The organism is Cysteiniphilum sp. JM-1 (assembly GCF_008711525.1).
Lineage (GTDB): Bacteria > Pseudomonadota > Gammaproteobacteria > Francisellales > Francisellaceae > Caedibacter.
In genome coordinates, this window is record NZ_VXKS01000018.1 from 1 (window position 1) to 53,092 (window position 53,092).

Annotated in this window: 42 protein-coding genes, 2 tRNA genes and 1 rRNA gene; 16 read left to right on the forward strand and 29 right to left on the reverse strand. The window is 40.1% G+C overall.

Going from position 1 to position 53,092, the window contains the following annotated elements:
- Positions 1–334 (reverse strand): 16S ribosomal RNA (locus F3D68_RS08375); the annotation flags it as partial.
- A 401-nt stretch (positions 335–735) separates the two neighbouring features.
- Here F3D68_RS08375 and F3D68_RS08380 point away from each other — a divergent pair.
- The gene (locus tag F3D68_RS08380) at positions 736–1,995 is read left to right on the forward strand and encodes an MFS transporter (RefSeq protein WP_151193993.1); all 1,260 of its coding nucleotides are present in this window, start codon (positions 736–738) and stop codon (positions 1,993–1,995) included.
- Here F3D68_RS08380 and F3D68_RS08385 read toward each other — a convergent pair.
- The 19 genes from F3D68_RS08385 to F3D68_RS08475 all read right to left on the reverse strand — a co-directional run bounded on the left by F3D68_RS08385 (position 1,992) and on the right by F3D68_RS08475 (position 22,234).
- On the reverse strand, positions 1,992–3,320 hold the full coding sequence (locus F3D68_RS08385) for a trans-sulfuration enzyme family protein (RefSeq protein WP_224728273.1): 1,329 nt from the start codon (positions 3,318–3,320) through the stop codon (positions 1,992–1,994). The genes F3D68_RS08380 and F3D68_RS08385 overlap by 4 nt on opposite strands.
- A gap of 26 nt (positions 3,321–3,346) precedes the next feature.
- Complete coding sequence (locus tag F3D68_RS08390) at positions 3,347–5,152, reverse strand: type IV pilus secretin PilQ (protein ID WP_151193994.1); 1,806 nt, start codon at positions 5,150–5,152, stop codon at positions 3,347–3,349.
- 1 nt (position 5,153) lies between these two features.
- Complete coding sequence (locus F3D68_RS08395; protein ID WP_151193995.1) at positions 5,154–5,690, reverse strand: pilus assembly protein PilP; 537 nt, start codon at positions 5,688–5,690, stop codon at positions 5,154–5,156.
- Entirely contained in the window at positions 5,691–6,290 is a 600-nt protein-coding gene (locus F3D68_RS08400) for a type 4a pilus biogenesis protein PilO (RefSeq protein WP_151193996.1), read from the reverse strand.
- Positions 6,287–6,835, reverse strand: coding sequence for a PilN domain-containing protein (locus tag F3D68_RS08405; protein ID WP_151193997.1), 549 nt, complete (start codon positions 6,833–6,835; stop codon positions 6,287–6,289). The genes F3D68_RS08400 and F3D68_RS08405 overlap by 4 nt, the downstream gene beginning before the upstream one ends.
- Complete coding sequence (gene pilM / locus F3D68_RS08410) at positions 6,835–7,797, reverse strand: type IV pilus biogenesis protein PilM (RefSeq protein WP_191092765.1); 963 nt, start codon at positions 7,795–7,797, stop codon at positions 6,835–6,837. Before pilM ends, F3D68_RS08405 begins: the two co-directional genes overlap by 1 nt.
- Positions 7,798–7,866: 69 nt before the next feature.
- The gene (gene trbB / locus F3D68_RS08415; protein ID WP_151193999.1) at positions 7,867–8,817 is read right to left on the reverse strand and encodes a P-type conjugative transfer ATPase TrbB; all 951 of its coding nucleotides are present in this window, start codon (positions 8,815–8,817) and stop codon (positions 7,867–7,869) included.
- Positions 8,814–9,314 (reverse strand): signal peptidase I, encoded by a 501-nt coding sequence (lepB, locus tag F3D68_RS08420; RefSeq protein ID WP_151194000.1) that lies wholly within the window; start codon positions 9,312–9,314, stop codon positions 8,814–8,816. The genes trbB and lepB overlap by 4 nt, the downstream gene beginning before the upstream one ends.
- Before the next feature lie 7 nt (positions 9,315–9,321).
- Complete coding sequence (locus F3D68_RS08425; RefSeq protein ID WP_117002867.1) at positions 9,322–10,455, reverse strand: type IV secretion system protein; 1,134 nt, start codon at positions 10,453–10,455, stop codon at positions 9,322–9,324.
- 7 nt (positions 10,456–10,462) lie between these two features.
- Positions 10,463–10,846: a hypothetical protein gene (locus tag F3D68_RS08430; RefSeq protein WP_151194001.1), complete on the reverse strand. Its 384-nt coding sequence runs from the start codon at positions 10,844–10,846 to the stop codon at positions 10,463–10,465.
- Positions 10,846–12,096, reverse strand: a complete 1,251-nt coding sequence (locus tag F3D68_RS08435) for a TrbI/VirB10 family protein (RefSeq protein ID WP_151194002.1) — start codon at positions 12,094–12,096, stop codon at positions 10,846–10,848. The genes F3D68_RS08430 and F3D68_RS08435 overlap by 1 nt, the downstream gene beginning before the upstream one ends.
- Positions 12,097–12,114: 18 nt before the next feature.
- A complete protein-coding gene (locus tag F3D68_RS08440; protein WP_151194003.1) occupies positions 12,115–13,146 on the reverse strand; it encodes a TrbG/VirB9 family P-type conjugative transfer protein in 1,032 nt (343 codons plus the stop codon).
- Positions 13,143–13,826, reverse strand: coding sequence for a type IV secretion system protein (locus F3D68_RS08445; protein ID WP_151194004.1), 684 nt, complete (start codon positions 13,824–13,826; stop codon positions 13,143–13,145). The genes F3D68_RS08440 and F3D68_RS08445 overlap by 4 nt, the downstream gene beginning before the upstream one ends.
- A complete protein-coding gene (locus F3D68_RS08450) occupies positions 13,827–14,450 on the reverse strand; it encodes a hypothetical protein (RefSeq protein WP_151194005.1) in 624 nt (207 codons plus the stop codon).
- Positions 14,440–16,887 (reverse strand): conjugal transfer protein TrbE, encoded by a 2,448-nt coding sequence (trbE, locus tag F3D68_RS08455; RefSeq protein ID WP_151194006.1) that lies wholly within the window; start codon positions 16,885–16,887, stop codon positions 14,440–14,442. Before trbE ends, F3D68_RS08450 begins: the two co-directional genes overlap by 11 nt.
- A gap of 5 nt (positions 16,888–16,892) precedes the next feature.
- Positions 16,893–17,147, reverse strand: a complete 255-nt coding sequence (locus F3D68_RS08460; protein WP_117002874.1) for a VirB3 family type IV secretion system protein — start codon at positions 17,145–17,147, stop codon at positions 16,893–16,895.
- A gap of 57 nt (positions 17,148–17,204) precedes the next feature.
- Entirely contained in the window at positions 17,205–17,537 is a 333-nt protein-coding gene (locus tag F3D68_RS08465) for a TrbC/VirB2 family protein (protein ID WP_117002875.1), read from the reverse strand.
- A 156-nt stretch (positions 17,538–17,693) separates the two neighbouring features.
- Positions 17,694–21,161 (reverse strand): DNA polymerase III subunit alpha, encoded by a 3,468-nt coding sequence (gene dnaE, locus F3D68_RS08470; RefSeq protein ID WP_151194007.1) that lies wholly within the window; start codon positions 21,159–21,161, stop codon positions 17,694–17,696.
- A gap of 11 nt (positions 21,162–21,172) precedes the next feature.
- Complete coding sequence (locus F3D68_RS08475; RefSeq protein WP_151194008.1) at positions 21,173–22,234, reverse strand: aminoglycoside phosphotransferase family protein; 1,062 nt, start codon at positions 22,232–22,234, stop codon at positions 21,173–21,175.
- Positions 22,235–22,351: 117 nt separating this feature from the next.
- Between F3D68_RS08475 and F3D68_RS08480 the strand changes: the two genes are divergently transcribed.
- The 10 genes from F3D68_RS08480 (at position 22,352) to mnmE (ending at position 34,217) form a co-directional block, all read left to right on the forward strand.
- A complete protein-coding gene (locus tag F3D68_RS08480) occupies positions 22,352–24,964 on the forward strand; it encodes an LPS-assembly protein LptD (RefSeq protein ID WP_191092766.1) in 2,613 nt (870 codons plus the stop codon).
- A gap of 391 nt (positions 24,965–25,355) precedes the next feature.
- Positions 25,356–26,648, forward strand: coding sequence for a peptidylprolyl isomerase (locus F3D68_RS08485; protein ID WP_191092767.1), 1,293 nt, complete (start codon positions 25,356–25,358; stop codon positions 26,646–26,648).
- An 18-nt stretch (positions 26,649–26,666) separates the two neighbouring features.
- Positions 26,667–27,443, forward strand: coding sequence for a 16S rRNA (adenine(1518)-N(6)/adenine(1519)-N(6))-dimethyltransferase RsmA (gene rsmA / locus F3D68_RS08490; RefSeq protein WP_151194011.1), 777 nt, complete (start codon positions 26,667–26,669; stop codon positions 27,441–27,443).
- Complete coding sequence (locus F3D68_RS08495) at positions 27,444–28,274, forward strand: symmetrical bis(5'-nucleosyl)-tetraphosphatase (protein ID WP_151194012.1); 831 nt, start codon at positions 27,444–27,446, stop codon at positions 28,272–28,274.
- Complete coding sequence (gene aroQ / locus F3D68_RS08500) at positions 28,275–28,721, forward strand: type II 3-dehydroquinate dehydratase (RefSeq protein WP_151194013.1); 447 nt, start codon at positions 28,275–28,277, stop codon at positions 28,719–28,721.
- Positions 28,722–28,862: 141 nt separating this feature from the next.
- Positions 28,863–29,336, forward strand: coding sequence for an acetyl-CoA carboxylase biotin carboxyl carrier protein (accB, locus tag F3D68_RS08505; protein WP_151194014.1), 474 nt, complete (start codon positions 28,863–28,865; stop codon positions 29,334–29,336).
- A 48-nt stretch (positions 29,337–29,384) separates the two neighbouring features.
- Positions 29,385–30,734 (forward strand): acetyl-CoA carboxylase biotin carboxylase subunit, encoded by a 1,350-nt coding sequence (gene accC, locus F3D68_RS08510; RefSeq protein WP_151194015.1) that lies wholly within the window; start codon positions 29,385–29,387, stop codon positions 30,732–30,734.
- A gap of 4 nt (positions 30,735–30,738) precedes the next feature.
- The gene (gene prmA, locus F3D68_RS08515; protein ID WP_151194016.1) at positions 30,739–31,632 is read left to right on the forward strand and encodes a 50S ribosomal protein L11 methyltransferase; all 894 of its coding nucleotides are present in this window, start codon (positions 30,739–30,741) and stop codon (positions 31,630–31,632) included.
- 6 nt (positions 31,633–31,638) lie between these two features.
- Positions 31,639–32,598 (forward strand): tRNA dihydrouridine synthase DusB, encoded by a 960-nt coding sequence (gene dusB, locus F3D68_RS08520; protein WP_151194017.1) that lies wholly within the window; start codon positions 31,639–31,641, stop codon positions 32,596–32,598.
- A 269-nt stretch (positions 32,599–32,867) separates the two neighbouring features.
- A complete protein-coding gene (mnmE, locus tag F3D68_RS08525; protein ID WP_151194018.1) occupies positions 32,868–34,217 on the forward strand; it encodes a tRNA uridine-5-carboxymethylaminomethyl(34) synthesis GTPase MnmE in 1,350 nt (449 codons plus the stop codon).
- 137 nt (positions 34,218–34,354) lie between these two features.
- Here mnmE and F3D68_RS08530 read toward each other — a convergent pair whose 3' ends face one another.
- The 8 genes from F3D68_RS08530 to F3D68_RS08565 all read right to left on the reverse strand — a co-directional run bounded on the left by F3D68_RS08530 (position 34,355) and on the right by F3D68_RS08565 (position 44,401).
- On the reverse strand, positions 34,355–36,784 hold the full coding sequence (locus tag F3D68_RS08530; protein ID WP_151194019.1) for a beta-propeller fold lactonase family protein: 2,430 nt from the start codon (positions 36,782–36,784) through the stop codon (positions 34,355–34,357).
- A gap of 281 nt (positions 36,785–37,065) precedes the next feature.
- A complete protein-coding gene (locus F3D68_RS08535; RefSeq protein ID WP_151194020.1) occupies positions 37,066–38,781 on the reverse strand; it encodes a lactonase family protein in 1,716 nt (571 codons plus the stop codon).
- A 167-nt stretch (positions 38,782–38,948) separates the two neighbouring features.
- Positions 38,949–40,010 carry a chorismate synthase gene (gene aroC / locus F3D68_RS08540; protein WP_151194021.1) on the reverse strand — a complete coding sequence of 354 codons (1,062 nt, stop codon included), beginning with the start codon at positions 40,008–40,010 and terminating at the stop codon, positions 38,949–38,951.
- The gene (gene prmB / locus F3D68_RS08545; RefSeq protein WP_151194022.1) at positions 40,000–40,959 is read right to left on the reverse strand and encodes a 50S ribosomal protein L3 N(5)-glutamine methyltransferase; all 960 of its coding nucleotides are present in this window, start codon (positions 40,957–40,959) and stop codon (positions 40,000–40,002) included. The genes aroC and prmB overlap by 11 nt, the downstream gene beginning before the upstream one ends.
- A gap of 29 nt (positions 40,960–40,988) precedes the next feature.
- On the reverse strand, positions 40,989–42,383 hold the full coding sequence (gene cysS / locus F3D68_RS08550; protein ID WP_151194023.1) for a cysteine--tRNA ligase: 1,395 nt from the start codon (positions 42,381–42,383) through the stop codon (positions 40,989–40,991).
- An 85-nt stretch (positions 42,384–42,468) separates the two neighbouring features.
- On the reverse strand, positions 42,469–43,587 hold the full coding sequence (gene tgt, locus F3D68_RS08555; protein WP_151194024.1) for a tRNA guanosine(34) transglycosylase Tgt: 1,119 nt from the start codon (positions 43,585–43,587) through the stop codon (positions 42,469–42,471).
- A 257-nt stretch (positions 43,588–43,844) separates the two neighbouring features.
- Entirely contained in the window at positions 43,845–44,195 is a 351-nt protein-coding gene (locus F3D68_RS08560) for an ArsC/Spx/MgsR family protein (protein ID WP_151194025.1), read from the reverse strand.
- A gap of 129 nt (positions 44,196–44,324) precedes the next feature.
- A tRNA-Met gene (locus F3D68_RS08565) sits at positions 44,325–44,401 on the reverse strand.
- A gap of 245 nt (positions 44,402–44,646) precedes the next feature.
- On the opposite strand from F3D68_RS08565, the gene F3D68_RS08570 reads away from it, so the two are divergent.
- The 4 genes from F3D68_RS08570 to F3D68_RS08585 all read left to right on the forward strand — a co-directional run bounded on the left by F3D68_RS08570 (position 44,647) and on the right by F3D68_RS08585 (position 50,171).
- Complete coding sequence (locus tag F3D68_RS08570; protein WP_151194026.1) at positions 44,647–45,453, forward strand: ProQ/FINO family protein; 807 nt, start codon at positions 44,647–44,649, stop codon at positions 45,451–45,453.
- A 151-nt stretch (positions 45,454–45,604) separates the two neighbouring features.
- Complete coding sequence (locus tag F3D68_RS08575; RefSeq protein ID WP_151194027.1) at positions 45,605–46,891, forward strand: multidrug effflux MFS transporter; 1,287 nt, start codon at positions 45,605–45,607, stop codon at positions 46,889–46,891.
- A gap of 93 nt (positions 46,892–46,984) precedes the next feature.
- On the forward strand, positions 46,985–49,990 hold the full coding sequence (locus tag F3D68_RS08580; RefSeq protein WP_151194031.1) for an FAD-binding and (Fe-S)-binding domain-containing protein: 3,006 nt from the start codon (positions 46,985–46,987) through the stop codon (positions 49,988–49,990).
- Positions 49,991–50,094: 104 nt separating this feature from the next.
- Positions 50,095–50,171, forward strand: a tRNA-Arg gene (locus F3D68_RS08585).
- Positions 50,172–50,394: 223 nt separating this feature from the next.
- On the opposite strand, the gene F3D68_RS08590 is transcribed toward F3D68_RS08585, so the two are convergent.
- On the reverse strand, positions 50,395–52,107 hold the full coding sequence (locus F3D68_RS08590; protein ID WP_151194028.1) for a M4 family metallopeptidase: 1,713 nt from the start codon (positions 52,105–52,107) through the stop codon (positions 50,395–50,397).
- A 357-nt stretch (positions 52,108–52,464) separates the two neighbouring features.
- On the opposite strand from F3D68_RS08590, the gene F3D68_RS08595 reads away from it, so the two are divergent.
- On the forward strand, positions 52,465–52,656 hold the full coding sequence (locus tag F3D68_RS08595; RefSeq protein WP_151194029.1) for a hypothetical protein: 192 nt from the start codon (positions 52,465–52,467) through the stop codon (positions 52,654–52,656).
- The last annotated feature ends 436 nt before the right edge of the window (positions 52,657–53,092 follow it).

Consider the following 53,092-nt stretch of genomic DNA (forward strand, 5'->3'; position numbering starts at 1 on the left):
ACAGCGACTGCCTAAGCAACCTTTGACCCGAAGGTGTCATGCGGTATTAGCAGTCGTTTCCAACTGTTGTCCCCCACTGTACGGCAGATTCCTACGCGTTACTCACCCGTCCGCCACTAGCCAGAAGACAGATAACAGAAGACTGAAGACAGTAGTCGAATCGCCTATGCGATAAATTAATTTAAACATCTAAATTTAAAACAATCCATGCAGCTTGCTGCATTCAACCATCTGTACTCTGTCATCTGTATTCTGTCTTCCGAACCCGTTCGACTTGCATGTGTTAAGCATACCACCAGCGTTCAATCTGAGCCAGGATCAAACTCTTCAGTTTAAATCCTTAGATCATCAATTCCCGTCCTAAAACAAGAACTAACAATCCGCAAAAATTTTTGCTCAAAGTATTTAAGTATCTACATTTTATATCTCTTTAAACATCTCTCAAACCTTGCTACCAAGGCATTCTTGCGAACATTCTCGCTGAGAACGAGGTGCCATTATACACACCAATCACAACCCCGCAACCCCTTTTTTCATCTTTTTTAACTTTTACAGCTTTTTATTGATTTTTGGTTGAAACACGTTCTAAAAACCCGTCAAATTGATTGATTTGCGACCATGCAAAAGAACCTTTAGTATATCTTATATAGATTTATTCCTAATATTACCTTGGTTTTACTCTCAATCTATGACACCCTTGAAAAGAACTGGATAGCAAAAACCTTAAATTTCACGATGAAAAAATCACTTATTAGCTTCGCCCGTCTTTCCTTTGGCAACATTATCGAGTGGTATGATTTCTCTTTATATATCTACTTTGCTGTTTATATAGCAAAAGATTTCTTTCCAAGTCATGATCCTTATGTCAACTTGCTATTAACGTTTACCACATTTTTTCTGGGTTCTCTCGTTCGCCCCCTAGGTGGATTTTTGATTGGCTGGCTAAGTGATTATTATCACCCCAAGATCATGATTAATTTCTGTGTTATTGCGATGGGTATTTCAACCTTTCTAGTTGCGCTATTGCCTGATTATCAAATGATTGGCGTTTGGGCGCCGATATTATTAATTATCTTGCGTATCATCCAAGGTTTATCCGTTGGCGGACAATTCCCCGGTCTTATCTCACTATCTGTAAAAGATCATCACAGTGATAAGGGCTTTGCAGTTGGCATGGTGTTCTCGATCTCATCATTAGGCTTTCTTCTTGCCTCTATTGTTGGTTTTTTTGCCTCTAGCATTTTTTCACATCATGATACACAGTGGATTTGGCGTATTCCTTTTGCATTAAGTGGCATTTTATTTCTTATTTATCTTTATCTTAATCGCAATGAAAGCTACCCCAGTATTAATAAGAATAAAAGCACACGACAAAATATTTTTATCTGGCTTGCCAGTCAATACAAAGCCCTGATTGCTGTCAGTCTTTTAACAACTATGGCGGCATCACTATATTATATTGTCTTTACCTACTTAGTGAATTATCAAATTACTGAGCTTAATATCTCTGAACAGACTGCCTTTTTAATTAATAGCCTTACTTTAGTATTAGCTTGCATTTTTTATCCTATCTTTGGGCAGCATGCCGATAAAATTGGCGCTAAGCGGCTTTTTTATATCGCTGCAATTTTGTTTTTCCTTTTGACCATTCCAATAATTTATTTGATTCAAACAAAGTCTCCAACATGGGTGTTTTTGGCAATCACCATCTTGACTCTGCTGATGGCAGCCATTCAAGGTGCTATCTCACCATTGTTTGCTGAAGCATTTGATAGCCAATGGCAAACAACAGGGTGCGCACTTTCCTATAGCATTGGCAATGGCATTAGTGGTGCCGCCCCTCTTGTAGCACTATCACTTGTACACATTCATCCAGTATACGGTTTAAGCATTCTCATTATGGGATTACTCTTTCTTGGCGGTATTGGACTATTGCTCATTGGACGCATTAAACATTTGAAAAAGCAATTAAGTTATCCAGTGAGCGTTAATTAACTAAGCGCTTGTGCAAGATCATCAATAATATCCTGTGGATGCTCTCCCCCCACACTTAAGCGAATAAGGTTTACTGGAATATGAGCAATATCACGCCCAGACTCTCCTTGCTGTTGATGTGTTGATATCGCAGGAATCGTTGCCACTGATTTAATGCGTCCTAAGTCCGTTGCTCTAAAAATCATTTGTAAGCGACTTAATACTGATTTAGTTTTCTCCAAATCACCTTTGACTAAAAAGGATAATAAGTGCCCATAGCGATTTACATGCTTATCTGAATCCACCAAAGCAAAATAAGACCGCGCCAAATCATGCTGCGGATGATTTTTAAGGCCTGGATAAATCACCTTTTCAACCATCTTGTGATCATTTAAGAAATTTGCCACCGTAAGTGCTGTTTGCGACAACTGATCTACACGCATACGCAAAGTGCGCAGTTCAGACAAAGTAAGAAACGAACTCATTGCTGATAAACACGCACCATTATCACGATTTGGTAATAGCTTAAGATATGATGCAAAGTCTTCTCTCATCTCATCAAGCAAATAAGCTCCGCGCATATTCGCTCGACTAATAACTGCACCTCCTATCACCATTCCAGAAGCACTTATAATTTTTGACAGCGAATGAATGACAATATCAGCGCCATATTGTAAGGGTCTTAATAAGGCAGGTGTTGCCAAAGTTGCATCAACAATTAATGGAATATCATGACTTTGGGCAAGATTGGCTAAAGATTTAATATCGCAAATGGTTAAGCTAGGATTTGAGGGAATTTCAATATAGATAAACCGTGTTTGCTCATCAATTGCCGCCTGCCATATATCAAGAGCCGAAGATGCTGCCACCCAACGAACCTCGCGCCCCTTTTCAAGCTGACGTACGCTAAATTGTTGAAATGTTCCACCATATACTTGGGAGCATGCAACAAAATTGGCGTTTTTTGCATTTGCCAGCAATGCATCCGCCACTGCCGTAATAGCTGCCATCCCTGAGCTCATCACACAACAAGAAGCCTCTTGTGATGTTTGATAAGACTCTAATAAAGCAAGCGTTGATTCTAAATAATAAACACTTGGGTTATGAATGCGTGAATATGCCCAACTTGGAATTTCATAGGCTAGCGCTTTTTGTAACTCGTCAGCACTGGAAAATGCCTGCGCTGTGGTCATATAAACCGGCTCAATAATTGATCCTTGATTTAACATCGCTTCATGTAAATCATAGATACCATGCGTAGCAATCGTATCAAATGACTTGGTTGAAATTGTTTTATAGGCTTTCTCTCGTGCGTTGATAAGCGCGGCTATTTTATCCCTATCCACAAACTGATCTCCTTATATATTGATTATTAAAGCGTCTCCTGCTTAATAATTTTAGGTGTAATAAAAATCAACAATTCTTTGTTTTCAGAGCTATTACTAACACTACTAAATAGCCAACCAAGTAATGGAATATCACCTAAGAAAGGGACTTTGCTTTTTGAGTGTGCAACTGTCTTCTCGTAAATACCACCCAAGACGACAGTCTGACCATTCTTAACCATAAGTTTTGTCTCGATTTCACGCTTATCAAGCGCGGGCTCGCCAGAAGAGCCTGTTGTACCATCAGTTGATGGCGCATCTTTTTTGACCGTAACATCCAAGATCACATGACCATTTGGCGCTACTTGAGGTTTTACTTTAAGCTCAAGCACGGCTTCTTTAAAGGCAATACTTGCAGCCCCTGAGGCACTGCTCTCATTATAAGGGATTTCTTTGCCTTGCTTAATATAGGCCTCTGTATTCTCAGCAACGACTAAATGAGGCGAGGATACAATCTTAGCATCGCCCTCGGTTTCAAGTGCTGATAACTCTAAACTTAAATCAATCCCGCCAAATAAACCACTAAATGCTAAAGTTGCATTGGTTGAACCTTTTTTCTCATCAGATGGCTTTAAGTAATTCGGCAAAATACTAATCGTACTGCCTTTTTTATTGTCTGCAGTATAACCAAGCCCTAAGTCAAATGCTGACTTTCTAGAGACTTCAACAATACGTGCTTCAATAAGCACTTGATCGACCGGTTCATCTAAATTTTCAATCATCGCGCGCACGGAGTTAATATAATCTTTGGTATCGGTAATCACAATGGTATTGGTACGCTCATCAGTAGCAATAGATCCACGAGACGATAAAAATCCTGTTTTACCCACCTCAATTACCTTCATCACTTCTTCTGCTTTAGCATAGTTAAGATGAATATACTCGGTAACAAGTGGCGCTGCTGCCTGGTTGGCTTTTTGCGCTGCAGTTGCTTCTTGATCTTGTGCTGCAATTTCTGAATTAGGCGCGATATATAAAATATTACCCATCAAACGCTTTCCAAGCCCCTTGGACACAAGGATAATATTTAGCGCCTCTTCCCATGGCACTTGATTTAAGTTAAGCGAGACATTACCCTCCACCCCTTCACTAACGACAAGGTTAAGACCTGCAAACTGCGCCATAGTTTGCAGTAACGCGCGCACAGATACGTCCTGAAACTTTAACGATATCTTCTTATTAACATTAAAACCATCCACCTCTGTTTGTTGATTGGTTAAATCAACTTCAAGCATTTTATCCGTCGTTTTACGGGTGAAGTTAAACGGCACTGCCGTATGAATGACAATAACAACATTATTGCCTTCTTGTGACAAATCAATCGAGTTGACAATCGTATTAAAGACGGTTGTATCAATATTATGCAACCAGTAATCAGCAATGCGAGTATTTTTCAAAGTAATCAATAATGCGTTTTTATGCTCTGAGAACTCGACATGTTGTGGTTGTTTTTTCCAAAGAAGCTTCAACACACCGCCATTATTTAATGAACGCTGATAGCGAATATCATCAATATAAGCTTGCGAACTATTTAAATTAACTTTACCTGCTTCTTTAATTGATGTTAGTACGTTTTTCTCAGTAACTGCTTTTTTGGCAACTGCTGTAGATGAATTGCTAGGTGAGGCGACCTTGGTTGCAGCAGAAATTTTAGCGCCATTCTCTAAGTAATGTGCCATATCCAAATCAAGCGTAACTTTACCAAAATGCAACGTATCCGCCACAACAGGTGCAGCTATCGCACATGCTAAGACACATGCGGTTAACCTTAAGACGCTTGCTTTTAATAACATATTACTCCGCCTGATCTAACTTTAATACGGTATTTACTTTGAGCCATTGCCCCTCTTTTCCTTTCTTCCTTTCATCAATCTCCACATACTTTGCCGTAATTTTATCAACGCGTCCATAATCGCGACCAATATAATCGCCAACTTGAACAGTATTTGCATGTTGATTTTTTACATTGGTTATAATAGCCCAAAAATGTCCACTTTGCTCGATAACACCGGAAAGTTTAAGGTTTTCTAATGGAATTTTCTCCAGCGGGGTCTTGCGACGTGCTAAATCTGGCTCATATTGTTTATCATCAGCCATCTGCATTGGTGTCTCTTTTACTCTAAGCTTCGCTGGTGTGTCAAATGGATTGCGCAAACCTTTTGTATTTATCGCTTGAGTTTTAACCATTTTAAGCTCTGGCAGCGGCTGTATTTTATCAGCCAAGGTTTGCGCATTAGCCTTCTCAACAAAAAGTGTCAAATCTTTTGGCACAGCTAAGACTGAGTTTGCTACGCCAAAAGCAACAGTAAAGAATATAGCACGAGCTAACATTTACGCACCCTCCTTACCCGGTTTTGCTTTTAGGCTAAAGGTTTGTAAATTCATACTCATCTGCAAAATGCCATTTTCACTTACAGTGTTATAAGGGACAATACGATAGTTTTCAATCAAAATAATTCGTGGCAACGTTTCAAGCTTATTAACAAAATTCGTTAGCTGCTCAAAGGTTCCATCACACGCAAGTTGAATATTAAGCACGGCATAATTATCTTTATAATCCAGCGGTTGAGGATTTAGTACTTTCACACGTAAGCCATTTTGAAATGCCAAATCCGATAATTGCTCGATTAATTGCGGCAATTCACTATCGGTTGGTAAGGCTTGCAATGATGCATTGAATTTATTTTGCAAGATCTCTACTTGTTGTTGCAAAATAGGTAAAGACTTACTTCTTGCAATATTCTTGATCAACTCATTTTTATATTGCCCTTCTAAGGCAAAAGCATTTGTTCTTTCCTGATAACGCATACTCACAACCGTTGAGTATCCCAAGAGCACAACCAAAAGCAAAACAATCGCTAACATAATCAACTTCAACCATAAAGGTTGCACGCTTAGCTTATCTAGCAACAAAATGAGCTTTTTCTTCATTTTGTCACCTCCTGCTTAACACTTATTTTAAAAGCATTTTCAGCACCAAAACCAGGCTTGCCAATTAAACTGATATTCGCCAAAGTAGGTCGATCAAACTCAGGTGAATCTTCCAAAGCACGCATAAATTGCGCCACTGATTTACTATTCTCAGCACGCCCTTCTAACACCAGTTCGTCTTTATTTTTTTCGATACTAATTAAGTAAGCAGTATCTGGCAAGGTTTGCGATAACCCAAACCATACACCTAACACTTTTTGCCGTTCTTTTTCTAAATTATTCAACAGCTCAATTTTACGGATGAGCTCTAGCTTTTCTTTTTCAAATTTAACCAACTCAGCATTGCTCTTCAAAAAATTAATATTCTGTGTCCGCAAATACTCATTACGTTCGTATTGGTTAGACAAACCCTCTGATGCAATAACAAGCCAAATAAACGTAATGATCACACCAATAAGCACGACAAAACCAAAATCAAGTGCCAAAGATTTTAAATGCTTTTTCTGACGCATTTCACGCCATGGTAAAAGATTAAAATGATGCATCAGTTCACCTCCGGTCTCGTTGCCAGAGCAATAGTTAATAGGTATGACGCCTTGTGTTTGATATTCGCTGCTACTTGTGGGTTCCCTAAATGTGCAAATGGATCCAATACTATCACATCTAATTGCATCATTTCTTTAAAGTTGGCAATGATATTATCTATCTCAACACGATCACCATATAACACAATTTTTTGTGGCTTTTTACCACGATTAGATACTTCAAACATCTGCATATTGCGCATTAACCAAGCATTTAATGCATTTAAGTACTCTGCTTCACTTAAGCCCGCTGAAATCGTTTTCTGCTCAGAAAGGTAAATTTGATTTTCATCTAGAATGTGTAATTTAAAACGTTTAAAGTTCAAGCAAATCAGTGCCCAACAGTCTTGTTTTTCCTCAGGATAAAAGATCTCAACAAAACGCTGTAATACATAGTTATCAATATCGATAACCTCGAGATGTAAACGGCATATTTTGGCAAGCTGTTCATATTGTCCAATTTGATCCTTATGTGCCGCGATAAACAATACTTCTTGTTTGCTAGAGTTAGTATTTTCTTCTTTTTTTTGCACCTCAAAATCATAAAAAGTTTCTTCCGGCGGATAGGAAACATGCTTGTTAAAGTCTATTACGATCTCATCATGAATTTGCGCCTCAGTTAACCCCTCATCAAAGCGCAAACGCTTACTAATAATATTTGCACCATTGATGACAAAGGCTGCTTGTTTATGCTTAATCTTATTGCGCTTTAAAAGTCCTAGTAAACTTTCAGCCACTTCGGCAAAATCAATGATCTGTCCATTTTCAATCATACCGTGCTCAAGCTCAGCACTATCAGCTGCAATCAATTCATAACCTTGATTTTTTTTTCTTAAAACAACAATACGCAAAAAATAGTCAGACCAATCAATAGCGACCAATCCTTTGCTTTTCAAGCGTGTCATCATATAAGAAAGCGGCATGCTCATTCGTCCTTTTAACTTCAACTTCTGACAGTATAGCCAAGCTTGAAGCAAAAAACAGCGTCAATACTATATTTTGTAGGGTTTTAAAAGATATTCACCACTTTCATAACCTGATAATTCAACCAGATCTGTAATTTTACGCTTACCCGTTTTATCTCGCGCAATAAATACAATCAGATCAAGTGCTTGTAAAATAAGCGTTCTAGGTACTGTAACCACCGCCTCCTGTATCAAGTCTTCAAAACGATAAGGTGCTGACTCAACGCTATTGGCGTGAATCGTGCACACCCCGCCAGGATGCCCTGTATTCCAGGCTTTCAACAAATCAAGCGCTGAACCATCTCTTACCTCACCGATAACAATTCTATCTGGGCGCATCCTTAATGAACCTTTAACTAGGTCACGCATTGTTACTGATGTTGTCGTTGTCATCGTCACCAAATCATCAACTTCCACTTGAAGTTCAGGCAAATCCTCAATCACTAAAATACGATCTTGACTACCTTGCAGCTCTGCTAATAACGCATTACAAAAAGTTGTTTTACCAGAACCTGTACCGCCAACAACAACGATATTTTTGCGCTCAATAACAGCACGTCTTAAGCCTTCCGCTTGCTCCTGTGTTAAAGCGCCTTGCTCGACATATTGATCTAGAGTAAAAATCGCAATGGCGCGTCTTCTAATTGAAAAACACGCCCGATTCACTACCGGAGGCAGCCAACCTTGGAAACGCGCACCTTGAAAGGGAAGCTCTGCTGAGACTTCAGGATGCTCATCATTCGCAACATGATTCTTAAAAGATGCAACAAGCTTGACAATATTTTCACTTTGCTCCGCCGGAATATAAATATCCGTTGCCACTTTACCTTCACCGATACGCTCATAATGCAAGCGACCATCTGGATTTAGCATAATTTCAATGATTTTTTCATCATAAAGATATTCCATCACCTCTTTGCCAAAGGCAGTTTTTAACATATTTAACTGCCGCTCTTCAATCAATGCTCTTTGTATCATAATTTTACTGCCTTACTCATAATCTGTGACTTATTAACCAGTCCATAGTAGCGACTATCGAATGAATGAGGATTTGCAACACCTTGCATAAAGTAGTTATCTTTAGGTATTTTTCCACAAAAATCAAATACCGGCAGTGTGTTTCCTTTACCATCTGTTTGATAGATTTTGCCAATCCACTGTTCATTAATATAGACATTTTGTGCTTTTGTGCATAAGAAATCCCCTGGAACGCCCTCTATTTTCTTTAAAAGCGGAATATCCTTAGGCAACCATTCTCTTGCCAAAATATAATCTTCTGTTTGCGCATTAGGAGTAAACACCACATTGTCGCCTTTGTGATAGCCTGATACCGGATAGGTAAAATACCAACCCTCGGGCATGCTTGGCGTCAATTGTTGAATAAACCCAATATGTAAGGCTTTTAGCAGCCACAATAAAGCATAAAATATCGCTAAAACAGCAAGAATCTTATATAAAAATGTAAGCCTTGCCACAGTGTTATCAATCTTCTTTTATTTTGCGAATGGTGCTATCAGAAATACTCTTATTAACATTGGAGGCATCAGAAACCTTATCTTGTTTCTTACCAGCCATGGCACCACCTTGCACCGTTGTTGAGACATTGACATTCGTACTTCCTCCACCTACTGAGCCTCCGCCAGTAACAACTGTGGCACCTGATTGGACGGATCCACCCATTGCCGTACTCGATCCGGCAACACCATGCATCGAAGAAGCCGCTCCAACCGATGAGACGGATACGGAAGTTGATTGCGCAGGCTGATTAACCACAACATGCGCCGCTGCAGGGGATGACATATTCTGGAAGATATTACCACCTGGCTTACCAACGGCTTTAGCAAGATAATTTGGCAAGGTATAAATCAAAATTAACAAAATAAAGGAGGTAAAGAATAATGCCAATGGTTTTTCAAGACTTGTTGAATCGCTAATCGCTGTTATTTTTAAGCTTTGGAATAACGTAAATGCCACACCCAGAATAAATATCACAGCAAGTAGTCTTACACCTGCTCTTAATAAGTGTTGTATTGACTTATAAAATAAATCCTGTATTGGCTTAAATACACCAAGCGGCACAACAATAAGCGACAACACTGCCACAAAATAAAATAGTACGACTGAAATAATAATCTGCGCACCAATGGCAGCAAAGATAAGTAAAAGCCCCATGCCCAACACCAGATAAAGCATGGACAGTCCCATGTTAAATGTCCCATATTGCACAGAAATCTTAAGCATCGACACGCCCGCTTTAAAACCGATCCCCCACAGTTTTCCTGGACTATATAGCAAGGCTTGGGATTTCTCAGGTGCCACTATGTAACCAACCTTTATAAAGGTTGCCAAGATCATCTGCAGCAGTTCAGGGAAATATTTGACGATGGTAAAAAACAAGCCAATTTTAATAATCTTAACAATAAGATTACCAACACCTTCATCTTGTTTAATAATCCAAACAAGTCCAAAGATCACAAGCTCAAGACTGGCAACAATTGCCAAAAGCGCTAATGCAGAACCTTGCAATGCACTAAATTTCGCATTGATTTGCTCGATAAAGCCAAACTGGATTTTATCAAGTAGCTGTGTTCCTAACACACTGGTTACATCTGCCATATCTTACCTATTGGTTACCTTGGGCGTCATTGCCTAAAATTTTTGCAAATGGATTCTCAACTGGTCCGCCACTGCCATCACCACCTTCAAACTGGTCTGCCGTTGGGTTTTGCCCAACATCAGCAAAGAAATCTTGTTTTGATTGCCCATCATCTTGCAACAGCTTATCAAATACTTTAAGCCCTTTAGATGTTTTTTTATTCATTTCTTGCAGTAACTGCTGATTCCCTTGATTACTACTACTTGTACTATTATTTGTCGTATTATTATTGGTGTCATTATTTGAGCTATAGGGATTGTTGTAATTATTATTACTATCCGACGATCTATCATCAGCTATTACCTGAGCACACAAGCCAAGCAACATCAACACAATACATAATAAACGCATTATTCACTCTGCCCGTATGGTGGTAAATAAGTATCTTTAGTGACTAATACTGAGAACTCTTTACCGGAGTTAATGGTAATTGTTGGTTTCAAATTCATCGCACGATCGGTAATCTTACCACCCACTTGTGATGCTGTTTGTCCTAAACTTTGCAAGACAGAGTTTTGCGCAACATTGCCGTAGTTTGCAGTACAGTTACCATTAGCATCACAGACTGTGGCATTAGATTGTGTTGCAACTTGCGCTGCCACCGCAGGCACATTAAAGACTGTGGATAAGGCTGCAGCACCAATCAACTGACCCCAGTGATTATTAACTTCATCTGTCAACCCTGAAACGCCTGAGTCATCCATACCTTGCTGGTTTGGTAAGATAATGGATGTACCATCTGGGCGAATTAAACGAATAAACTTAACCTGCACACTGGTATCACCATAAACCGTACTTGAATTATACTGCCCAATCAACGAGCTTCCTCTTGGAATTAACAGTACCGAACCTGTCAACGTATCATAAACATCTTTCGCAACACGCGCGACAATAGTCCCTGGCAGATCCGATACAATTTTCGTCTGCAAAATGGCAGGAATGGAATTGCCAGCCATAATTACATTATCTGAAATCGGCTTTTGAATGGTGTTTTCATTGGTAATGTCTTTTGCCGTTAAACCACCTTTCATAAAGTTTTCACGTTGCTCTTCAGGTGTTTTGGCCGCTTGCTGTCCATCTTGCTTGGCTTTATCTTTATCCTGTCCATCTTGAGGAATTGGACGTGGCGCACCACCACCAAAGAAAATTGGCGCATTCATTGCCTCGCGATCCATAGGTGAGTAACTTGGTTCTGCTGGCTTTTGCACAGATCTTGGCTGATTTTTCAAACTATTAATTTGTGTTTGCAACTCTTGTAGTTGCGAGCGCTGTTGATTAATCATGCGCTGTAGTTCTGGGTTTTCTTGTTGCACGACTTTGACAGGCTGATCCATCCCTAAACGCTTACGAATCGCTTGTGCATCTTTATAACTGGATAACTCATCAGAGACTTTGAGGCTTGCTCCTGAAGCGTTGGCGCTAAGATCAGAACTATTCATGCCAGTCGAGCTTTTCTTTGGTGCATTAATCGAAAAAATAAATGCCACAATAATAATTAAAAGCAACCCGCCACCAACAATAGTGATTAACTTTTTGTTTAGCTCTGATGATTTTGGCGGTGACGCCCTTAATCCCAGTTTATCTTGTTCTTTCTTAGCCATAATAACCCTTGATTATGCTTACTTTTGTGAAATCTCAACAACTGTTTCACCTGACTGCTTAGTGCCTACTTTTAAATAGGCATTTTTAATAACCGTGTCAATCACCATATAGTCACCCTTCATGCGCCAGTTAAAGTTTGCTGTGCCATATTCACCATCATTTGACTGAACAAATGGGACTGGCATGGAGGCATTACTGACCACTACTTCATGTGGGAACTTGATAAAAGTCTGGTGTCCTGAGCTAAATATTTGCTCTGGATACCACTTTGGTGTCTCGCCTTTTAACATACTCCAAGTATAGTTGAAGCTCATGTTAGATAGACTTAAGTCAAGCCCTGCATTTTGTTGTGGCGGAGGCAATAATTTGCCATCACCATCGGAGGCATTCATGTCACCTAAGTTGCCACCATTAAACCCTTGCACCATCGCGCTTGGATATTGCCATTTAACCGATACCATTGCTTGATCTTGATCCACTGATTTTAAAATCAAATGATAGGTGCGTTTATTCGTTGTGATAATCATTGAGTTAGTTAGATCTGATTTTTGCGGCTTAATCAAAATATGCCAACGTAAGTCTTTACCTTCGCCACTATAGGTTGAAGCAATCTGCCAACGAAGCGTATCACCTGCAGCTTGCGATATAATTTTCTCACCCGGTTCAAACACCACATCAGTAATATTCAAAGGGGCGGTATAAATCGTATACATCGCCCCTGGCATGTAGCTATAAGTCATCATCGCATTAAAGAAGTCACTTTGATCTGGAAATTGCTGCGCATCTTTATTTGCTTCAGCAACTGCTGCTTCTTTAGTTAACACCGGCTTTTGCGCTGCTTTTTCAGCTTTACTATTTGGTACGGGACGTAATTGCCCTGGCATTGGTACTGGAATGTATTCGCGTACAACTTTAGTGCCTGCGGCATCTGCAGGTTTTGCTTGAACAAATTTACCTGAGTCAATGTCACCTTGATAACTATTTGTCGCACAGCCTGCCATTGCAATTGCAGTAAGTGGTAATAAACGGCTAATTTTATTTAATTTCATTGACTTGATCCTTTTTCGCTAAATGAGAAGAAACCTATTTTTAAACCCAGTGGGTTAATGACCATTTGATTTAATGTCTTAGGCGGGAAGCTTGGTGAGAAAGTGAATATGCCACTATATGTTTTCACACTCTCGACACCGCCATCTTTATTGTATGTCGTTGACTGGAAGGTCACCTCAAAGCTATTATTGCTCGCCTCATTGGCATTGGTTACCACCGTCGTAATTGTTTTATCACCAACAAGCTTTAATGGGTTAATCGCTTGATAAACCTGCTTTAATTGGTCTTCTGCGCGACCTGATACCGCAAGTAATGCTGACTGCCACTGACGATTAAGAACGACTGGATCCAAAGGAATCTCAGTAATATTTTTAATAAAATCACTGACAAATGCAATTTTTTGCGCGACCGTCGGCGTATAGCTCTGTGATGCAGTTTGCACGTTTACTACACTTTCCTGCGGCTTAACCTCAGCAACATAAACGTACATTTGCTGGCGGTTCGCTTCAATAATAATCGCAAGCAATAATAAGATACAAACGATCAAAATAGCAATTGCTGCCATCATCCAATTGCGCGCTTGTTTTTTAGCACTACCAATGCGTAGCTCCCATTCTTCATAGGCCTTTTGATAGTCTGTTTTCTGCACTTTCTGCGCTTTTTGCATTTCTTTTTCCATCTACAATAACCTTTCAATTGCTAGATTTTGAATATAGATTCCTAAAGGATTAATTTTCACTTGCTCTTTCGTTGTCAACGGTTGATGCCCAAACTGTCCAGAAACAACTAGTATTGCCGTACCTTTTTTATCAACCAACTCACCGCTAAAATTTAAATCATTCATCGTAAATTTATCAAATGTTGCTGCTGTGAGCTCATTCTGTGAGATTCCAGCAACACCTTGCTTTAATGCAAGCTGTGAGGCTTCATCTAGGAAATTGTTATAAATACCACCTGATTGATCACTTATTAAGAGTGACTTAACAAACCCCTCTAACACTGTTTGACTCACAGTATAATTAGGACTCAACAACTCCGGCGGGGATTTTAAAAAACCTTTACTCGTGACCTGCTCTACCAATATTCTATAAGGGATTGAGTTTAAGTAACCCACTAAAATCAGTGATAAAAAAAAGCTTAATCCCGCACCACTAAAAAAGACAACACGCCAAATATATGCCTTATGAATCAGCTGCCCAATCGGTTTGTCAAACAACTGATTTTGCTTTTGAAAGGGTGTAACCACTTCCGTTTGACGATAAGACTGAACTTCTTTACCAAAAGGGAATCCGCTAGGTTGCATCTACGTCCCCCTTATAGTGTTCTTTGACAATGTCATATGCCCAATCAAGCCCTCTGCCATGCAAATAGCTTTTCAAGAAATAATCATAACCCTTATGCTGTGCCAGAATCTCTCTAATGTGCTTACGATCTTCTGGACGACTCACTGCACAAAAAGCCAGAGCTATGGGCCCTAAACCTAGATCAAATAAGCAATTACCTTTATGTGACTGGAAATAATACTGCCGCTTTGGCATCGCGTGCGCTAAAATTTGCACTTGTCTTAAATTAAGTCCAAGTGACTCATAGCCTTGCGAAACCGCAGGTTCCATTGCACGATCATTTGGTAAGAAAATACGTGATGGACAGGACTCATTCAGCGCTGATACCAAGGGTGATTTCACCGCATCATCGACTGATTGTGTTGCAAAAATCACTGACACATTAAGCTTTCTTAATGTCTTTAACCATTCTTTAATTTTTGAGGCAAAAATTGGATGATCTAAAAATAGCCACGCCTCATCAAGGATCATTAAACTAGGTCGACCATCAAAACGCTTCTCAAGAATATGGAAAATATAAGCTAGCACAGGGGCGATAATATTTGGCATTGCCATCAAGCGCTCCATCTCAAAACACTGCCAATTAGCATCACTGAAGTGCTCTTCATCGCAATCAAGTATCTCACCATATGGACCACCCAACACATAGGAATCAAGTGCCATTCTTAACGCTCTATCCTGCACAAAAGAACGAAGACCTGTCAGTGTACGCTGTTCTTTTGGCACCTCAGATAAGTTCATCAAAGCAAGCCAAACGGTTTCTTTAACCTCAGGTGTAATTTCCACCTTTTCATTTTCTAAAAGCCCAAGCACCCAATCATGTGCCCAAACTCGCTCAGTAGTTTCATCAATCTCAGCTAATGGCTGAAATACCAAACCACCTTTACCGACATCGCCAACTTCATAGAAATGACCTTTGACCCCTTGCGTTAACGCAAAGAAACTGCCACCTTTATCAAAAATAAACACTTGCGCGTTATCATAACGCAAAAATTGCGCTGCCATTACGTTTAACAATACGGATTTACCAGCACCAGTTGGTCCTAAAATCATTTGATGCCCAACGTCACCAATATGATTAGATAATCTAAATGGCGTATTACCGGCTGTACGCGCATACAATAAAGGTGGAGCCTGCAAATGGGCATTAATCTCAGGTCCTGCCCACACTGCTGAAAATGGCAATAAATGCGCCAAGTTTAAACTATGCATCAATGGCGTACGCACATTGGCATTCGCTTGCCCTGGAATAGATGATAACCATGCTTCAACTGAGTTAATCGTCTCTGACACAGTGACAAAACCAAGACCGTTGACAACACGTTCTACTTCACGCTGCTTCTCATACACTTTATCTTTATCGGTATCCCATACGGTCACTGTTGCCGTGTAGTAACCAAATGACACTAAGTCATCAGAAAGCTCAGATAGCGCCTCATCGGCATCATTGGATTTTTGTACAGCAGCACTATCGACCATCGCACTTTCGCTTTTTGACATCACTTCTTTTAAAATTGTCAATCCGCCTTTGCGCTTTGCAAACCATTGACGCTTATAGCTTTTAAGCACTTTTTCGGCATCGGTTTTATCCAATGGCAAAAATCGTGTCACCCAACGGTATTGTAAAGGTAAATGATTTAAGCCATCTAAAATCGCAGGCACTGATGTTGTTGGAAACCCTAAAATAGAAATCGTTTTTAGATAATACTTACCCAACTTTGGCTCAAGTCCACCAAGAAGCGGGGTATCAGCTAACACCCCATCTAAATAGCTTGGATTATCCGGTACATTGACTTTATGTGCGCGCTCTGAAACGCAATTATGTAAGTAACTTAATGTCTCTTCATCACTTAGCTCAGCAATTTCATACATGTAATCCTGCATGATGTCATACAGTTGATTAACCGTTGCTGAGAAATAGTTCATAAGCTTCTTATAACCGGCATCATGCTCATCATCACTCTTCCTCTCTTTAACAAAAAGACCTGAAAGCTTAGAAACCGATTCTTTTTGCGGCAAATATTGAAAGGTTAAAAAATATTCACTCTCATAGTTCTCGCCTTTGCGTTCAAAAAGATCCTTGCGCTCAACATCGATTAACCAACTCACTGGATCAGGGAAATAGTTCTCTGAAGGGTAGCTCATTGCTGCTTTGCGGCGCGCCTCAACATATAGCGCCCAACCAGAGCCTAAGCGCTTTAAGGTATTATTAAGTCGCGCGGTAATGGATACCAATTGTGACTGCGTTGAAGATTCAAGATCGGGTCCTCTAAACGCAAATGTTTTTTGAAACGAACCATCTTTATTCAATATCACGCCTTTATCGACAAGCACAGCCCAAGGCAATAAATCACTTATTCTGTCAGGCTTCTTTCTATACTCTGCGATATTGAACATATTAGCTATACACCATAATAATTTCGTTGTTTAACATGACGCACCATGACTTGGAAAAACTGCGGATCTTTCTTGGTCATCAATACGGCAACAGTATGCATAATAATAAAGATAGGAATGCCATACCAAGATTGCATACCAAGAACAATAGCCGCTCCCAAAGTACCATTTAAAATAAAAAACTGTCTGGGCACACCTGCCGTTAAAAGCGGTGTTGTTAATGAGTTGTGTATCTTGATCACAAATCCAGGCACTGCCATTGTTACGCATCCTTTTTTTAGTTGTTGAATTTTGTATTTTTTAGCTATTAAAAAATATTAGAAAATCAACCCTGATCCACGGTTAAATAATCCAGAAATCAAGCTGGCTGCAGTAAAGGCGATTGCAAGCCCCATCACCACTTGAAATAGACGTCTAACACCACTACCACCTTCACCAAAGGCGATACCCAAGCCTGCAATTACGATACAGATCACACCTGCCATTTGCGCAATCGGTCCTGAAATTACATCCATAATCTGTTGTAAAGGTCCTGTCATCGCCGAAAATGCATTATTCTGCGTATCGGTTGCAAAACTCACTGCCACAGTTAACGGCAACATTGATAATGCAAATAGTGCACGCTTTAAAAACTCAAGATAATGCTTCATTCTTTATTTCTCCTTTTAAAAGGGTTCCTGACTAAATGTTTAAGGTTATATTAGTCAAATATATTGGCAAATCAAGAATTGGATGCTGCAAAATAGGATAAATATCTGATTAGGTAATGTTAGAAACGCGCCCATAAATGACGGTTAAAGACATTATTAAAACATTAAATGTATATTATTTTCTCTTAAGACCTTTGCCCGCGCCCCCAAAAGATAAGCATCAAGCAGCATCTTTTGCGCAGAAAGCGTGACATCGTAATCATCAGACTGTATATACAACTCAATACTTTTAAGCTCCGCCTCATTAGATGATGCCACTAACTCTGTAAGCAGGGTCTGCACTGTTGCTGTTTGTTGTTGTGAAAAAGACAGTTTCAATAACTTAATATTTTTATCAACATACCTAGCAATCGGTTCAATTGATAAGGCATTAATTCGTAACTGATCATTGTAGGCATCGATACTTGCCTCACCTTCAACAATAACGGTTTCATCAATAGAGATCAAATGCTTAACCGCGTCATATAATTCACTAAAGATCACCAACTCTAGGCGCTCACAACCATCATCAATTTGCAAAACCCCCATCAGTTTTCCTGACTTTGTTTTACGCTGCGCCATCGCGACGACAACACCCGCAAGCAAAATCGACTCTTTACGCGTTGTTGCAGTAATGCGACTTAATGATTGTACTTTAAAGTGGTTAAGCCACATTCTATCTTCATCGATAATATGTCCTGATAAGAACATGCCCAATACCGATTTTTCAAAAATCAACTTATCCTTAGTACTCCAGCTTGGCACATTGATATGTGATATGTCACGCGCTGTGTCATTTGAGGACTCAGGTTCACTAAAGCCGAATAAATCAAGCTGCCCGCTATTTTGCATCTGGCTTTTTTGTTCAGCTGCCTTCATAGCATCTTCAATCGTTGCCACAAGCGTTTGCCTGTTTTCAGCAAAACCATCCATTGCACCTGCGTAAATAAGCGCCTCACAGACACGTTTATTGGCTTTGCGCGTATCGACACGCGCACAGAAATCATATAAATCCTTAAATACCCCGTTTTGCTGGCGCTCTGCCAAAATCCCTTCAATTGCTGCAAAACCAACGCCTTTAATAGCACCGAGACCATAGACAAGCTCAGTCTGTTGATTGACCGTAAAGTAATAATCACTGATATTAATATGCGGCAAAATGAGCCTTAATTGCATCTTTTGGCATTCTGAAATAAAGTTCACCACTTTATCCGTGTTATCCATATCCGACGATAATACCGCTGCCATAAAGGCTTCTGGATAATGTGCTTTTAAAAAGGCTGTTTGATAAGAAACCAAAGCATATGCCGCAGAATGTGATTTATTAAAGCCATACTTTGCGAACTCTTCCATCAAGTCGAAGATTGAGCTTGCAAGCTTGGCGTCAATGCCATTTTCAGACGCCCCTTTTTCAAAGGTCTCACGCTGCTTTGCCATCTCTTCGGGGATCTTTTTACCCATCGCCCGACGCAATAAATCTGCACCTCCTAGCGAGTAATTCGCTAGAATCTGCGCAATCTGCATCACTTGCTCTTGATATAAAATCGTGCCATAGGTTTCTTCCAGCACATCTTTTAGATCAGGATGCGGATAGCTCACTTCTTGTCTGCCATGCTTACGATTGACAAAGTCATCTACCATGCCTGAACCTAAAGGTCCTGGACGATACAATGCCACCAAAGCGATAATATCTTCAAAGCAATCCGGTCTTAGGCGTTTGATCAACTCCTTCATACCACGTGACTCCAATTGGAAAACGCCAGTGGTTTCACCATTTTGCAAAAGCTGAAAGGTTTTTTTATCAGTCATTGGAATCAGTGCAATATCAAGCGCAGGCTCATTTTGTAAGCGCCTTTGTTTATTAACAATTTTTAAAGCATTATCAATAATCGTTAAATTTCTTAAACCCAAAAAGTCAAACTTAACAAGACCAACTTCTTCAACATCTTTTTTATCAAACTGTGTGACCAGCTGCTTAGTCCCTTCTTCGCAATAAACCGGCGAGAAGTCCGTGACTTTTGAAGGTGAGATCACGACCCCTGCAGCATGCTTACCGACACTGCGCGTCAAACCTTCAAGCTTTAGTGCAATCTTAATAATCTCATCTGCTGTTTCATCCTGCTGACACAAATCATGCAATGGCGTTTCAGGGGCGCAGGCGTCTTTAAGCTTAATACCAAGATCATTGGGAATTAGCTTGGCAATCCTATCGACAAAACCATAAGGCTGCCCAAGCACACGCCCAACATCACGCACTACGGCTTTGGCTGCCATCGACCCATAGGTAATGATTTGTGAAACGCTCTCACTACCATATTTTTGCGCAACATACTCAATCACGCGATCACGACCATCCATACAAAAATCAATATCAAAATCGGGCATCGATACCCGTTCAGGATTTAGAAAGCGCTCAAATAGCAAACCATAAGGGATCGGATCAATATCGGTAATCTTAAGCGCATAAGCAACCAAGGATCCCGCACCTGAACCTCGCCCTGGACCCACAGGAATATCATGGTCTTTTGACCATTGAATAAAATCTGCAACGATCAGGAAATACCCTGGAAAGCCCATCTGACAAATCACATCAATCTCAACTTGCAAGCGCGCTTTATAGCTTTCGATAATGGCGGGTCTATCTTCGTCTTTTTTACCCATCAAAACAAAATCAAAGCGCTCATCCAATCCTTTAAAAGACACCTCGGCAAAATATTGAGCTTCAGTCATGCCTTGTGGGATATCAAAACGTGGTAACACCGCATCACCCAAATTAAACGTGACATTAGCATTTTGTGCGATATATACACTATTACTTAAACTTTGCGGGATATCCGCAAATAATTCACACATCTCATCGGCTGAGCGCAAGTATTGCTTTGGCGTGTATTGACTTTTACGCGCTTGATCTAACAAGGTATAACCTTGGTAAATACCCACACGCACCTCGTGATCTGAGTACTCATCTTCATTTAAAAAACGCACATCATTGGTTGCCACCACTGCCACCTGATGATCTTGCGCTAAAGTAATCGCCTTTTGAATATAATCTTCTTCGCCGTCATGACCAATGCGCTGAAGCTCGATAAAGAAGTTTTCTTTGGGGATAATTTTAAGGTATGCCTCTAAAATACTTTCTGCTTCAGCATCTTTTTGCGCTAAATAACTCTGCGCAATCTCGCCTTTAACGCCACCGCTTAGTACAAAGACATGTGTGAAATCAAAGCTTGCTAATGTGCTTTTTGGCAACACCGGAATGCCATTGACTCTATTGGCATACAGATAAGCATGTGAAATCAAATCAACAATGACTTGATAGCCTTGATTATCTTTAGCAATCAAGGTTAATGGATAATTCGCACCATCAACCTCAACCCAAATTTCACTGCCAAATATTGGTTTAACGCCACTGGCAAGTGCCGCCTTATAAAATTTCACTGCGGCAAACATATTGCACATATCGGTTAACGCAACCGCTGCCAACTCGCGCTTAACACATTCCTCAAGCAATGGCTTAATGCGGATAATGCTATCCATCAACGAGTACTCGCTGTGCAGTTTCAAATGAACATAACGTGCCGACATAATCTTACTCTCTACTGATTTTCAAATACACTACCAATGGTATCAAATTTAACAGGGACAGGCTTATCTTTAAGCGCTTTAATTTTTGACTCGTAGGCTGGCATGACTAACCGCTGCCAACTACCATTAAAAAATGTCAGTTCTTTATACCTAGATAATACCTCATCAATATAATGCATCACACGTGGCAAATAACACAGGTAATTTTTACGTTTGTTTTGAATGTCTTGCCGCGTGAAAATGCCCAAACATTTTAAGTGTCGCTGCAATCCCATTAGATCAAACCAGTATCTAAATTTATCCAAGGTGATTTCTTGACTTAATAAGCCTTGCGCTTGCGCCCTGTGATAACATGAGCTTACCCCTTGATCGACAAACTGCTTTGGCAGAGTTAAATAACAATCTTTCAATACTGATACCAAATCATAGGTAATTGGACCATTCACTGCATCTTGAAAATCAATGAGTCCTAATGTTTGATTCGGCAAACACATCATGTTTTTACTATGGAAATCTCTAAACACAAACACATTGGGCTGCTCAAGTGCGTTAACAACAAGAAGCGACTGCAATTGATGATAAGGCGCCTCCAATAGATGCAAGGTCTCTGCATCAAGTCCCAACCATTGCCAAAACCAAAGCTTCATCACATCAAGTTCAGAGGCAAATTTTGTTTTTTCATAATTAGGGAAAAGCGCTTTATCAATCTGCCAAAACTTTGGAATCAACGCCAACACCTGTTCATATTGCTTAATATTTTTTTCAGCATGCACCGCATGATAAAGTTGAGTATCGCCAAAATCATCTAATAATAAAAAACCACTTTCTTGATCATAGGCATAGCATTCTGGCGTCTGTAAATTAAAGTAACGCAAAAGGCGCGTAACCCTAAAAAACACATCAGGTTTCTCTCGATCCAATGGCGCATCCATCACAACATAACTTTTATTGTCAAGATTAACGCGATAATACTGACGGAAACTGGCATCACCAACAATTGGCACCAAGGTAGGCTCCGTGTTGGGGAACAGCGTTTTTAGCCATTCGATAATTTGCAAAAACCTAGATTGCACGACTTTTTCCTAGAAATCTAACAACAACGCGATAGAATAGCAGTAGTTTTGGTTTGATGAAACCTAGAATTCCTAGCAAACAGGCAAAAGGATATTTTTTATTCAATGAACAAATTAATGAATTTACACCGAAAAATTTTGCCTTTGGCAATGCTTTGCGCCATTCCAGGCATTGGTCTTAGCAAGATTACCATTGAAAATCCTTTACAAAAATCTTGGCAATGCAGTGTCAACGGTGACACATGGCAATGTGTTGAGATTAACAGTAATAATGCGGACTTATTTAAAAAAGGCGTGTTACCCAAAGAGAAAAAACAAATTATCGCTGATGCCTTAGGCTGGGTACCAACCAACGATCCTAATAACATTTGCGGTGGTTACTATTATCAAGTACCGATTAACAAGAACCCTTCAAATGAAGCCAAAATCAATGCTCAGCAATATCAATATGCCAGAAGCGGCACGATTACTGCCGAAGGCGCAGTTGAAGTAAACAAAGGCAATCAATATCTTGCTGCTGACAAAGCTGTTTTAAAACAAAACAAAGACAAAAAGATTGATCAGATTGACTTAACTGGCAATGTTAACTTAAGCCAACCAGGGCAACTAGCGATTGGTTCACAGGGACAAGCCAATATTAGCAATAACACTGCAACACTTGATGACACCTACTATCTAATTCGCGTACGTCAAAAGCCTGGTGGATCAATGGCGAATTTAACCTCTGACGAAATTGATAATAAAGCGAGTAACTTCACGGGTTACGCCCATGGTCATGCTAACCAAATTATTCAAAAGAGCAAAACAGATTATACGCTAAAAAAAGCAACCTATGCCACAGACAGTCCCTACGGCAATGACTGGATGATGAGTGCGACAACGATTGACCTTGATCGAGAATCAGGTCTTGGCACTGCTTACAACACCCTGTTCTATGTCAAGGATGTACCTATTTTATATTGGCCATATATGACTTTCCCGATTGACAACCGTCGCCGCAGTGGTTTTTTATATCCAACAGCGGGCTACAATAGCAACTCCGGCTATTATTTATCGACTCCTTTTTATTGGAACCTGGCACCCAACTACGATTTGCTGTTAACGCCAACCATTTATAATCATCGTGGTATTTTAATGGATGGTAACTTTCGTTATCTAACCGAAACTCAAAGTGGCAATCTCGACCTTCAATATATGCCACATGATCGGCGTAACAATACTGACCGCAAAGCACTTTCTTTTACTGATAATGGTCAGTATGGCAGAAACTGGTCAAGCTACATTAATTATCAGTACATTGGCGACAAAGACTTCTACAATGACTTTGATAGTGACAATATAGGCCTTTCAACACAAACCTTACTTGATCGCCAAGCATCTGTCAGTTACATTGACCCACACTGGAATTTCAATACCACCGTGCAATCCTATGACGTCATTGATGATACGATGTTTCTGGCAAACCGTCCTTATTCAACCTTGCCGCAAATCAATGCCAATGCCGCATACCCAGGACTCTTGCCGCACATGGACTTTAATTGGGATAACCAATTCACCTACTTTGCAAAACCTGGATTAAACGGGGTATCGCAAGTTGAAGGTCAACGTTATTATAGTGCACCAAAAGTAAGCTTCCCTTTCCAGAAAAGCTGGGGCTTTTTTACACCATCACTGACGCTCTCTGAAACAGCATATACCTTGCAAAATAGAAGTGCGGTAACGGCAACAAGCACCACCAACTTCAGCCAAAACCAATACCCTGAGCAAAACATCATTAGAAGTTTACCTATTATCAACATTGACACTGGTTTATATTTTGATCGAAAATTTAGCTTCAATAATCATAATTACACACAAACACTAGAACCACGACTATTCTACACGTACATACCGTATCAAAACCAAAGCAATATTCCGCTGTTTGATACCTCATTGAGTAATTTTAGTTACGCATCTTTATTCCAGACCAATGTCTTTACGGGAATTGACCGCATTAATAATGCCAATCAAGTTTCTTACGCACTGGAAACTTCAGTCAATGATCAAGATACAGGCATGAGCATATTAAGTGCCGGTATTGGTCAGATTCTTTATTTTGCTGATCGCAAAGTATCGTTATGCTCTGGCACAAACGCTGATTGCGCTAACTCGTACGTACCTTTCCATGACAGTACCACATCAGATGTTGCCGCATTTTTTAATTATCGCTTTTTGCCACATTGGCAACTGATGACTTCAGGCACTTACAACCCAATCAACAACAATGTCGATTCACAGACTTATCAAGTCCAATACATGCCTGATAATAACCACATCTTTAATGTGGCATATCAAAATGTCAAAAATAACTACGCAGCTTTAACCCCTGCGCAAATTCAAGCACGCACCTTACCCGACCCATTATCACAAGTGACTGTTTCAAGCATTTGGCGCTTGACACCGCATTGGTCAGTCACCGGTCTTTGGAGCTATGCATTTAATTCAAGACATACGACCAATATGTTTGCCGGCATTCAATACGATGCTTGCAGCTGGGCGATACGTTTCTTAGCACAGCGCTATGTGAACTCGTCAAGTGATCCAAACAACCCAACCAACATCACAGGACCATTGACCAATGCCTTTATTGTTCAGTTTGAATTAAAAGGCTTAGGCGGTAGTAGTGAAAGCTCGCTTGATGAGCGTCTGACCATGATCCCAGGCTATACACCAAATGGTGGGTTTAACTAGCGCTGAGAAAGACTATTCAATACCTATACCCATCGTAAATCATTTTGCGGCGCTTAATGCTGAAGAAGTTTTTGATGATTTTGAGTGATTGAAGTGCAGATAATAGCTGCCCTTGCCAGAGCCTTTGGGCGCTCATTTGCTAAAACAATGAAACTGTTCATTGTTTCTTAACGCACTCGCTATTAACAAAATTCAATCACTCAAAAGTGCTAAAAATTCAATAGTAGAAATAGTGTAAAATGGTTTGTGATGGGTATAACTATGGGTATATAATGCTTGGCATTACTAAGCTTTAGTTGACTTTTTCATGCACTTACGCACTAAATTTATAACGCTTACTAGCACTCTTATTCTCAGTTCTTTTTCATTTGCTGATACGCCTCCTGCCCTATTGCAAAAACCGGGCGTCACACATGCGCAAAACACCACCGTCAAGGGCAAACATTTAATCAATGAGATTGTTGCCATCGTCAATGATCAGGCGATCACCTTAGATCAATTAAATATTGAAGTTGCTAAAACCAAAGCACAACTGGACAGCAACCCTAATGCACAAATACCGGATAATCTCACCCTGCAACGCCAAGTCTTACAACAGCTGATTAACCAGACCATTGCCCTACAAATGGCAAAGCGCCAAGGCATTAGCGTCACTGACGATGAAGTTAATAACTCAATTGCCGAAGTAACCGCACAAAATGGCATCACATTGGCAGAGCTCAAGCAAAAGCTTAAAGCATCAAATCTTGACTACAGCACCTATTATCAAACGGTCAAAGATCAGCTTATCATTAACAAACTGCAACAACGTGCCGTTGCGGGCAAGGTTTATATCTCACCAACAGAAGTTGATAAGTACATCAAAAAGCATTTCAGTGATAATCAAACTGAATATTTAGTTAACAATATCGTCTTATCTCTACCTGATAACCCAACGACTGGAGATCAACAAAAAGTTATAGCGCAGGCGAAAGAGATTATTCAATCAATCAAAGATAAAAAAACCACCTTTGCCGATGCTGCTAAGAAATATTCACAAGCAGGCAATGCAAGTAGCGGTGGCTCACTTGACTGGAAAACACTTAATAAACTACCAAGCATCTATCAAAACGAAGTTGAAGTACTGCAAAATGGACAAATCAGTGCACCATTTATTGCTAATGGTAGCGTTCAAATTATTGAACTCGCCGACAGTAAAACACCGGAAAGTGCCAAGCACTTTGTTGAACAATATCACGTTCAACAAATCGTGATCAACACCTCTCCAGTTGTTACCGACAATGATGCAAAAGCTAAATTAATGCGCATTTTAACCGCACTTGACAACCATCAATCATTTAGTGACCTTGCCAAGGCAAACTCTGATGCGCTTGATAATGCCGATAGTGGTGGCGACATGGGCTGGATTAGCTTAAATGCTCAACCACCAGCATTAGCACAAGCGATTAAAGCCGCTAAACTAAAGAAAGTAAGCGCGCCTTTTAAGGTAAACAATGTCTGGCAAATCATTGAGGTACTCGCAAAACGCAAACAAGATGACACTGCGAATTATCAAAAAGAACAAGCGATGATGGCTTTATTTAATGAAAATGCGCAGCAAGCCTTAAAAACGTGGATGTTATCATTACGTGATAGCGCGTATGTTGAAATCGTTGATCAAAATTTAAATTTGCCTGAGGCATAAAAATACAAGAGACATTAAATGCATAAAGCCAAAAAGTCTTTAGGGCAAAATTTTTTACAAGATGAAAACATTATTGCCAATATCGTTCACCAATCTGGGATAAAGGCAGATGATGATGTTATTGAGATTGGTCCTGGTCTTGGCGCATTAACACGCCATATTCTTCAAATCACTAAAGCGATACAAGTTATCGAATTTGATGAAGATGTGATCCTGCCATTGAAAGCTGCTTGCGCGGTGTATGGCAAGCTTAATATTTGCCAACAAGATGTATTAACCGTTAACTTTAATGACTTTTATCATGGCACAAAAATAAAGCTCATTGGTAACTTACCCTATAATATTTCCTCACCTATTCTTTTTCATTTAATCGAATATGCAGCGCTTTTCAAAGATATGCATTTTATGCTGCAAAAAGAAGTGGTTGATCGTGTTGCTGCTGCGCCATCGGAGAAAAACTATGGTCGCTTAAGCGTCATGCTGCAATACCACTTCAAATGTGAAGCATTATTCACTGTTCCTGCCACCGCATTTAAGCCCGCACCAAAAGTCGAATCGCGTATTTTACGCTTAACGCCTTATAATGAATTACCATTTATTGCCAATGACTATACGCTTTTTGCCAAAGTTGTTAAACAAGCTTTCCAGATGCGTCGCAAGACTTTGCGTAACAACCTCAAGGCACTTGTTCCTGCGAGCGAACTAGATAATTTACCCGTTGATTTGACACTTCGTCCTGAAAATCTAAGCGTTGCTGATTTTGTCAAATTAAGCAATCACATCGGAGCACTGTAAATGGCAAGTTATGTGATTGGTGATGTTCAAGGGTGCTATGCTGAATTAATGCAATTAATTGATAAAATCCAGTTTAATCCCGACAATGATAAGTTGATCTTTACCGGTGATCTTGTTAATCGCGGACCACAATCGCTTGAAGTATTGCGTTTTGTTAAATCTTTAGGCAAGTCTGCCAAAGTGGTTTTAGGCAATCATGATTTATATCTTCTTGCCATTGCCTATGGTTATTTACCCACTGCTAAAAAAGACACATTAAACCCCATTTTAGAAGCCGAAGATAAAAACGAATTAATCCAATGGTTGCGACAACAGCACTTTCTTTACAGTCATAAAAAGCACTTAATCACCCATGCGGGCATCCCACCAATTTGGTCACTTAAAAAGGCCAAACGCTTGGGGTTAGAGCTTGAGTTTGTGCTGCAAACCGATATGTGCTTTCAACTTTTTATGAGCAACCTTTTTGGTAATGAGCCCGATCTTTGGCAAGATAATTTAGAAGCGGTTAACCGTTGGCGCTGCATTGCTAATTATTTCACACGCATGCGCTTATGTGATCAAAATGGTCGCTTGGATTTTTCTTTTAAGGGTGAGCTCAAAAATAAGCCTGACCATCTTGATGCATGGTTTAACATCCCTAATGCCAAAATTGATGCAAAATACACACTTATTTTTGGACATTGGGCAGCATTAAATGGTGTTAGCAACAACCCACGCTGTATCGCAATTGATACGGGTTGCGTTTGGGGTGGCAAATTAAGCGCTTACTGTATTGATACACAAGAGATTCATCAGGTCGATGCAATTAATTTAATTAAGGAGATCGAATAAATGGCAAAAATACTGGTTATTCATGGACCTAATTTAAACTTATTAGGTCAACGCGAAACGGATATTTACGGCACTGCAACATTAGACAATGTAAATAACAAGCTTATCGAGCTTGCTGAGTCAAAAAAAATGCATTGCAACTGCTTTCAGTCAAACCATGAAGGCGCGATTGTTGATCAATTGCAACAAGCTCAAGGTAATTATGACTTTATTATTATTAATCCAGCAGCATACACACATACCAGTGTTGCCATCCGTGATGCGCTTCTTGCCATCAACATTCCTTTTATTGAAACACACTTATCAAACCCTGATAAACGCGAGCTTTTTCGCCACCATTCATACCTTTCTGACATTGCCTACGGCATTGTTTCAGGTATGGGTGCTAAAAGCTATGAACTGGCAATGCATGCGGCGATTGATTACTGTCAACATAACTGCATATGACGGTTTACTGAATAATAATTAGATATAACCCACGCCTAAAAAGCTAAAACAACACGTGACATTTTGATCGTTTGCCGCAACAATGTCTGGTTGGAATGAGTTAAACAAACGTTAAATCGAAACAAAGGTTAATTAAAACAGATGGATATTCAAAAGATTGAACAACTGATCGCATTGATTGAAAAGTCAAATGTTAACGAAATTGAAATCAAAGAAGGCGAAACTTCCATTCGCATTACCGGCAGTCATCCGCAGCCGGTGCATACTTTAGCGCCACAACAATTTATTCATCACGCCCCTGCTGCTATGCCACAACAGCCTGTTGCTGCTGAAGCGCAACATGCAGCACCTGCAGCAAAGCCTTCTGACAGCCTACCACAGGGCAAACAAGTTAAGTCTCCGATGGTTGGTACCTTCTATCAATCACCTTCACCAGGTGCGGCCTCTTTCGTTACCGAAGGTCAAGCGGTTAAAGCAGGTGATACTTTATGTATTATTGAAGCAATGAAGATCATGAATCAAATCGAAGCTGATCACTCTGGTACCGTGCTTAAAATTCTTGTGGAAGATGGTTCACCCGTTGAGTACGATCAACCACTTTTCATCATTGGCTAAGCCAATTCTCATTGTATAGATATAAAAACAGTTTTTGACAGGCTTGATATGATTAAAAAACTCTTAATTGCAAATCGCGGTGAAATTGCGCTTAGAATCCTTCGCGCATGCCGTGAATTAGGCATTAAAACGGTCGCTGTTCACTCGACAGTTGATCGTGATTTGATGCACGTGAAACTCGCGGATGAAACTATTTGTATTGGACCTGCGAGCCCTACAAACAGCTATTTGCACATTCCTGCAATTATTGCTGCTGCTGAAGTCTCTGGCGCTGATGCGATTCACCCAGGTTATGGCTTCTTATCCGAAAACGCTGACTTTGCCGATGCCGTTGAATCTAGTGGCTTTATTTTTGTTGGTCCCCGCGCGGAAAGCATTCGTGTGATGGGCGACAAAGTTGCCGCAATTAAAGCGATGAAAGAAGCAGGGGTGCCATGTGTACCTGGCTCTAATGGTCCAATCAGCAAAGATCCACAAAAAAATCTAGCGATGGCGGATAGCATTGGTTACCCGATCATGATCAAAGCCGCTGGTGGCGGTGGCGGTCGTGGTATGCGTGTTGTCCGTAAAAAAGAAGACTTGCTAAAGTTTATCGAAATGACACAAGCTGAAGCAAAGATGGCGTTTAATAATGACATGGTTTATATGGAGAAATTCCTTGAGAACCCACGTCATATTGAAATTCAAGTCTTTGGTGATGGTGAAGGCAATGCCATTCATTTATTTGAACGCGATTGTTCAACACAACGTCGCCATCAAAAAGTCATTGAAGAAGCGCCTGCTGTCGGTCTTACTGACGAGCAACGTGCTGAGATCGGTAAACGCTGTGTTGATGCGTGTAAGATGCTTAAATACCGTGGCGCTGGAACTTTTGAATTCTTATACGAAAATGGTGAGTTCTACTTTATTGAGATGAATACACGTATTCAGGTTGAACACCCCGTGACTGAATCGATCACCAATATCGATTTAATCAAAGAGCAAATCCGCATTGCTTCAGGTGGCTCGCTAACATTTAAACAAGAAGACATTAAAATCACAGGACACGCAATTGAATGTCGTATTAATGCAGAAGATCCTGAGAAAATGATGCCTTGCCCTGGCAAGATTGATATCTATCACGCACCAGGTGGTCCTGGTGTGCGTGTTGATTCACACATTTATTCTCAATACTTCGTGCCACCTAATTATGACTCGATGATTGCTAAAGTAATCGTCTATGCTCGCACACGTGATATCGCTATTCAACGTATGCAAAGCGCGCTTGAAGAGATGATTATCAGCGGCATTAAAACCAATATTCCATTGCATCATAAAATTCTTGCTGAGCGCGACTTCCAAAATGGTGGTACCAATATCCACTATCTTGAGAAAATGCTCGAGCGTGATAAAGCGTAACCCCATGTTGTGGAAAGAATTATCCCTTACTTGTCTTAAAGCTAACCTTGAAGCATTAGAAGACTATCTTTTAGCACAAGGCGCTTGTTCTGTTACTTATCAAGACGCTAAAGACCAACCGATCCTTGAGCCAAAAGCCGGTGAAAATCCTTTATGGGATGAAGTGGTTTTGGTCGCCCTTTTTACTGAAGAATATCAGCTATCTGATATTGCCACATCACTTGATGAAAGTGCATTAAAACCAAATATTATTGGAGACATTCACACGCGTGAGTTTGCTGATCAAGATTGGACACGTACGTGGATGGATGGCTTCAAACCGATGCAGTTTGGACGCCGCTTATGGATTTATCCAAGCTGGTGCACACCTGAGATTCTCAGTGATGATCAAGTTAATATCCTCCTTGATCCAGGGCTTGCCTTTGGTACAGGTACACATCAAACAACTGCTTTGTGCCTTCAATGGCTTGAGCAGCATGTTACTGCCAAAGATCAGGTGATCGATCTAGGCTGTGGTTCTGGCATTTTGGCAGTTGCTGCCAAGAAGCTTGGTGCGCATGACGTCATCGCCATTGATAATGATCCACAAGCGATTCTAGCAACGCATGCTAATGCTGAGAAAAATGATATTAATGCTAATTTCGCGGCTTATCTACCCGATGCATCACCTAAGTCAATCAAAGCAGATATTTTAATTGCCAATATTCTTGCAGGCATCTTAATTGATCTTAAAGAAGTTATTGCTAACTTTATTAAACCACATGGCAAGCTTGCTTTATCGGGTATTTTACAAGAGCAAGTGGATGATATTATCAAAGCCTTTTCACCCTATTTCATATTAAATGAACCTACTCTCAAGGATGAGTGGACACTAATTTCAGGCATTCGCAAGCCGTGAAAAAACATGAAAATAGGTCAATTTCACTCAGATAACATTTTATTTTTAGCACCGATGGCTGGGGTGACTGACTTACCATTTCGTAAGCTGTGCAAAACGCATGGTGCTGGCTGGGTCGTATCAGAGATGGTCTGGTCACACAAGCATCTATATGAAACACCCAAAACACAGCGCCGTATTGATCACAGTGATGAGGTCGCCCCCAAGATTATTCAAATCGCAGGTGGGGATCCTATCATGCTTGCTGAATCCGCTGTTTTAAATGTTGATAAAGGTGCTGATATTATCGATATTAACATGGGCTGTCCGGCTAAAAAAGTCTGCAATAAATTAGCAGGTTCTGCACTGATGCAAAATGAGCAATTAGTCGACGAGATTCTCTGTGCCGTAGTGAATGCTGTGAATATCCCTGTAACCTTAAAGATCCGTACTGGCTGGAGCAAGGATAATAAAAACGCCTTAAAGATTGCACAAATTGCAGAGAATGCAGGCATTCAGGCGCTTACCATTCATGGGCGCACGCGCGATCAGAAATATACTGGTAATGCCGAATATGATCTTATTGCTGAAATTAAGCAATGCATTCATATACCCGTCATTGCTAATGGTGATATCACCACACCTGAAAAAGCCAAAGAGGTGCTTGCTTACACCCAAGCTGATGCACTGATGATTGGCAGAGGCGCACATGGCAACCCTTGGCTATTTCAGCAAATCAATGATTTTTTGCAAACTGGTCATTACCAGCCATCACCTAACTTCACACAAAAATTAAATATCATCATTGAGCATGTCAAAGCCATGCATAGCTTTTATGGTGATTACATGGGTGTGCGTTTTGCCCGTAAACATATTACTTGGTATTTTGAGCAAATTACTGAGCTTGACTTAGTCAAAGCGCGTCAACATTTTAATAAACTAACAACGCCTGAAGCGCAGATTGATTTTTTAGCTTACACATTTTAACTACAATAAGTGAGGTTACGCAATTCATCTATTTCAACACCCCGCCTCGCAAGCTCGGCACCCCTCTTGCAAAGAGGGGAATATCAAATCGCCGTCGCCCAATTCCCCTCTTTGCAAGAGGGGTGGCAGCCGTAGGCTGACGGGGTGTTTATAAAATCATAGTCTCCGCCAAACAATAATCACATGCATTAGCTCAATTAAGTTATTTCCGATGGGGATAAAATCCGCTATCCTAACCCGCATATTCATATTATGTACTTAACCTTAAAATGCTTATCAACTCTGACACAATTGCTGCAATTGCCACAGCACCTGGGAAAGGTGGCGTTGGCATTATTCGCATTTCCGGCAAAGACGCCTATGCCATTGCACATAAGATCACACAAACACCTCTTAAGGCGAGACACGCCCATTTTCTGCCATTTAAAGACGTCAATAATGAAACATTAGATCAAGGCATTGCATTGTATTTTAAAGCGCCACACTCCTATACTGGTGAGGATGTTGTTGAACTACAAGCCCATGGCGGTCCTATCGTATTAAACCTTATTTTACAAACTACTATTGAGCACGGTGCGCGCCTTGCCAAACCTGGCGAATTTACCGAACGTGCTTACCTTAATGACAAAATTGATTTAGCCCAAGCTGAAGCCATTGCCGATATGATTGATGCGTCATCTGAGCAAGCTGCTAAATCAGCCATGCGTTTATTGCAAGGAGACTTCTCTCAACATATTGACACTTTAGTTGAATCCTTAATTCATCTACGCATTCATGTTGAAGCGGCAATTGACTTTCCTGAAGAAGAAATCGACTTTTTAGCTGATGAGCATATCAAAACGCAATTACTACACGTACAGCATAATGTTGATTCAGTACTGCATAACTCCAAGCAAGGCGCACTATTACGCGAAGGCGTTGAGATCGTTATCGCTGGCAAACCCAATGCAGGCAAATCAAGCCTGTTAAATGCCTTAGCAGGCAAAGAAAGTGCGATTGTTACTGACATTGAGGGCACAACACGTGATACCTTACGCGAATACATCCAAATCAATGGCATTCCTGTGCATATTATTGATACCGCAGGGCTTAGGGTCAGCAATAATGTGATTGAAACTGAAGGTGTAAGACGCGCGCTAGAGGCAATTAAAAAAGCGGATCATATTCTATTAGTCGCTGATATTAACGACACCAAAGATAAAAAAATCACCGATCTTGCCCCTGAGTTTTTCACGCATATTCCATCACATATCCCGATTACTTATATCTACAATAAAGTTGATCTAACTAATAACAATAACGAGAATCATGACAATCATCTATATATATCTGCCAAGCATGATATTGGCATCAATAAGCTGCGCGATTATCTGCTTAAAGCCATTGGCTATGAGCAAACCACTGAAGGCGTATTTACCGCAAGAAAACGTCATATTAATGCCTTAACTAAAGCACAGGATCACCTAGATATAGCCTTTAGTCATTTAACATATAAAAATGGTGAGCTATTAGCGGAAGAATTAAATCTTGCCCAAAAGCAGCTTTCTTCGATTACTGGTGAGTTTAGCGCCGATGATCTTTTGGGTGAGATATTTAGTAGCTTTTGTATTGGGAAATAAGCTTAAACACTAGAAATTTAGATCCGGTCTGAAAGACGTATATTTTTCAATATTGTCATTCAAGCAGCACCTTCTCTAATCCACATCAAAGGATAGCAGGGGATGACTTTTGCGATTATATACTGGAATGACTATAACTAACGAAGGGTTATGGCTGATGAAAAGAAAACACCATGAGAATCGTTTTTCCTTGCGTTGAAATCTCTACAATTTGAAAAATCACCCTTTGTATCAACATCGCAACGAGTAATTGTACTTGTAAAATAATCATTGACAAAGATTGTTTTATCATCTGAGGTCAATGCCATTGATGTAGGACCAATTACCTTAGATGCCTCCGGATTTATTTTGCAACTTGAAAAGTCACCATTTGTGTCAACATTGCATTGACTAATGTTGCCAGCAAGATTACTGATAAAGGCCATTTTTCCATCTGCCGTAAATACAATAGCAGAGGGAGTAGCAATATTAGAGCCTCCCGCATTACTACAATTTGATAAATCACCCTTTGCGTTAACATCACAATGACTAACTGAATCATTGTCTTGATTAGTCACAAAAATTTTTTTACCATCTGACATTAAGGTAATTCCATAAGGATTAGTGAAACCAGTACCTCCAGAATCTCTGCAATTTGAAAAATTGCCCTCGGCATCAACATCGCAACTAGTAACTGAACTGCCATCAGCGTTAGCGATAAATGCGTGTTTGCCATCGGCTGTAAGTGTGATTCCATAGGGCTTATCGAAGTTCGTATTATCAAAAACCTTGCAATTAGCAAATAAACCAGTCGTCATGTCAACATCGCAACTACTAACTTCATTAAGTACTGAGTTAGTTACGAATACCTTTTTACCATCTGCTCTTAATGTAATGCCAAAGGGTATAGAAAAGCCTGTACCTCCAACGATCATGCAATCGGAGAATAAGCCCGTCGTCATGTCAACATTGCAACTACTAAATGAGTTGTTGACAGAACCAAGTACAATCACTCTTTTACCATCTGCACTGAACAACATATCTGCTGGCTGTACAAATTTAGCTCCAGCTGCACTGATGCAATGTGAGAAATCACCCGCTGAGTTAAGATCACAATGGGTAATCTGGTCATCCTTATTGCTATCTATCACATACACATGTTTACCATCTGCTGTTAATGTGAGTTTAAGAGGGGTGACCAAACCTGTCGCGCCACTATCGACACAACCTGAGAAAACACCCTGTGGATCAACATCACAATGAGCAATATGACTATGTTTAGAACTATTAATTATAAAAGCTTTTCTACCATCTGCTGCTAATGCGAGTTTTCCAAGACCAGAAAGTCCGCTAAGAACAGTTCTGCAATGTGAAAAATCACCCACCGCATCAACATTGCAACAAGAAATGGTATCGTTACCATGATTAACAACAAATACCATTTTCCCGTCTGCTGTAAATTTGATACTCTCTGGTTTATCAAACGTGTTCCCAGCAATGGTACAATTTGAGAAATCCCCCACCGAATCAACATTACAACGAGTAATTGTATTGTCAGCCAAATTACTAATAAATGCTATTTTCCCATCTGCTATAAGGCTGATCGCATCGGGATCGTTAAGTCCTACGACGCCAACATCGGTACAATTGGAAACTTTGTCTGTCGCGGTATTAATATCGCAACGGCTAACCATATTTGCTGTTCTATTAGTTACAAATATTTTTTTGCCATCTCCTGAGAAGCTCATACTTGTAGGAAATACCAACCCAAAAGATAAATTACCATTTATTAAGGATCTATTTTCATCAAGATCAAAATGTTTGATCATCCCGTCGAGCGATATAGAAAATAGCTTAGGTAAAACCACTGTTTTAGTGCTTACAATTACCTCATGCCGCTCAGAATATGATAGCGTATAGGATAACACAGCATTTTTCCCAACATTAGAAGCAAAGCTACCTTGTATAACGCAAGTACCATTTGCAGGAATAGTTTGACTGCCCTTACAAGTATTAGATATTTCCGTAAAGTCAGATGGTGCTTGACTTATACTTACCCCAATCGCTGAATAGCTTGAACTAACATTTTTAAACTTGAACTCGACAGGGTAGGAAACCACCTCATGAGTATAATCTGGCAAGCCTGTGACAACCTCCCCTTCAATAACTGGATCTCCAACATTCACAGTACTACTTCCAAGCACCGTACCACTCACATTAAAAGTTAATTTATGCTGGCATGGTCCTTCATCTGGTGCAACCAATCCAATTGTATATACTTCATTCGCAATAATGCTTTTATTGTAAGTTAATGCCATTGGCTTTGCACACTGCGCTCCTGAGACACTATCTGTAATTATTAAAGAATAGTCCTTATCTTTACCAACACCGCTTAGTTCTTTTAACTCTAATGTTCCAACAGCTGAATTACTTCTATTCACAAATTGTGGCATCGCAAGGTCAAGCTCCTGAGATTGCCCCCCATTATTGGCATTACTCTTGCCACTGGTCCCATCACCTCCTCTGCCACAACCACTAAATAGCATCATACAACAAAGAGTAAACATCAAAATAAATCTTTTTTTCATAGAAATTCCCAACTCAGCTAGTTTAAAAAACCATCGGATTATATATATTAAATAACTTATTACAAGAGCTATTTGAATTAAACAGCAGCTCCCGCTGTATTTTCTATTTTTAATTGATCTATTCCGTCATTTGGGGACTTTTAACTTTCAATAATATAGTTGTTCCAACATATAACCGAGCAGAGATAGCTTCAATAACCCTTTGTTAAATTTAGATTAGCGAGGTGTGGATATTTAAGAATAACTATAACCCCCCAAATTAGCGAAGTAGCTTAAAAGAATTAACGAAGGACTAATGCTGTTGCTACAGAAAAAATTGCGAGATTAGTACTAAACTTTATGGCGGTTTTAATACAATTTGAAAAATCACCAATTACATCAACATCACAACGACTGACTGTATCATCACCATTATTAACAATGAATACTATTTTACCGTCTGGCATAAATGCAATATCCGATGGAGTATTAAAATCAGAACCTCCTGCATCCCTACAATTTGAAAAATCACCCTCTTTGTCAACATCGCAACGAGAAATTATGTTGTTACCTCTGTTAGTAACGAAAACTTTTTTATCATCTGCTATTAATGCAATACCAACGGAATCAGCAAAATTAGCCCCTCCCGTATAGCTACAATTTGAAAAATCACCGCTTGCATCAACATCACAACGACTAACTGTGTTGCCCAGCCTATTAGCTACAAACACCCTTTTATCATCTGCTGTCAATGCGATGCTCTCCGGAGAATAAAAACCTATGCCACCAGCATTGGAACAATTTGAGAAATCACCCACTAAATTAACATCACAGCGACTAATTGTATCGTCACCAGCATTAACAACAAATGCCCTTTTCTCGTCTGCTGTAAGTGTGATTTCGTGGGGGGCTTTAAACGTTGGACCAACACTAGTGCAATTTAAGAAATTACCGACTGAATCAGCATCACAACGGTTAATCTTACTGTTCCCAGCATTAGCCACAAATACCTTTTTGCCATCTGCTGTAAATGTGACTGCACTGGGTTGCTTAAATCCTTCTCCACCAGTATCGGCACAGTTTAAAAAATTGGCTGTCGTGATATCGACATCGCAATGGCTAACCATATTGCCCAATAAATTAACCAAAAATACCTTTTTGCCACCTGCCGATAATGTGATATTAGTAGGCTTTGCAAAAAACACAGATGCTTTTTCATTTATTAAGGATTTGCTTTCATCAAGGTTATAATGACTCACCATCCCTGAGGTATTTAAAACAAACAATCTAGGAGACACTGCCGTCCTTGTACTTAAGGTTATATCATGTCCCTGAAAATACGATAGCGTATAGGATAACATAGCATTTTTCCCAATACTAGAAGCAAAACTACCTTGGATAGAGCAAGTACCACTTGCAGGAATGGTATCACTGCTCTTACAAGTATTAGATATTTCAGTGAAATCAGATGGCGGTTCACTGATTGTTACTTCTGTAGCCGAATAGCTTGGACTTATATTTTCAAACCTAAACTCGACAGGATAAGATTCTCCGGCCTGAGTAAGCAATGGCAAACCAGTGACAATCTCCCCCTTAACAATTGAGGCTACAACATCAATCGTACTATTTCCGAGTTCCACACCGTCAACTTTAAAAGTTAACTTATGTGTGCATGATCCTTCATCTGGTGCAATCAATACAATTTTATATGGTTCATTGCCAACAATACTTTTCTTGTAAGTTAATGCCATTGGCTTTGTGCACTGCGCCCCTGAGACACTATCTGTGATTATTAAAGAATAAACCTTCTCTTCACCAACACCCTCTAGTTCCTTTAACTCTAGTGTTCCATCAGATGAATTATTGCTAGTCACAAACTCTGGCATTGCAAGGTCAAGCACCTGAGATTTCCCCCCGCTATTAGCATTACTCTTGCCACTGGGTCCATCACTGCTGCTACAACCGCTAAATATCATTGTATAACAGAGAGTTAATATCAAATAGAATACTTTTCGCATAAAACCCACCTAATCAATTGCTTTCAAGGAGATCACAAAAGTATAGATAGCAAATGAATTATCGCAAGAATTCAATCTAAGATTTCAAAACAGACAACCTTGCTCTAGCTAAGTGAGGTATCAGATTATATCTAGACTAATGCATATTATGATAAACGCCGAGCAGATTACAAATTCTGCGCTTTATGCTGCAAATAGTGATCAACAAGCACCAGTGCTAACATTGCCTCAGCAATCGGCACGCCACGAATCCCAACACAAGGGTCATGTCGCCCTTTGGTAATCACTTCACATGCTTGACCATGAATGTCGATTGAACGCCCAGGCACTAAAATGCTTGAGGTGGGTTTAAAGGCAATACTCGCCAAGATCTCTTGTCCTGAGGAAATCCCGCCCAAAATGCCACCTGCGTGATTAGTTAAAAAGTCTTGGTCTTTAATGTACTCATCGCGATGCTCACTACCTTTTTGACTCACGACATCAAAGCCATCACCAATCGATACCGCTTTAACGGCATTAATGCTCATCAATGCTTTGGCAATATCAGCGTCTAAGCGATCAAATACTGGTTCACCCAATCCAACAGGAATATTGCGTGCGACAACATTGACCTTGGCACCAATAGAATCCCCTTGCTTGCGAATGGACTGCATCAATCCCTCAAGCTGGGGGACCTTTTGAGGATCCGCACAGAAAAAAGGATTCTGCTCAATAAAACTTTGATCTTTAAGCTCAAGTTCAATATCACCAATTTGTGAAACATAGCCAAATATTTCACTATTAAATCGCTCTTTTAATATCTTTTTGGCAATCGCACCTGCTGCCACACGCATCGCTGTTTCTCGTGCTGATGAGCGTCCACCGCCGCGATAATCACGAATGCCATATTTATGAAAATAGGTAAAATCAGCATGTCCAGGGCGAAACTGATCTTTAATCTCACCATAGTCTTTGGATTTCTGATCGGTGTTTTCAATGATTAAGCCAATCGGTGTACCTGTTGTTTTGCCTTCAAACACACCAGATAAAATCTTGACCTGATCGGGTTCGCGCCGCTGTGTGGTAAACCTTGATTGCCCAGGTTTACGTCGATCTAAATCTACTTGCAGATCCTCTTCACTCAATGATAGTCCTGGCGGGCAGCCATCGACAATGGCGCCTAAGGCTAAGCCATGACTTTCACCGAAAGTCGTGACTTTGAATAATGTTCCAAAGGTATTACCTGGCATCTTGATAACCCTCGGCAAATATTGATCGATAAGTCTTAAGCTCATCATAGGTTAACAAGAACACACCATCGCCCCCATCTTCAAAGTTAAGCCATGTGAAAGGCACGCTTTGAAAGGCTTCTTGTAACGCATATTGGCTATTGCCGACTTCAACGATTAACACACCACCTTCATTCAGATAATCAAGCGCTTCAGTTAAGATCTTACGCGTGATATCTAAACCATCATCACCAGAACCTAATGCCAGTGCAGGCTCTTTTAAATATTCTTGTGGCATCGATGCTAAATCATTCATATCAACATACGGTGGATTAGAGATAATCAAATCAAACTTTTGCCCCGCTAGACTTGCAAACAAATCCGATTGCATGGCAGTAACACGTTGCTCCATATCATGCTGCTTAATATTACGCTTAGCAACTTCTAGTGCGTCTTCTGAGATGTCACTTAATACCACTTCCGCATCAGGGAATACATGTGCTGTCGCAATACCAATACAACCACTTCCAGTGCATAGATCCAATACTCGCTCAACATTATGATGATTAACCCATGGTTCAAACTCATTGCGAATCAGCTCGCCAATTGGTGAGCGCGGTACGATAACGCGTTGATCAACATAAAACTTCATTCCAGCGAACCATGCCGTTTTTGTCAAATATGGCAATGGCACACGATCAACCACGCGTCTATACACCCATTTAATCACTTTTTGACGTTCCAAATGGGTTAGGCGCGCATCCAAAATACGGTTATCAATATCTAATGGCAAGTAAAGCGCTTGCAACACTAAATGTACTGCTTCATCCCATGCCGAATCCGTACCATGCCCATAAAAAAGCTCTGCCTCTAGAAAACGAGATGTCCCCCAACGCAAATAATCACGAATTGTATGTAAGTCCTGCGCCAATGCATCGACATTAACATCGCCACCAAATATATCACTCATCTTTTACCCTCGTTTTTACTTTACGTGCTTTACGCTCTTTTCCAGATTGTGCCCGTTGCTGAGTCTTCAAGCAACACACCTTGCTCTGCTAAGCTCTGGCGAATCTGGTCTGCTTTGGCATAGTCTTTATTCTTTTTCGCTTGGATACGCTCAGCAATCATAGTTTCAATCACATCATCACTTAGGCCATTATCACTACTATGCTTAAAATAGCTCTCTGGCGAGTGCTTAAGGATGCCTAATACATTAGCAAGCTCTAATAATAACTTAGCAAAGCTAGCTGCTTTTTGTTGATCACTTGCGCGATATTTATTGATCTCTTTGGCAATGGCAAATAATACTGGCAAAGCTTCTGGTGTATTAAAGTCATTATTCATCGCCTGTTTAAAATCACTCACATACTGCGCTGCCTCTTCTGCTTCCACAGTATTTTCAGTAATCTCAAGACCACGCAGTGCCGTGTATAAACGCTCAATTGCTGCTTTTGCCTGATCTAAGTTCTCTTTAGAGTAATTGATCTCACTGCGATATTGCCCAGAAATCAAAAAGAAGCGCACCACTTCAGGGTGGTACTCAGATAATACCTCTTTGATGGTAAAGAAATTATTCAATGATTTGGACATCTTCTCATCATCAACCTGCACCATGCCAGAGTGCAGCCAATAATTAGCAAAGCTGCAACCATTAGCCGCTTCTGATTGGGCGATCTCATTCTCATGATGCGGAAAGCGTAAATCTGAGCCTCCTGCATGAATATCAAAATTATCCCCCAAGAGTTTTTTAGACATCGCCGAGCATTCAATATGCCAACCAGGACGCCCCTGCCCCCATGGTGAGTTCCAACTTGGCTCACCGGCTTTGGCAGCTTTCCACAACACAAAGTCTAGGGGATTTTCTTTTTGCTCATTACTTTCAATTCGTGCACCAACACGCAAGTGCTCCAAACTCTGCTTACTTAATTTGCCATAATCTTTAAATTCCTCAACGCGATAATAAACATCGCCATTGCCGGGTGCGTAAGCAAAGCCTTTAGCAATCAGATTTTCGATCATCTGGCACATCTCAGGAATCGTTTGCGTGGCTCGTGGATCAAAATCAGGTCTTAGGATATTTAAACGATCTAAATCGTCATACATGCTCTTGATCGTGCGCTCAACGAGTGCATCGGTTGATTCACCATTCTCATTGGCACGTTTAATAATCTTATCGTCAATATCGGTGATATTGCGCACATAAGTCACTTCGTAATTGCAAAAGCGAAAATAACGCACGATGACATCAAAAGCGATCTGGGTGCGTGCATGCCCAATATGACAATCATCATAAACCGTCATGCCACAGACATACATTTTTAATTTTTGTGGGCTAATCGGCTGAAAAAGCTCCTTTTTTCCAGATAATGAATTGTATAAATAGATACTCATGAATCTTGCATTGGCATGGTTATAATAAGCCTATGTTACCATCGCCTTAGCAAGGTTGAAATACACAATTCACAATTGTGTCATTTTATGCTTTAAGCTCTGGCGTCGGCTGACCAATATCGTTATAAAATTCTTGCACAAAATCCTCAAAACGATCTTCATCTAGCGCGTTACGGATATTCTTCATCAAGCGCTGATAATAAGTGATATTGTGAATCGTATTTAAACGCGCACCCAAGCTTTCTTTGGTTTTATCCAAATGATGTAAATAACTTCTTGAGAAATTCTTACAAGTATAACAATCGCAACTCTCATCCAAAGGTGCTGTATCTGTTTTATATTGACTGTTACGAATACGGATAACACCGCTTTTGACAAACAAATGACCATTTCTCGCATTCCTTGATGGCATCACACAATCAAACATGTCAACGCCTCGGCGCACACCCTCAACCAGATCTTGCGGCTTACCAACACCCATTAAATAGCGTGGCTTATCTTCAGGCATTTGATGCGCGGTATGATCTAAAATACGAATCATATCAGGCTTTGGCTCACCGACTGACAAACCACCAATTGCATAACCATCAAAGCCAATATCCGTTAATGCTTTTAAGGATTGATCACGCAAATGCTCATACATCCCACCTTGGATAATCCCAAATAAGGCCGAGGGATTATCGCCATGCGCAACTTTACTTCTTAATGCCCAGCGCATTGATAGCTCCATCGATGCCTTTGTTTCAAGCTCTGTTGCCGGATACGGTGTACACTCATCAAAACACATCACGATATCAGATCCTAGATCACGCTGAATCTGCATTGAGATCTCCGGATCTAAAAACACTTTAGAACCATCAAGTGGCGAGCGAAAGGTAACCCCTTCCTCAGTAAGCTTTCTAAGCGCTCCCAGACTAAACACCTGAAAGCCACCAGAATCCGTTAATATTGGTCCTTGCCACTGCATAAAATCATGCAAATCACCATGCATTTTGACAATCTCAGTGCCTGGACGCAGCCATAAGTGGAAAGTATTGCCAAGTAAGATTTCAGCACCCGTAGCTTTAACGTCTTCAGGTGACAAAGATTTGACTGCACCATAGGTTCCCACTGGCATAAACGCAGGTGTTTGTACCTGCCCACGCTCAAACGTTAAGGTGCCGCGACGCGCTTTGGCACTCTTCTTTAATAAAGTAAATTTCATGTTATGCGACCACTATCGACAATAAAGGGCTCATAATATACCCATCACAAACCATTTTACAGAATTTTTTGCTTTGTATTTTGCGTGCTTTTGGTAAGTTGAATTTTGATAATAGTTCTAGCTATTTACTGCAATCCAACTTACCAAAATCTTCACAAACTACTACACAACCAAACACAACAAAATGATTTACAATGGGTATGGACAATTCGCCCTAAAATAAAAAGCAAAAAACGTCAAAAACGCCACTTTGATAATTATTCTAAAATAGCGATCATATCTTCCAAGGGGCGCGCAATGGCAGCTTTGGCTGTCGTTTCCAATATTGGGCGCTGCATTAATTTAGGTGTTTTTACTAAAATCTCTGCAATTTCACTATCTGAGAGTTTCTCAACATCCTTGATATTCAAAGCTTTGAAATCATCATCACCACTGCGAATAAGCATGTGTTTGGCAACGGTTAATTTCTCTAAAATTCGCAATATATCTGCTGGAGATAACGGTGTATTGAGATATTCAATCACTTCAACGTCATAATTATTTTGCGTTAAAAATTCTAATGCCGCACGCGACTTACTACAGCGTGGATTGTGATATAGCTTATACATATTGTTGTTTTATTCTAAGGTTTATTTATTAGCGATACCGCAATGCTAAACTACCACAATGTGATCAACAATATCTTTCGTCACATTATTTATAATCATTTGAAATCTCACCAGACACAGTTTTGAGAGTGGTAGCTACGACTGGACTTGAACCAGTGACCCCAGCATTATGAATGCTGTGCTCTAACCAACTGAGCTACGTAGCCACAACAGGGAGGAATATTAGCAAGATTGGCTTTGTTGTCAATGATTTTTTTTATTTTTATCCCAACACCCGCAAAATTAGCCGATAGGTGCTGATTTTTGCTGGGATTGTGTCTATAATGTCCGCCTTATTGCTGCAGCAAGATTGACTGGCAAGCGTTTTTATCATTGCTCATAGATCTAAAAAAAGTTGTCGCGATAATGTATAAAACAAAATACGAGTAAACACAAAGTAGGAACATTTTAGATGTCTGACGGTAGAAATAAACTTAATGATTTTTCATTACTAAAATCATTGGTCGGTGGCAAAAGCATCAAAGACAAAACAGATCGCTTACGTAAAGCGCATGCGGCAAAACGTAATGAAACAAGCGATACCAAAGCACCAAGCTCAACACCTAGACCAAATACTGCTACCAAGCAAGCCCCTCAGACAAGACAAGAGCGCGTCAATCAACAACGCACACCATTTCGCATGCCACAATATGGTCAAAAACAACATGAAGAGCTGGTTGTTGACATGCCCGATGCTCAAGAAGATGAACTGATCATTGAGATCGATCTACAAAAAGAGCTTTATAAAGAAGAACAACGTCTCTTTAAATGGCTTTGCGCACGTTTTCCAAAATGCTTCAATCCACGCGATAAGCGTCCATTAAAAATCGGCATTAGTGACGATATCGAAGTGATTTATTACAACGAACATTTTGCGCCAATTGACCAATACGTTCTAAAGAAAGTGATCAAGCGCTATGTTGGCGACACCCGCTATCAACGTTCAGTGCTTGAACACAAGCAACGCTTTAACCTTTATGGTAAGCCAGTTGAAAGCTTTAGTGATGACCATGTTACCTATGCTAAACAGCGTTTAGATGAAATTGCCGAGAAAGCTTACCTGCGCTCTCAAGGCATTGATATTAAAACATATTACCAACAAAAACGTGAACAAGAGCAGCAAGAAAAACAAGCAGATCAAGCGCTAGAGCAGACTGAAAACAGCAATCAGGCGACTGATATTGATGCTCAAACGAACGATACCAAAACAAACTCATAACGTTTTACCCTGATCTTTTATCTTCTTCTTATTCCAATACTTTAGCACGACTGATTTCAGGCAATCAAAGTTACACACTTTTTCTATTTCAACACCCCGCCTCGCAAGCTCGGCACCCTTGCTTGTACTTGGTTGAACAATTGATCAATAAATGCTAAATTGGACAAATGTTCTATTTATTGCGTTTGCATTTATGACTAATCATAATCTTTCTAACGACAAACCAAGCATCTTGCTATTAAGCATTATTAGCGTATTGCTTGGCTGCAGCTACTTTATGGCATCAGATATGTATGTCCCAAGCTTGCCAAGCATGAGTCATGCATTATCTGCAAGCTCAAGCATGGCGCGCATGACAATTGGCGCATTTTTAGTGGCATTAGCTTTCTCCCAATTATTCTACGGTCCCGCATCTGACAAGATGGGACGCAAAAAAATCATTTATCTCGGTGCGATTATCTATCTTGTTGGTAGCATATTTTGTATGTTTGCTTGGAGCATTGACACATTAATTGTTGGACGGATTATTCAGGGCGTTGGCACAGGCGCATTGCTGCCATTATCACGTGTCATCGTCCAAGACTCTGTTAGCAAAGATAAATTCATTCAAATCGTTAGCTGGATCAGTTTATTTTTTATGCTTGCACCTGCTGGTGCTCCGGTGATTGGTGGCTTAATACAGACCTATGCCAACTGGCGTGTTAGCTTTCTTGTGATGTTTATACTTGTTCTTGCCGTCGCTATTGTTGTTTTTAGCATGCTGCCTGAAACGCACCCTATTGCCAAAAGAAATGTCAATGCACTAAAACCTAAGCATCTTATCAGTAGTTATTTTGAGGTTATTACCCATGCCCCCTTTGTTATCTACACTTTTTGCATGATTGCCGGATTCTCTGGGCTTGTTGGCTTTTACACCGTTGGACCATTTATCTTGATCAAAAAATTTGGTGTTAGCCCACAGGATTTTGGTTTTTTCTCAATTGCTATTGTTGGTTCGGCATTTGTAACACGTCTTTACATGTCGATGATTTCGTTGAAAAAATTTGGAACCACTGCCACTCTGTTCCAAGGTCTATCACTAATGGTTATTGCTAGCTGTATCTTATTAATCAGCTCAGCTGCAGGGTATACCGGCAGTAAGACCCTAGTCATATGCGTTGCACTTTACGCCATGGGTGGCAGTATGGTTGGTCCTACTGTTGTCGGTGTTGCTTTATCTTTCTTTAGTCACAAAGCCGGTGCCGCAGGTGCTGTTTATGGTTTCTTGCAGATGTTTGGCTTGTTCTTGGTGAGCACTGTCGCTGCCATGATCCCCGAAAAAATAGTTGATTACTCGATCATTATTTTTGTGATGTCTTTGACTGCATTCATACTCTTTAGTCTACTGGCTTTCAAGCAACGTTATCTTTTAACCAATCAAACCGCATGTGCCTCTTGAATTAAAACAACATTCTCAAAGCACAATGCTTGACAAGCAAAAGGGCTTGGCGGGATACTAGTGCGATATAAAATATCTGTACGCAATGACAAGATGCTGCCTATTCTTGATAAATTTTCCACTGAACATGCTCACTGCAAAGCGTTTACCAATGAACTACTCACCTTAGGCTTTAAAGGTGATATACAACACGATTACGCCACCCGAATCAGTAGCTCAATTGATAATAGTATCTATCAAGTCGTGCCTGAGCTTGTTCTTTTCCCTAAAGAGCAAGCTGATATTCTCAAGATTTTTACCTTGGCAAATAGCAAAGCCTTCCAGACACTTAAGTTTAGCGCACGCGGTGCTGGCACTGGCACCAATGGTCAATCGCTAACTTCTGGCATCATTATTGATACTAGTCGCTATATGAATAATATTTTAGAGATTAATCTAAAAGAAAATTATGTTTCAGTTGAGCCTGGCGTTGTCCTTGATCAACTGAATGAAGTGCTAGCGCCACACAGAGTGTTTTTCGCACCTAATTTATCGCCAAGTAATCGCGCTACGATCGGTGGCATGGCAAGTACAGACGCTTGCGGCAAGGGCTCACGCATTTATGGGCGTACCAGTGAACACTTATTGGAATTAGAGTGTGTACTTAGTGATGGCGAGGGTGTGTCATTTGAAAAAATAGATGCCAATAATCTCGATACACTTATCGATGAGCATTCTAGGCGGCACTCATTGTTGAGCAAAATCTACCAATTAGTCGCAACTGAAGTGATTGCCCAATATGACAAGATCACTGCGCAATTTCCAAAACTTGATCGCTTTATGACAGGTTACAATCTTGCTAAGTGCTATGATCCACATCAACATCGTATCAATCTTAATTATCTGATTTCAGGCGCTGAAGGCACGTTGGCATTTATTACCAAGCTTAAGTTAAAGCTCACTACTATTCCAAGCCACAAAGTCTTATTTGCCATTAGCTATAGTGATTTTGACTTGGCATTACGCGATGCTAAAAATCTATTGAGCTTAAACCCTGCAGCAATCGAAACCATTGATGATAACATCCTTAAACTGGCTAAAGAGGATGAGATTTACCCACAAATTCGCCCCATGCTAGAAGTGCATGCCAATCATGACATTGCAGCCATTAATCTAATTGAATTTATTGCCCATAGCGATGAAGAGTTAAGCGCTAAAACTCAACAAGCGAGAGAACATCTAGACACGCAAGAACGTAGCTACTATCTTGCAACCGATAAAGATGAAATGGCTGTACTATGGGAGCTTCGCAAAAAGGGTGTCGGCTTATTAGGTGCAATGAAAGGTGCTAAAAAGCCGATTCCATTTATGGAGGATACGGCTGTCCCACCTGAAAACCTTGCTGATTATATTGTGGAACTAAGAGCGCTTTTGGATAGTTATAATCTGCGTTATGGGATGTTTGGTCACGTTGACGTTGGTTGCTTGCATATGCGTCCAGCCTTGGATATGAATGACCCGAAAGATCAAGCATTGGTTGTTAAATTAACCAAAGAGGTCAATGATCTTGTCAAAAAGTACGGTGGCGTTTATTGGTCAGAGCATGGAAAGGGCTTTAGAAGCGAATACGTCAAAGACTATTTTGGTGATGAGTTGCATACTTCTTTGCAGAAAATCAAAAAAGCATTTGACCCGTATAACAAACTAAATCCGGGGAAAATCGTTGTGCCTTTTGCCAGCGATGACGAATTGGTCAAAGTCAATGGTCCCTTTCGCGGCACCGAAGACGCCAAGGTTGATAGTAATACCCAACAGTTATTCTCAGGCGCATTTGATTGCAATGGCAATGCCGCTTGCTTAAATTATCATCCTGATCAAGTGATGTGCCCCTCGGCAAAAGTGTCACATAACTGGGTATACTCACCCAAAGGACGTACCGCGCTTTTACGTGAATGGTTAAAGCAACTTGCTGAAAAAGACTATAAGCCTAGTCCATTTTCGACTGCTTCATCCACTAAAAAACAAAATGCTAACAAGAATGACTTCTCTTACGAGGTCTATCAATCGCTTGATAAATGCTTAGGCTGCAAAGCTTGTGCCACTGCTTGCCCAATCAAGGTCGATGTGCCAGCGATGAAACCGATGTTTTTAGCCGAATATCATAAACGCTACAAGCGTCCTTTAAAGGATTATGCCATTAAATATGTCGAACAAACGGCTAAATGGCAAAGCTTAAGCCCATCTTTGATAAACTCAGTACAGTCCGTGCCTTTTATAAAGACATGGATCAACAATAAACTTAAGCTTGTTGACGCGCCACTGCTCTCTCAAGAAACCCTAAAAGCAGGTCTTAAAAAGCGTAATGCGCCTAGCTTTAGCATTGAAAAACTAAAAGCACAACAAGCAATCAACCCACAAAAAACAGTTTGTATCGTTCAAGATGCGTTTACTAGCTTTTACAACGCAGAAGTTATCTTGGCAATATATGACTTATTAACAAAGCTTGGTTTTTCTGTCTTTGTATTGCCCTTTTATGAAAATGGCAAAGCTGCACACGTTAAAGGGTTTTTATCTTACTTCCACAAAAAGGCTGCACGCGCTACTGCCTTTTATAATCAAATTGCTCGTTTAAATGTCCCGCTGATTGGTATTGATCCGAGCATGACCTTAGTCTATCGCGATGAGTATCGCACGGTGTTAAAAGACCAAGTACAATTTAAAGTTGAGCTATTACAAGAATGGCTTGTTAAACAGCTGCCAACCATTAATATTACAGCCAAAGATCATGCGACGACATTGTCTTTACTAGCCCATTGCTCAGAGCGCTCACTTGCTGCAGTATCGATGCTTCACTGGCAAAAAATATTTAAAGCATTCGGCGCTAAGCTCAAGATTGAAAAAGTTGGTTGCTGTGGCATGGCAGGCACTTTTGGACATGAAAAAGATAATCTTGCATTATCCAAAGAGATTTATGCTTCAAGCTGGCAAAAGAAAATAGACTCGGGGAATCAAAGCAAGCAATATCTTGCAACAGGCTTCTCTTGTCGCTGTCAGGTTAAACGTTTTAGCAATAAACAATTACAGCACCCTGCCGTTCACCTTCTGGAGTTGATCAATTAAGTTAAAAAATCAAAATCTTTGTGGGATTCGGGCATATGTTACTGGATTTTAATGTCGATTTTTGCTAACTTCACAGCCCTGCAATGTCATTAAAGCAAAGTTCTGCACCCGTAGCTCAGCTGGATAGAGCGTTGGCCTCCGGAGCCAAAGGTCGGACGTTCAAATCGTCTCGGGTGCGCCACTCTTAAAGCCTTATAAATAAAAGAACAAAACCGTATTTACCAAGTATAATACTCCCCATATTTTGGACTACAGTTAGAGACACAAAAAGCGTCTCAAAAATGTTAAACTGTATGCCCAATTAGGAGGTAAAAAATGCCAGCTAAAAAGAATTAAAGCTACTCCCTAGTAGAAGTCAGGACATTATAACGTAGATATTATTTGTGTAAACAAGTTTTAAAAACTTAGCAATTAGCTGTACTGACACCAACGTCTGTGAATGCCTTTTTAACATCTGCTGTCGAATAGTGCAGATCTTTGGCAGCATTAACCACGCCACAAGCAGCCTGTTCAAAATTCACTAAAGATGTCCAATATTTGACATTTGCCAACATCATTACATGAAACGCTTCTTTCACACCTTCAGCATATTGATTGGACAACCCTTGCACTTGATTATCAGACGCCCATGTGCTTGCCAATAAATAGAATGCTTTATTAAACACACCACTACCGGTATGAACGATATATGATTGATTACCACGTGCTTTCTTAAGCATTTGATTATAACTGATCTTGCATGACAGCGCCCCGTTAAGTGTCGGATCATAGCAGTCGGCTGAAGCACCATCTTGTGATGGGTTATTCATATAACGTAAAGCTACGCCATCACCTTTCATAATGGTTTCACCTAACCCCCAACCAATCTGCCCTTTTGGATCTTCTGGGTAAAACTTCACATAATTAGTCTCGTTCTGGCTTAGTAAATAGGCTCTGACTGTTTGTCCTGCCATATCTGAAAATGCTTCATTTAAAGAACCTGATTGATCTTTATACATAAGCCCTGAGTGTTGTTCTGTAAAACCGTGACTTACTTCGTGACCTGCCACATCTAGAGATACTAGTGGATAGAAGTCACTGCCATCACCAAAGGTCATATTTTCACTATTCCAAAAAGCATTATCATAATTACTGCCATAATGGACACGCATCACAAGCTGCATCGGCTCATTATTTTCAGATAATGCATTAATGCCATACCAGTCTTTATACATATCAATAATAACATCACCAAAATATTGCGCGTCATTAATAGCAGAATATGCACCATTAATCTCATCTTGTCCTGTATTTTTGCCACAGGTATAAAGATAGGGTGTCGTCGTATAGTCATCCCACTTTTGTTGTAAATTGACGGTTCGCACGCGAGTATTTTCCATCGTGCACTTTGTCCCTTTTTTTGTCACATCCAAAGATGGCATCCCATCTTGACCATACCAATATTCTTGCACCTTTTCATTGCCACCTGGTCCTGTATCTTCAAAATTTTGGATATTATCCCAGCTTGTTACTACTTGCCCTGTTTTAGCATCAACATAATAACGCATATCTTGTGGTTGATTATTTGCCTTTTGTGCAAAAAACTTAACCTGATAAATCAATTTTGGCTGTTGATTTTCCGTAATAATCTGTAACTCAGCACTTGGTGCATTACCATTTAAATAATCCACCTGATAACCATTAGCATTTTCATTGTATACAGTCAAAGATTGGGCAATTGCCTGCTGTGCTGAGATACTTGGGCTTATATCGACATTAAGATCTTTAACCACCTCACCGTTAGCTTTCTCCTGATTGGCTGCTAATAACATATTATGTCCATTATTTTTAGCAATCGTAATCTGAGCGCCTACGACCTTGATCCCTTTATAATACTGCTGATAACGCTCATAATTAACACCAGCCATACTGGATTGAGATATTTGATTTAAAGTATTTGTTTGCGGTGCTGCCATAAGCATAACATGCGCGTTATTCACCTGATCTATTTGATTTGTTTGCAAATGAAAACCCTGTAAATCATCGATCGATGCATTGGTTAAATTAACCTTCTCTGCGGCATAAGCTCCTGTTGCCAACACACTAAGAACTAATACAATACTCTTTTTAAACTTCATTCCTTTCTCCTTGTTATGACTATTTATCTCACAGCTTTTGGTTATTAATGAACATTGGGCAACAGATATTTACAACATCATTTATTAGCAAAAAGATGCTGATAAAACATGCTTAAATACATTACTTGCAAGCAAAAGAAGCGATCCTTGCCTGTGTTTTAAATAAATTTTTCCCTTTGTTACATGAAATAGCTTTGCTATGACGGTAGTATTTTTACCACAACATTTTGGGCAGGTAAATAGAATTATTAAAAATTTGTAACAAATTGTATATTCATGCTGATTAATACTAGATCAAACATACATTTGCCCAAGCTTTCAGAATTAACCACTCTCAATAAGCTGGTTCAATTTCTTATGGCGGAGTATAACCTTAAGCAAAAAGGTCTTGTAGACATCTTTGGCAATCAAGGAAATGTTTCTAAATTTCTAAATGGACATCGCCAGCTCACCCTAAAGCAAGTAGCCAAACTAAGTAAGTGCTTTAATTTAAGTGCTGATGCTTTTATCTCTTGGGAGAATATGAATAAGAGTGATTCAGTTCACTAGGTTTAATGGTCTAAATTTTTTGTTAACTGAAATATAAAGAATTTCAGCTACTGGCACAACCAAATAATGTAGTATAAAATTTCGCATAACAACGTGATATGTATTGGAGTATATACATAGTGCCTGAACGGAAATAGCGATATTTTACATTTACAGCGTAACAAATGGACCAATATTTAACCTTCTGAATTGTTATTTCCAGAACATTTTGATGAATTGATTGCTCAATGATCAAAAACAAACCAAAGTCGCTTGAAAATATCAAATTAAACTCACGTCAAATCCCCAAGAACTTGCTTGCGTGTTTTTTCCTTACTCTAAATTAAATGATATTTGCTAAGCAGCCTTACTCAATTTTCGCTTTTTTCTGGCCTCTTGCTTACGTCGCTTTTTCTGCACAATTTCACCAATGCGTTGAATATTGCGAGATAAAACA

What these genes read in the sequence shown, in the direction of transcription:
- accB (WP_151194014.1), top strand. Translation starts at nt 28,863, where the DNA reads ATGGATATTCAAAAGATTGAACAACTGATCGCATTGATTGAAAAGTCA.
- F3D68_RS08560 (WP_151194025.1), bottom strand. Translation starts at nt 44,195, where the DNA reads ATGTATAAGCTATATCACAATCCACGCTGTAGTAAGTCGCGTGCGGCA.
- trbE (WP_151194006.1), bottom strand. Translation starts at nt 16,887, where the DNA reads ATGTTCAATATCGCAGAGTATAGAAAGAAGCCTGACAGAATAAGTGAT.
- prmB (WP_151194022.1), bottom strand. Translation starts at nt 40,959, where the DNA reads ATGAGTGATATATTTGGTGGCGATGTTAATGTCGATGCATTGGCGCAG.
- F3D68_RS08450 (WP_151194005.1), bottom strand. Translation starts at nt 14,450, where the DNA reads ATGCAACCTAGCGGATTCCCTTTTGGTAAAGAAGTTCAGTCTTATCGT.
- prmA (WP_151194016.1), top strand. Translation starts at nt 30,739, where the DNA reads ATGTTGTGGAAAGAATTATCCCTTACTTGTCTTAAAGCTAACCTTGAA.
- F3D68_RS08430 (WP_151194001.1), bottom strand. Translation starts at nt 10,846, where the DNA reads ATGCGTTTATTATGTATTGTGTTGATGTTGCTTGGCTTGTGTGCTCAG.
- F3D68_RS08440 (WP_151194003.1), bottom strand. Translation starts at nt 13,146, where the DNA reads ATGAAATTAAATAAAATTAGCCGTTTATTACCACTTACTGCAATTGCA.
- F3D68_RS08445 (WP_151194004.1), bottom strand. Translation starts at nt 13,826, where the DNA reads ATGGAAAAAGAAATGCAAAAAGCGCAGAAAGTGCAGAAAACAGACTAT.
- dusB (WP_151194017.1), top strand. Translation starts at nt 31,639, where the DNA reads ATGAAAATAGGTCAATTTCACTCAGATAACATTTTATTTTTAGCACCG.
- tgt (WP_151194024.1), bottom strand. Translation starts at nt 43,587, where the DNA reads ATGAAATTTACTTTATTAAAGAAGAGTGCCAAAGCGCGTCGCGGCACC.
- F3D68_RS08580 (WP_151194031.1), top strand. Translation starts at nt 46,985, where the DNA reads ATGCTGCCTATTCTTGATAAATTTTCCACTGAACATGCTCACTGCAAA.
- F3D68_RS08435 (WP_151194002.1), bottom strand. Translation starts at nt 12,096, where the DNA reads ATGGCTAAGAAAGAACAAGATAAACTGGGATTAAGGGCGTCACCGCCA.
- accC (WP_151194015.1), top strand. Translation starts at nt 29,385, where the DNA reads ATGATTAAAAAACTCTTAATTGCAAATCGCGGTGAAATTGCGCTTAGA.
- dnaE (WP_151194007.1), bottom strand. Translation starts at nt 21,161, where the DNA reads ATGTCGGCACGTTATGTTCATTTGAAACTGCACAGCGAGTACTCGTTG.
- rsmA (WP_151194011.1), top strand. Translation starts at nt 26,667, where the DNA reads ATGCATAAAGCCAAAAAGTCTTTAGGGCAAAATTTTTTACAAGATGAA.
- cysS (WP_151194023.1), bottom strand. Translation starts at nt 42,383, where the DNA reads ATGAGTATCTATTTATACAATTCATTATCTGGAAAAAAGGAGCTTTTT.
- F3D68_RS08535 (WP_151194020.1), bottom strand. Translation starts at nt 38,781, where the DNA reads ATGCGAAAAGTATTCTATTTGATATTAACTCTCTGTTATACAATGATA.
- F3D68_RS08425 (WP_117002867.1), bottom strand. Translation starts at nt 10,455, where the DNA reads ATGGCAGATGTAACCAGTGTGTTAGGAACACAGCTACTTGATAAAATC.
- aroQ (WP_151194013.1), top strand. Translation starts at nt 28,275, where the DNA reads ATGGCAAAAATACTGGTTATTCATGGACCTAATTTAAACTTATTAGGT.
- aroC (WP_151194021.1), bottom strand. Translation starts at nt 40,010, where the DNA reads ATGCCAGGTAATACCTTTGGAACATTATTCAAAGTCACGACTTTCGGT.
- F3D68_RS08395 (WP_151193995.1), bottom strand. Translation starts at nt 5,690, where the DNA reads ATGTTAGCTCGTGCTATATTCTTTACTGTTGCTTTTGGCGTAGCAAAC.
- F3D68_RS08380 (WP_151193993.1), top strand. Translation starts at nt 736, where the DNA reads ATGAAAAAATCACTTATTAGCTTCGCCCGTCTTTCCTTTGGCAACATT.
- F3D68_RS08590 (WP_151194028.1), bottom strand. Translation starts at nt 52,107, where the DNA reads ATGAAGTTTAAAAAGAGTATTGTATTAGTTCTTAGTGTGTTGGCAACA.
- F3D68_RS08405 (WP_151193997.1), bottom strand. Translation starts at nt 6,835, where the DNA reads ATGCATCATTTTAATCTTTTACCATGGCGTGAAATGCGTCAGAAAAAG.
- mnmE (WP_151194018.1), top strand. Translation starts at nt 32,868, where the DNA reads ATGCTTATCAACTCTGACACAATTGCTGCAATTGCCACAGCACCTGGG.
- trbB (WP_151193999.1), bottom strand. Translation starts at nt 8,817, where the DNA reads ATGATACAAAGAGCATTGATTGAAGAGCGGCAGTTAAATATGTTAAAA.
- F3D68_RS08595 (WP_151194029.1), top strand. Translation starts at nt 52,465, where the DNA reads ATGGCGGAGTATAACCTTAAGCAAAAAGGTCTTGTAGACATCTTTGGC.
- F3D68_RS08480 (WP_191092766.1), top strand. Translation starts at nt 22,352, where the DNA reads ATGAATTTACACCGAAAAATTTTGCCTTTGGCAATGCTTTGCGCCATT.
- F3D68_RS08460 (WP_117002874.1), bottom strand. Translation starts at nt 17,147, where the DNA reads ATGGCAGTGCCTGGATTTGTGATCAAGATACACAACTCATTAACAACA.
- F3D68_RS08570 (WP_151194026.1), top strand. Translation starts at nt 44,647, where the DNA reads ATGTCTGACGGTAGAAATAAACTTAATGATTTTTCATTACTAAAATCA.
- F3D68_RS08400 (WP_151193996.1), bottom strand. Translation starts at nt 6,290, where the DNA reads ATGAAGAAAAAGCTCATTTTGTTGCTAGATAAGCTAAGCGTGCAACCT.
- F3D68_RS08495 (WP_151194012.1), top strand. Translation starts at nt 27,444, where the DNA reads ATGGCAAGTTATGTGATTGGTGATGTTCAAGGGTGCTATGCTGAATTA.
- pilM (WP_191092765.1), bottom strand. Translation starts at nt 7,797, where the DNA reads ATGCCGCTTTCTTATATGATGACACGCTTGAAAAGCAAAGGATTGGTC.
- F3D68_RS08575 (WP_151194027.1), top strand. Translation starts at nt 45,605, where the DNA reads ATGCTAAATTGGACAAATGTTCTATTTATTGCGTTTGCATTTATGACT.
- F3D68_RS08465 (WP_117002875.1), bottom strand. Translation starts at nt 17,537, where the DNA reads ATGAAGCATTATCTTGAGTTTTTAAAGCGTGCACTATTTGCATTATCA.
- F3D68_RS08390 (WP_151193994.1), bottom strand. Translation starts at nt 5,152, where the DNA reads ATGTTATTAAAAGCAAGCGTCTTAAGGTTAACCGCATGTGTCTTAGCA.
- F3D68_RS08530 (WP_151194019.1), bottom strand. Translation starts at nt 36,784, where the DNA reads ATGAAAAAAAGATTTATTTTGATGTTTACTCTTTGTTGTATGATGCTA.